Raw genomic sequence first — 56316 nt, 5'->3', positions numbered from 1 at the left:
GCTTCTTCTTCACCAGCTTCGCCGTCCGGCATGCCTTCGAACTGCATGCCGACTTCCAGTGGCTCCGGCAGGCGCTTGCGGTCTTCCACCTTGACCAGCGAAGCGTCGTAGTCGCCGAACGCGTCTTCCGGTTCGATCTGGATGATGGACGAGTAGCCGACTTCCTTGCCATCCAGTTCTTCTTCGATTTTTGGCAGGGTGTTCTCGTAGCCACCGTGCAGGTAAACCATCGGTTGACGGCCGTCTTCGATCAGATTGTCCTGGGCATCGGACAGTTTGTAATTCACAGTCACGACCGTGTTCTTGGCAATCTTCATGGTATGCATCCTTTCATAATTAACCCCGGATTATACCTTGGATCGCAGACTGGCCCCGCCGAGGACTGGTTATAATGGCGTATGAAAAAATTACCCCTCCTCGGCGACATCACGCCCGCGCAATTCCTGCGCGACTACTGGCATAAGAAGCCACTCCTGATCCGCAACGCCATTCCCGGCTTCAAGCCGCTGCTGAGCTTTGACGCGCTGGCCAAGCTGGCCTCGACCAATCACGCGGAATCGCGCCTGGTCACCGGCTTCGACGGCGAATGCTCGATGCAGCACGGCCCGCTGGAAAGCCTGCCATCGCGCGAGCGGAAGGAATGGACCATGCTGGTGCAGGGCGTCAACCTGTTCGACGCCAAGGCCGACGCGCTGCTGCGCCAGTTCCGCTTCATCCCCGACGCCCGCCTGGACGACCTGATGGTCAGTTTTGCCACCGATGGCGGCGGCGTCGGTCCGCACTTCGATTCTTACGACGTGTTCCTGCTGCAAGCGCAGGGCCAGCGCCGCTGGAAAATCAGCGCGCAGAAAGACCTGTCGCTGATCGACGGCCTGCCGCTGAAAATCCTGGCCAACTTCCAGCCGGAAGAAGAGTTCGTGCTCAATCCCGGCGACATGCTCTACCTGCCGCCGCACTACGCGCACGACGGCGTGGCCATCGGCGATTGCCAGACCTACTCGATCGGTTTCCGCTCCCCTTCGTACCAGGAACTGGGCGAGAACTTCCTGCAATTCATGGCCGATTCCATCGACTTGCCGGGCCGCTACGCCGATCCGGAGCTGGAGCCGACCAACAAGCCGGCCGAGATCCCGCGCCAGATGCTGGCCGCGCTGACCGAGGAGCTGAACAAGGTGCGCTTCACCGAGGAAGACATCACCATCTTCTTTGGCGAATACATGTCCACGCCCAAGCATAATGTGTTCTTCACCGGCCCGGCCAAGCCGCTCACGGTCGGCAAGTTCGGCGAGGCGGTCATGAAAAAAGGCCTGTCGCTGTCGGCCAAGACGCAAATGCTGTACCGTGGCAAGAACGTGTTCATCAACGGCGAATCGTTCGGCGTCGGCAAGGCCGACAAGGTCACGCTGGAGCTGCTGGCCAACAACCGCCGCCTGGAGGCCGACGAATTCGCCGCCGCCTCGGACGATGTGCTGGAAGCGCTGTACACCTGGTATCAGGACGGCTGGGTCGAGCTCGGCTGATTTTCATTGGGAGGCAATATGGACAGACTGGTCATTCCCTTCACCACGCGGGCGGAATTTCAGCAGCACCTGGCCAGTTGCCTCGCGCGCGCCGGGCAGACGCTGCAAATGTTCGATCCGGATTTCGCCATCTGGGAACTGGGCAGCGCTGCCACCGACGCCCAGTTGCGGCGCTTCCTGCACGCCGGCGGCCGCCTGCAAATGGTGGGCCACGACGGCCGCGCGGTCGAGCGCGACGCGCCGCGTTTCCTGCGTTTGCTAAAGGATTACGGCCACTTGATCGAAGTACGCCGCACCAGCCAGCAATTACGCCAGTTGACCGATTCCTTCTGTATCGCCGATCAGCGCGATATTGTGCGCCGTTTTCACTCCGATCATTTCCGCGGAGAAGCGGTTTTTGACGGACCAAATGACTTGCAAACCAGTTTGGAACGTTTCCTTACAATTTGGATAGAATCCGGACCCGGTTTATATGCAAACTCAACTGGATTATGAGCCGGTTTTGGGTAAAATGCGGAAGTTCGATGCGGTCACTGGTAGTTAGCGGTACATAGACGCAAGTCGAGTCGTAAACGAAATGTTGCGATATCGCAAAATAGTTATGCGTTAGGCTTGTGGAACTATTGCGATGCACTAAAAATCGCTATAATATTCGGCTAGGAAGTTTCCGTTGTCTAGTAGGCACCTTTTCAGGTACGAAAGCCTTCGAGGACGACCTAATGAGCGATAATTACCGGTAATTATTAATCGCAACACTGTGTTTAATTTTGAATTAACTAAGGAAAACCCATGAAAAAATCCCTGCTGATCGCCTCCCTGCTGGCTGTTGCTCTGGCTGCTTGCTCGAAAAAAGAAGAAGCTCCTGCCGCTCCAGCTCCAGTAGCTGCTCCAGAAGCTGCTGCTCCAGCTCCAGCTGCTGCTCCAGCCGCTCCAGCAGCTGACGCTGCTGCTCCAGCCGCTGCTGCTCCAGCCGCTTCGGACGCCGCTGCTGCTCCAGCACCAGCTGCTTCGGCTCCTGCTGCTTCGAAGTAATATCAGCTTGAGAAAAAAAACCGGCTTCGGCCGGTTTTTTTTCGCCTGGAGGTTTTCAACAGGCATAAAAAAACCGGCCGGAGCCGGTTTAATACTGTGCGCGTGCTGCCGGCGAAAGCCGGAATCCATGGAACGCCTGCGCTACGTTAATACATGCGCTCCATGGATCCCGGCCTTCGCCGGGACGACGGGTTATTTCAACTGCTCGTGCAGCAGAGTAATGATTTTCTCGCCCACCGGACCCGTTTCCGGCTGACCGGCATTGGTCAATACTTTCACAACACTGGTATTACCTTCGCTGGCCTTCACCGAAATACGGTAACGCTGCGCTTCCTTCTCTTCCTCCGACGAGGAGCCCCAGCTGAACAGCTTGCTGAAGAAGCCCTTGGTTTCGGTGGCGTCGTTGATATAACGCACGAAGTAAATGCCCTGGGTACGGTCGCGGTCTTCCACGGTGAAGCCGGCGCGGTCCAGCGCCAGGCCAACGCGGCGCCATGCGCGGTCGAAGCCCTCATCCACTTGCACCGCACGGTCGGCGCCGGCGCCCACCAGCGAAGCATGCTGAGGCTGCACAATCGCGCCTTCCACGGCGGTCTTGGCCGAGGCCAGCTGTTCGCCGCCGTTGCCCAGCTTGTTCATCAGGCGCGCCAGAAATTCCGCTTCCAGGCCCGGATCGTTAGGACGCGGCGCCCATTTGGTGGATTCCTTCTCGGCGCCCACGGCCACTTCCTGCACGCCGCGGTGGCTGATGTAAATCTCGCTGGAACCGTCGGCGCGGCGCTCGATACGGGTGCGGAACTTGTCGCGCTCGCCGCTCGAGTAGACCGAGTCAAATACCTTGCCGATGGTGTTGCGGATGAAATCCTGCGGAATCTTGGCGCGGTTTTCATTCCATTCGGTTTCCATGATGCCGGCCGCAGGCAATTCCTGCGCCAGGGTGAAGCCCGAATCTTCCCAGAACTGCTTCAGCTGCGGCCACAGCTGCTCCGGCGTCTGCTTGATCACCAGCCAGCGCTGGTTGCCGTCGCGCTCGACCTTGATATCGCTCAGCGTGGTTTGCGCCACGCTGCCGGCGGACGGCTGCCCCGGCACGATCACGGCGTTTGGCGTCAGCGCGCCCGACTGGGCGGCCTTGGCGGCGCTGTAGCCGGATGCGGTGGCCACGCCGTTGTTCGAATCCGGCAGCGAGTAGCGGTTATCTTTCTGCAATTGCGTCAGGTCGGGCGGCACGTCCAGCGTGCTGGCTTTCTTGGCCGACTTGTAATCGACCTTGTCGTTGCCCACCACCGAGCTGATCATGCCGCAGCCGCTCAGGCTGGTCACGGTGGCCACCACGGCGCCAACTACCAGCGCGCGCTGCGAGGAAATAAAAGCTGTCTTGCGAATAGTCATGTCGTTACTGTTTAAGAAGCTGAGGTGCAGCAATATATGATCCGACGCGAGTCGGGACGGGTGCTCGTTGCTACGGGTTTTACAGGACGCCGGCTTCTTGCAGCGCCGCGCGGACAGCTGCGTGGCAGTCCGCCGCCAGCGGCACCAGCGGCAGGCGGATGCCGCCTGGCATCTTGCCCATTTCCGCCAAGGCCCACTTGACTGGCACCGGATTCGGTTCGATGAACAGTTTCTGGTGCAGCGGGAAGACCTTGTTGTTGAGCGCGACAGCGGTGGCGATGTCGCCGGCGATCGCGGCGCGGCACATGTCGGCCATGGCGCGCGGGGCCACGTTGGCGGTGACCGAGATGTTGCCGGCGCCGCCGCCCAGCATCAGGGCCATGGCGGTCGGATCGTCGCCCGAGTAGACGGCGAACGATTTCGGCGCCAGGCGCAGCAGGTCGTAGCCGCGGCCGATGTTGCCGGTGGCGTCTTTCACGCCGACGATGTTCGGGATTTGCGCCAGGCGCAGAATGGTCTCGTTGCTCATGTCGGCCACGGTGCGGCCCGGCACGTTGTACAGGATCACCGGCAGGTCCACCGCCTCGGCGATGGCCTTGAAGTGCTGGTACATGCCTTCCTGGGTAGGACGGTTGTAGTACGGCACCACCTGCAGGGTGGCGTCCGCACCGGCTTCCTTGGCGTAGCGGGTCAGCTTGATCGCCTCGGCGGTCGAGTTGCCACCGGCGCCGGCGATGATGGGAATGCGGCCCTTGGCGTGGGCGACCGTCGCCTTGATCAGCGCGCAGTGCTCTTCCACGCTCACGGTGGCCGATTCACCGGTGGTGCCGGCGATGACGATGCTGTCCGTACCTTCGGCGATGTGCCAGTCGATCAGCTGATTCAAACCCTCGAAGTCCAGACTGCCGTCTGCGTGCATCGGGGTGACGATTGCTACGATGCTGCCCTTAATCATAGGAAACCACTGCGTAAAGTATTAAAACAACGATTGTAGTCGATAGCTTGCGCCCGTGGTGCATCCGGGGCAGATATCGACGCTCAAAATGGCGGTAATAGCGCCGCCTCTCGGGGAAAATCGGGCTTCACGGCGCATAGTCGTTGCACCATGGCAGCTTTTGGCTCGGTAATCACACCATCTTCGAAGGCGATCACGCGCAGGCCATGCTCGCGCGCCAGTTCCAGCAACTCGCCCGCTTGCAGCAGGAAGGCCGGGTTGGATGGCTTGCCGAACTGCGCGTTACCGTCTGCGAAGGTCTCGTAAATCAGCACGCCGTTGGGCGCCAGGCTGGCCAGCATGTCGGCAATTAGCGGCCGATGCAGGTAGTTTGTCACCACGATGCCGGCGAATCGCTGTGGGCCGAAGGGCCAGGCCGCGCCGTCCTCTTCCAGATCGATGGCGCTGGTGGTGATGCCGGGGCCGGCTGCGGCGGCCAGGGCGGTGGTGTCGCGGTCGACCGCCACCACTTCATGGCCCAACGCGGCCATGTGGCGTGAATGGCGGCCGCTGCCGCAGGCGAGGTCCAGCACCGCGCCGCCCGGGACCAGCGGGGCGTAGCGCCGCACCCAGGGAGAAATCTGATCGCTCATGCTCATGTGTAGGCCAGCCCCATGGCTTCGCGCACGTCGCGCATGGTTTCCAGCGCCAGCTTGCGGGCGGCGTCATTGCCATCGGCAACGATGGCGCGCACCAGCGACGGGTCGTCCAGGTAGGCCTGGGCGCGTTCGTGCATGGGCTCCTGTTCCTTGATGATGGCGTCGATCACTGGCTGTTTGCATTCGATGCAGCCGATGCCGGCGGATTTACATCCTTTTACCACCCATTCCTGGGTCGGCTGGTCGGAATACACCTGATGGAACTGCCAGACCGGGCAGCGGGCGGGGTCGCCGGCGTCGGTGCGGCGCACGCGCGCCGGATCGGTCGGCATGGTCTTGATCTTTTTGCTGACCGCGTCCTTGTCCTCGCGCAGGGCGATCGCGTTGCCATAGCTCTTGGACATCTTGCGGCCGTCCAGGCCCGGCAGGCGCGAGGCCTCAGTCAGGCGCGCGTGCGGTTCGACCAGGATCAGCTTGCGGCTGCCTTCGAGGTAGCCGAACAGGCGTTCGCGGTCGCCCATGGACAGGCTCTGCGCATCGTCCAGCATGGCCTTGGCCTGCTCCAGCGCTGCTTCCTTGCCGTCCTGCTGGTATTCGGTGCGCAGTTCGTTGTAGAGCTTGGCACGCTTGCTGCCCAGCTTTTTGACGGCATCCTGCGCCTTCTCCTCGAATCCTTTTTCTTTGCCGTACAAGTGGTTAAAACGGCGCGCAATTTCGCGCATCATTTCAATGTGCGGCACCTGATCCTCGCCCACCGGCACCTGGCTGGCGCGGTAGATCAGCACATCCGCGGCCTGGAGCAGCGGATAGCCGAGGAAGCCGTAGGTTGCGAGGTCTTTATTGGCCAGATTGTCGATCTGGTCCTTGTAGGTCGGCACGCGCTCCAGCCAGCCCAGCGGCGTGGCCATGGACAGCAGCAGGTGCAGTTCGGCGTGCTCGGGCACGCGCGACTGGATGAAGAGGGTCGATTGCGACGGGTCGATGCCGGCGGCCAGCCAGTCGATCACCATGTCCCAGGTGCTGCGCTCGATGACGGACGGGTCGTCGTAGTGCGTGGTCAGCGCGTGCCAGTCGGCCACGAAGAACAGGCACGGCAGCTCGGTCTGCATCTTGATCCAGTTTTTCAGCGCGCCGTGGTAATGGCCCAGATGCATGGAGCCGGTGGGACGCATGCCGGATACTACGCGGTCGGGATACATAGTCGGCTCAGCTAAAAAGGTACATCAGGGGAGTGACCAGCAGGTGCCAGACGCTTTGCACGATGTGCATGCCGCCGACCAGGAAGCCGGTCAGCAGGCCGAACTGCATCATCAGGATCAGCGCAATGAAAATATACACGCCATAGCGTTCGATACGGGCAAAGCGGCGCGCCATCGGCATCGGCAACAGGCCGGTGACGATGCGGCCGCCGTCCAGCGGCGGCACCGGAATCAGGTTGAACACGCACATGGCGGAGTTGACGCCGATGCCGGCCTTGGCCATCTGCACGAAGAAGTCATGCTGGTCCATGCCGAATACATAGCTGAGGATCACCCACAGCACCATCCAGCCCAGGCCCATGGCGAAGTTGGCGGCCGGGCCGGCGGCGGCCACGAAGGCCATCTGTTTTTTCGGATTGCGCAGGCGGCCGAAATCGACCGGCACCGGCTTGGCGTAGCCCAGCGCGGGCAAGCCCACCAGGCTCAGCACCAGCGGCAGCAGGATGGTGCCAAAGGGATCGATGTGTTTCAGCGGATTGGCGGTCAGGCGGCCGAGATCGGCGGCGGTGGGGTCGCCGAAATAGCGGGCGACGTATCCGTGTGCGGCTTCGTGCAGGGAAATTGCAAAAAGAACAGGGATCAGATAGACCGTGATGGTCTGGATAATACTGTCGGTTTCGTTCATGGAGGGGATTTTACCAGAGGTGCCGAGCCCGCCTTGCGGAGGGCTCAGAGTCCGAATGCGGCGGCGTCGCCACGGCCCTGGCGTACCAGTTCCGCGGTGTCGCCGGTCAGGTCGATCACGGTGGTCGGCTCCATGCTGCATGCGCCGCCGTCGATGATCAGCTCCAGCTGCTTGCCCAGGCGTGCGCAAATCTCATCGGCATCATTCAGGGGCTCGTCCTCGTCCGGCATGATCAGGGTAGTGCCCAGCAGCGGCTGGTCCAGCTCGGCCAGCAAGGCGTTGATGATGGCGTCTTCCGGCACCCGCAGGCCGATGGTCTTGCGTGAAGGATGGCTGAGCCGGCGCGGCACGCACTTGGTCGCTTCGAGAATAAAGGTGAACGGCCCCGGCGTGGCCGCCTTCAGCAGACGGAACTGGCGGTTGTCCACGCGGGCGTACACGCCCAGCTCGCTCAGATCGCGGCACAGCAGGGTCAGATGGTGTTTTTCGTCGATGCCGCGGATGCGGCGCAAGCGCTCGACCGCGCCCTTGTCGTCCAGATGGCACACCAGCGCGTAGCAGGAATCGGTCGGCACGGCGACGATGCCGCCGCCGTGGATGATCTGCGCCGCCTGCTTGATCAGGCGGGCCTGCGGATTGACCGGATGGATCTGGAAGAATTGGCTCATGCTTAAGATTGTACGCTACGCAAGGCCGCGATACGTTCTTCAAACGGGGGGTGGGTCGAGAACAGCGCGCCCCAGCCGCCACGGCCGGCGCTGATGCCGGACGCGGCAAACGACTGCGGCAACTGGCCCGGCTCCACGCCGTTCAGGCGCGCCAGCGCGTGCTGCATCGGCAGCGTGCTGCCCAGCAACTTGGCCGAACCGGCGTCGGCGCGGAATTCGCGCTGGCGCGAGAACCAGGCCACGATCAGCGAGGCCACCAGGCCGAACACGATCTCGCACACGAACACGGTGATCATGTAGCCGATGCCGGGCCCGCGGCGCTCTTCATTCTTGTTGAGCATGCTGTCGACGAAGAAGCCGACGATACGCGCCAGGAACACCACGAAGGTATTGGTCACGCCCTGAATCAGGGTCATGGTCACCATGTCGCCGTTGGCGATGTGGGCGACCTCGTGGCCCAGCACGGCCTCCACCTCGTCGCGGTTCATGCTTTGCAGCAGGCCGGTCGAGACGGCGACCAGCGCCGAGTTCTTGAAGGCGCCGGTGGCGAACGCGTTCGGTTCGCCCTCGTACACCGCCACTTCCGGCATGCCGATGCCGGCGCGCTCGGACAGCGCTTTCACGGTATTCACCAGCCACAGCTCGGTGGAATTGGATGGATTGTCGATCACGCGCGCGCCGGTCGACCACTTGGCCATGGGCTTGGAAATCAGCAGCGAGAAGATGGCGCCGGTAAAACCGACCACCAGCGAGAACGCCAGCAGGCTGCCCAGTTGCAGCGTGCTGCCCGAGCCCGGACGGCCTATGCCCAGCAGCGACAGGACGATGGACAGCACCAGCATCACAGCGAGGTTGGTGGCGATAAACAGGATAATGCGTTTCATGAGTAGGTCTCCGGGGACGGACAATTTGCCGAAATCATAAGGTAAGACCGCGCCAACGCAAAATCAAGATACAGCTACTTACATGCCATCGGTAATCGACAGGCGAAATTACCACCAATCGTGCCAGACCGGCGTGACATTGGCCGGCAGCGGCGGCAGCGCGGCGAAATCGATGCGCGATTCGCCCGGCGCGTGAAAATCGGTGCCGCGCGAGGCCAGGAAGCCGTAGTGATTGGCCAGTTGCGCGTACACCGGATACTGGTCCGGCGTGTGACTGCCGGTCACCACCTCGATGGCGGTGCCGCCCAGTTGCTTGAATTCGCTGAACAGCTCGCCCTGCGCCATCTGGGTGAAGCGGTAGCGGCCCGGATGGGCGATCACGGCGATCCCGCCGGCGTCGCGTATCCATTTCACCGACTGCGCCAGCGTGGCCCAGCAATGCGCCACGTAGCCAGGCTTGCCTTCGGACAGATACTTCTTGAACACCTCGGCCGTGCTGGCGCAAGCACCGATCTCGACCAGATAGCGCGCAAAGTGGGTGCGCGACATCAGGTCGGGATTGCCGACGTACTTGAGCGCGCCTTCGTAGGCGCCCTCGATGCCGATCAACTCCAGCTGTTTGGCAATCTCGCGGCCACGGTTGTCGCGGCCGGAACGGGTGGCGGCCAGGCCTTCCACCAAGGCCCGGTTGTTCTCGTCGATTTGCAGGCCGACGATGTGTACCGTCTCCTTGGCCCAGGTGATGGAAATCTCGACGCCGGTGACGAAGCGCATGCCCCGCGCCTCGGCGGCGGCGCGCGCGGCGGGGATGCCGCTCACCTCATCGTGGTCGGTGAGCGCCCAGACGTCGACGCCGGCCTTGCGGGCGGTTTCCGCCACAGCGGCGGGCGCCAGCACGCCGTCGGAGACGTTGGAATGACAATGCAGGTCTACTTTTAACATACTGGCATTGTATCGCGGATGCGCGCCCCCCGCGCCAGCAACTCGGCAAAGCGGACTGGATCGATATTGGAGCCGCATACCATCAGGCCCACGCGCTTGCCGGCCAGACGCTCGCGCAGCGGCCCCATCAGCCCCGCCGTGGCGACGGCGGCGGCCGGCTCGGCCACCAGCTTGGCGTCGCGGAACAGATGCAGCATGGCCAGGCAGATCTCGTCATCGGTCACGCGCACCACCTCGCTGACGAAGCGGCGGCAGACATTGAAACTGTAGTCCATGGCGTACGGCGCGCCGAGGCTGTCGGCCACGGTGTCGATGCGCTCCAGCCTGGCGGGCGCGCCCGCGCGCATGCTTTGATAGAGCGCATCGGCGCCAAACGGTTCGACACCGTAGACGGCGCAATGTGGATTGGTCTGGCGCACGGCGGCCGAGATGCCGGCCAGCAGGCCGCCGCCGCCCACCGGCACCACCACCGCGTCCAGCCCCGGCACCTGCCGCATCAGCTCCAGCCCCACGGTGGCCGTGCCTTGCGCGGTCAGCGGGCCGTCGTAGGGATGCAGCATGGTGCGGCCTTCCTCGCGCACCAACTGGTCGCCGTGGGCGAAGGCGGCGTGCATGTCAGCCTTGAGCACCACCTCCGCGCCCAGCTCGCGGCAGGCATCGATGCGCGCCGGGTTGGCGTGCATCGGCATCACCACCTTGGCGCCGCAACCAGCCAGCCGCGCCGTGTAAGCCACCGCGATCGCGTGATTGCCGGCGCTGACCGCCACCACGCCGCGTGCGCGCGCCGCCTCGTCCATCGCGGCGATGTTGTTGAGCGCGCCGCGCAGCTTGAAAGTGCCGGTCTTCTGGAACAGCTCCAGCTTGAGCCAGACCTCGGTGGCGGGAAATTGTTCTTCGATGATGCCGGTCTGCCAGCGCCACACAGGCGTATGCAGGACCTTGCCGCGCAGGCGCTCGGCGGTGGCGTGGATATCGGACAGCAATGGGTAAGGCGTCATGAGATGCTCCAAAAAAACGGATTATTCAAAGGGGACTGCGCGTGTCTCCGGGGCGCCAAGCACCGGCACGCAGCCGCAGCTCAGCGACCCTGAATAATTCGAATAATGTTGGAGCGTGCGCCACCCAGCGCAGCGGGGCTGCGTTGATTGTCGGTGGCGTGAAGGGATTTCATGCGTTCAATCATGCCGAAAAAACAAACGCATGGCAAGCGATTCTTACGCGAGGAGGAATTCCTCGATCATTCGCGCCAGGTCGGCGGGCTGGTCGTGGTGGAGCATGTGGCCGGCGTCGTAGACCATTTTCTTGGTGACGTCGCGCAGGTGGCCGAGGCGGCGTTCCAGTTCCACGCGGCCGGCCGGCTTGGCGCCCATCCAGTCCCACATATTGGTCTGGTCGGCCTCCACCCACAGCACCGGCGCGGTGATCGCGCTCCAGCAGGCCATCACGTCGTCGACATGGTATGGCAGCGGGCCGGCTTGCTTGTGGATCGGGTCGCCGAGGATTTCCCATTCGCCGGCGTCGTTTTGCGCCGACCAGTGCTGGGCCAGGAAGGCGGCCTTGTCGTCGCTCAGGCGTGGATTGGTCTTTTGCAGGCGTGCGGCGACGGCGGCCTGATTCGGATAAGCGCGCATCTCCTGCTTTTCCAGCACGCTGTCCATCCACTTGGCGTAACGGCCCGGCGCCTGCTCCGGCCTGGACGAGCGCAGGCCCGCACCTTCCAGGTTGATCAGTTTTTTGACGCGCTCCGGACGCGCGCCCGCGTACAGGCCGACGATGTTGCCGCCCATGCTGTGTCCCAGCAGGTTCACGGCCTGATCCGGCGAGTAGTGGCGCAGGATGGCGTCAAGGTCGGCCAGATAATCCGGGAACCAGTAGGTATCGAGGCCGTTGCGCTGCGACAGGCCGAAGCCGCGCCAGTCCGGTGCGATCACGTGCCAGTCGTGCTTCAGCTCATCCACCACGAACTGGAACGATGCGCCCACATCCATCCAGCCGTGCATCATGAACAGCTTGGGTGCGCCCTCCTTGCCCCAGTGGCGCACGTGGCTGCGCAGGCCGCGAATGGTCAGGAATTCGGAACGGGACGGTTTGTGGGTCATGATGCGATGCCTTGAAAATGGGAGAGCCAGCGCCATATCGTAACCTTGCTGGCAGTGAAGCAAAATAATAGCACGACCGTTCGATAGTCGGGCAAACTAAAAGCCGGCGTAAAATAGCGCCATCCCACCGCACACAACCAGGTTTCCAATGCCAATATATCAACTAGGCGATCACACGCCCGAGATCGCCGCATCGTCATTTGTTGCCGAGAATGCCACTGTGATTGGCAAGGTCAGCCTGCATGAGCAGGCGTCGGTGTGGTTCGGCGCCACGCTGCGCGGCGACAACGAGCGTATCACCATCGGTGAAAATAGCAATGTGCAGGAAGGCACGGTCATGCACACGGACATGGGCTACCCGCTCACCGTGGGCCGCAACGTGACCATCGGCCACCAGGCCATGCTGCATGGCTGCACCATCGGCGACGGCTCGCTGGTCGGCATTCAGGCCGTGATCCTGAATGGCGCCAAAATCGGCAACGGTTGCCTGGTTGGCGCCGGCGCGCTGGTCACCGAGGGCAAGGAATTCCCGGACCACTCGCTGATCATCGGCGCCCCGGCCAAGGTCGCGCGCCAGCTGACGGCGGAGGAAGTCGCCGCCCTGCAAGGCAGCGCCGACAGCTATGTCAAACGCGGCCAACTGTTCAAGACGCAACTCAAAAAGATCGGATAACACAATGAGCATCACCCAGGACACCCTGCAAAAATTCATCTTCGATAACGCCGCCGTGCGTGGCGAGCTGATCGACATTTCCGCCACCTGGCGCGAAGTGCAGGCGCGTCACGACTACCCGCCCGCCGTCAAGAAGCTGCTGGGCCAGATGACGGCTGCGGCCGCGCTGCTGTCGGCCAATCTGAAATTCAATGGCTCCATCATCATGCAAATCCATGGCGACGGTCCGGTGCGCCTGCTGGTGGTCGAGTGCGACGCCGAGCTGCGCCTGCGCGCCACCGCCAAGCTGAATCCGGACGCCGCAATCGCCGACGACGCCAACCTGACTTCGCTGCTGAACGCGCACGGCAAGGGCCGTTTCATCATCACCCTGGACCCGCTGGAAAAAGTGCCGGGCCAGCAGCCGTACCAGGGCGTGGTGCCGCTGGATGGCGACGACGTGGCGACCGTCATCGAAAACTACATGCTGCGCTCGGAACAGCTGGACACCAAGCTGTGGCTGGCTGCGGACGATCATGTCTCGCGCGGCCTGCTGCTGCAAAAGCTGCCTTACCACGGCGGCAAGGCCGAAGCCACGCCGCTGAATCAGGAAGAAGCGCTGGAGACGTGGAACCGCGCGGTCATCCTCGGTTCGACGCTGAAGCAAGAGGAACTGCTGAGCACCGGCATCGACGTGCTGATCCAGCGCCTGTTCTGGGAAGAGACCATCCGCGTGTTCGATCCGCTGCATCCGCAATTCCATTGCAGCTGCACGCGCGAGAAGGTGGGCAATATGTTGAAGATGCTGGGCCGCGCGGAAGTGGACAGCGTGATTGCCGAGCACGGCACCGTAGGCGTGAACTGCGACTTCTGCGGCCAGCACTACGAGTATGACAAGGTCGACTGCGCGCAGCTGTTCGCCAGCGACGCGCCCGTCGAGACCCTGCTGCCGGCCGGCGAAGCCAAGCACTAAAATTGGGTTCCGGCGGAGGCCGGAACCTAATTTACGGGGCTTCTTTCGCGTAGCGCTGCGCCAGCACGGCGCAGACCATCAGCTGCAACTGGTGGAACAGCATCAAGGGCAGCACCACCGCGCCCAGCGCGCTGCCTGCGAACAAGACTTTGGCCATCGGCACGCCGCTGGCCAGACTCTTCTTCGATCCGCAAAACACAATCGCAATCCGGTCCTCGCGATTGAAACCGAGACGGCGCGCGGCCTGCGCGCTGATGCCCATCACCAGTCCGAGCAGCAGCACGTTAATCAGCATCAGCCCGGCCAGCGTGGCCCACGACACCTGGTGCCACAAGCCCTGCCCCACCGCCTCGCTGAACGCGGTGTACACCACCAGCAGGATCGAGCCCTGATCGACCATGCGCGTCAGCGGCTTGTGCCGCTCCACCCACGCGCCGATCCAGCGCCGCGCCACCTGGCCGGCAATGAAAGGCAGCAACAGCTGCAAGGCGATCTGCATCGCCGATTCCAGCGGCGAACCGCCCGACATCTGCGCCGAGGTCAGCAAGCCCACCAGCACCGGCGTGATGAAGATGCCGAACAAGTTGGACGCCGAGGCCGAGCAAATCGCCGCCGGCACATTGCCGCGCGCCGCCGCCGTGAAGGCGATCGACGATTGCACGGTCGACGGCAGCATGCACAGGAATAGTATGCCCAGATACAAATCCGGCGTCACCAGCGGCGTCAGCACCGGCTTCAACACCAGCCCCAGCAGCGGGAACAGCGCGAACGTACACAGCAGCACCAGCAAATGCAGACGCCAATGCGTCACGCCGGCAATCACCGCCTCGCGCGACAGCTTGGCGCCGTGCAGGAAGAACAGCAGCGACACGCCCACATGGGTGATGTTATTGAAAATCACGGCGCCCTGGCCGTGGCATGGGAACACACTGGCCGCGATCACAGTCGCGATCATCGCCAGCGTAAAGTTATCTGGCAAAAAACGGGGACGCTTCATTATTGAGGACACTTCACTTCCAGCACATCGACGGCGCCAAGGTTTTTCACATTGGTGGCGCTGCGCACGAGATCGACGCGCTCCACGCAGTTCTTGCGGATCAGGCGTTCGTACGTGCGCGTGCAGGGAATCACCGCATCGGCGCCGCTGCCGGCGTTGCAGTAAAAGCCCTCGGCCTGCATGCGCACCAGCGCCTGCTCCATCGGCATGCCGGGTTGCACGGTCTGGTTGACGAAATTGCCCAGCCTGGACTGGTCGATCGAGCAGGCCGCCAACACCAGTGGCAAGGCCGCCAACAAAAATCTGCGCATCGTAGCGTTCTCCTTATTTCCAGACAGCAGTGTAACGCATCGCGCACGTCATGATCCGGTAACACTCGGCCCCTATGATGCGCAGCGTTAATCATTCCCCAACCTGAGCAAAATATGAACAAGAAATTCCTCGCAGCCCTGACCATCCCGATGCTGGCCATGGCCGCCAACGTGGCCGCCGCCGTCGCCGACATGGCTGCGAACGACGCGCCGGAAGTCGAAGCCGCCGCCGCTGCCCCGATCGCCACCGTCGAAGTCGCCACCCGCAAAACCCGCTCCTCGGTCGAACTGAGCAAGAGCGACATGCAGAAAATCCTGCCGGGCGTGAACCCGCTGAAAGCGCTGCAAACCCTGCCGGGCGTGAGCTTCCAGACCGCCGACCCATGGGGCAACAACGAACAAAACCTGTCGCTGTTCATCCACGGCTTCAGCGGCCAGCAGCTGGGCTACACCATGGACGGCGTGCCGCTGGGCGACCAGCAGTACGGCAACTACAACGGCCTGTCGCCACAGCGCGCCATCACCAGCGAAAACGTCGGCCGCGTGATCCTGTCGTCCGGCGCCGGCGACCTGGCCACCGCCTCCACCAGCAACCTGGGCGGCACCATCGAGACCTTCTCCAGCAATCCGCTGGCCAGCCGCAACGTCGCCGTGCAGCAGACCGTGGGCAGCTACAAGACCTCGCGTACCTATCTGCGCTATGACACCGGCAACTTCGGCGACGGCAACAGCGCCTATATCTCCGGCGTGCACCACGAACAGAAAGCCTGGGACTTCAACGGCCGCCAGGGCGGCGACCAGATCAACGCCAAGTTCATCAACAGCAGCAGCCTGGGCCGCCTGACCATCTACGCCGCGTACTCGGACAAGATCGAACCGAACGAAGACAGCACCGTGCACTCGGCCACCGAGAAGTACCAGCCGTACACCCGTCCGTTCATGTACCCGAACTTCCAGCAGGCGCTGTCCTACCTGTCGGCCACCGGCGCCACGCCTCCAGCGGAAGGCAACAACTACCGCAACTACTACAGCGACGCCCAGCGTACCGATTACCTGACCTACGCCAAGTTCGAAACCAATCTGACCGACACCACCTCGTGGACCAACCAGATCTACTATCACAATGACGACGGCGTCGGCGTGGTGGCCGGTCCGATCGGCGTGGCCGGCCTGCCGGCGCTGTTCGCGGTCTACTTCCCGGGCCAGAACCTGAAACAGGTGTTCGGCAACTCGGGCTACGCCACCCGCACCACCGAGTACGCCATCAACCGCAACGGCTGGATGTCGACCCTGAACACCGAGCTGGGCGACCACAAGCTGCAAGCCGGCTTCTGGCTGGAGCACAACCGCTCGTCGGCCTATCGCCGCTGGTACGCGCTGGATGTGAACAATCCAAGCTCGCCATACGACCGTCCAGGCAATCCGCTGATCACCCAGTACGGCAGCGAGATCAACAACAAAGTCGCCCAGCTGCATCTGCAAGACGAGTGGCGCGTGTCGCCGGACTTCGCGCTGCAGGCCGGCTTCAAATCCAGCCTGCAATTTGCCGAAGGCCAGTTCCCGGTGCAGCCGAAAGTGGGCGCCATCGCCAACTCGAACGCGTTGCCGGTCGGTGAGATCATCACCAAGAAATGGTTCCTGCCGCAGATCGGCGGCCGCTGGGACATCACCGCGCAAGACCAGGCCTTCTTCAACGTGCAGAAAAACATGCGCCAGTTCGTGACCTACGGTGGCGGCGGCGTGTCGCCATGGAGCTTGTCGAGCCAGGGCGCGTTCGACCTGTTCAAGGCCACCGCCAAGCCGGAAACCTCGATCACCTACGAAGCCGGCCTGCGCACCAGCCACCAGCTGAACTGGGGTGCGCTGAGCGCGTTTGACGGCCAGGTCAACGTCTACCACGTCGACTTCAAGGACCGTCTGCTGCAAATCAGCCCGACCTCGGTGATCACCTCCATCATCGGCGGCAACCTGGCGGTGCTGACCAACGTCGGCAGCGTGAAAACCAACGGCATCGACCTGTCTGGCACCCTGCACTTTGGCCGCAACTTCTCGCTGTACAACGCGCTGTCGTATAACCAGTCCAAGTACGACGACAACTACGTCAGCGGCAAGGACACCGTGTTCACCGCCGGCAAAAAAGTGCCGGGCAGCCCGGAATGGATGGATAAATTCGTCGCCACCCTGACCGTGGCCGACACCGAATTCCAGCTGAGCGGCGACTATGTCGGCAAGCGCTACGCCACCTACACCAACGACCTGTCCGTGAAGAGCTACTTCCTGACCAACCTGGGCGTCTCGGGCAAGCTGGCGTTCCTGAACGGCGGCTGGGTCAAGAACGCGCGCTACCGCCTGAACGTGACCAACCTGACCAACAAAGAGGGCGACCTCAACGTGGTGGTGGGCGCGGCCAGCGGCACGTACAATACCTTCCCTATCGCCCCACGCCAGGGCTTCCTGACCTTGATGGCAGACTTCTGATGAACACACTTTATTTGCCCAAGCGACTCTCGCGTCGCGGCTTCATCCAGACGGCGGCGGTGGCCGGCGGCTCGCTGCTGCTGTCCTCCTCCGCGCTGGCCAAAGGCGTGACCGCGCTGACGGCGGGCACGGCAGCGGCGAGCGGCAATGCCGACCTGTCCGGCCTGCCGGGCATCGCCCCGGTGGGTACGGGCGCTGGCCGTCCGCTGGTGTTCGGCCACCGTGGCGCCAGCGCGCTGCGTCCGGAGCACACGCTGGCGTCGTACGCCAAAGCGATCGCCGACGGCGCCGACTATGTCGAGCCGGATCTGGTCAGCACCAAGGATGGCGTGCTGGTGGCGCGCCACGAAGCGTTTTTGAGCGAAACCACGGACGTCGCCAGCCATCCGGAATTTGCCAGCCGCAAGACGCGCAAGACCATCGACGGCGAAACGCACGAAGGCTGGTTCGTGGACGACTTCACGCTGGCCGAATTGAAAACGCTGCGCGCGGTGGAACGCATCCCGCAATACCGTCCGGGCAGCGCCGAATACAACGGCATGTTCCAGGTGGTGACGTTTGAAGAAATCATCGACTTCGTGGCGGCGGAATCGGCGGCGCGCGGGCGTATCGTCGGCATCGTGCCGGAGCTCAAGCATTCGACCTACTTTGCCAGCGTGGGTTTGCCGCTGGAAGACCGCTTCCTGGCGATATTGAGCGCGCACGACTACACGCGCCGCAACCCGGTGGAAATCCAGTCGTTTGAAATCGCCAACCTGAAATACCTGCGGGGCAAACTGGGGCGACGCGCCAATCTGCGGCTGATGCAACTGGTGATCACTGAGAACGTACGTCCGATGGACGTGGTGGCGGCTGGCGGCACGCTGACGTTCGCGCAAATGCTGACGCCGGCGGGCCTGAAAGACATCGCGCAATATGCCGACGTGGTGGCGCCGCCGACGCGCGCGGTCATCCCGTTGAACAAAGACGGGTCGCTGGCCGGGCCATCGTCGCTGGTGGAAGACGCGCACAAAGCGGGTCTGCGCGTGGAGCCATGGACCTTCCGTCCAGAAAACAACTTCCTGGCGGCCGACTTCCGCAACAACGCGGGCAACACCGCCCGCAACGAAGCCGGCTCCATCGCCGAAATAAAGCGCTACATCGCCGCCGGCATCGACGGCTTCTTCACCGACGACCCAGCCCTCGGCCGCGCCGCCCTCGCCTAAAATTCGGGGTCAGTTCTTGCAATCCAACACGAGCTCAGCCAAATATGGCTGAGATCGTGTTGGATTGCAAGAACTGACCCCGGGTTGTTTATTGGCTGGCCTGGTTGTTGGCGCTGGCTTTTGGCAGCGCCACGGTCAGGTCGATCCAGGCTTGTGGCACGGGGTTTTCGCGGCTGCGCACGCCGAAGAAGCTCACTACTTCGCGGCCGTCTTTGTCGTAGAACTCGACGTTCACCACGCCCGCACGCTTGACGATGTAGCCGCTCACGAACGCGCTGTCTCGCAGGTGCAGGTTGAATTCGGGGTCCAGCACGTTGAAGTAGCCGCCCGCTTCCTGCACTTTGTTGATTTTGCCGCTGTAGATCTGAATCGCCGAGTCGTTGCCCAGGAAGGCCATGATGTCGATCTGCTGTTTGGCCGCCTGCTCCAGCAGTTGGCGCACAGCCTGCGGCGTAATGCGCTGCACTTTGTCCACCGGTCCCAGACGCAGCCCCTGTTCACGCGTCACGCCGAATTCGCTCAGCAGACGGTTGAACTGGTGGACGTCGTTGATTTCGTTCCACGCCAGCTGGAATTCTTTCACGTCCACCGCGCTGTCCGGCTTCTCGGCTTTTTTCACCGGCGCCGCCGCCACTTTCAGGTCGGCGCTTTGCACCGGGTTGCGGAAGTCGGCCACGATTTTGTCGAACACGGCTACGCCGGCGTCGCTCTTCACGTATACCTTGTGCACGGCATTGCCGCTGGCGTCGAAGAATTGCAGGCTGCGCGACACCGCGCCGTCCTTGCCCGGCTGTGCCACCGCAAACGCGTATTTCCAGTTTTTGAAGGTGAAACGCAGGTCGATCTCGCCCCCCAGATAGCCCCCGGCAATGTTGCGCATGCGCGCTTCACGCTCTTTTTCCTTGTCCGCATCGAGGCCGGTCACTTCTTCCTGCGGTTTCATGTGCGTCGCCACGCCGGTGCGCTCCAGGATGCCGTTCTCATTGCGCGTCAGCGCCATGACTTTGCCGAGGTCGAGCGCGCGGCGCATGATTTCGCGCGGCACGTTGTCGCCTTCCTGCAAGCGGGTGACGGTTTTGCCGATGCCGTTGGCGGCCAGCAGTTCCGCTTCCGACACGTTCAACCTGGCCGCAGCGTCACGCAGCGCCAGCTTGGGTTGCTCGGTGCGCAGCGCTTCGTAGCGTTCGGTCAGACTGGCTGCGCCCGCCGGCAATGACGAGATCAGCATGGCGCCAGTCAGGGCCAGGGCAAATCGGTGGTGGGGTTTCATAGGCTAGCTCCTTAGTAGATCACTTTGAGGTTGAAGGCGTAGTTGCGGCCCGGACGCGCCTGGCGTTCGATATCGGCAATGGTGGCTGCCGTGGTACCGGCCGCCAGACTGCGCGACGAGGCGTAGTCCCAGTATTTTTTGTCGCCCAGGTTGTTCACGCCACCGCTCAGGACGACGTGCTTGTTGATGTGCCAGTACGCGGTCAGGTCGAACACGCTGTAGCCCGGCACGTTGAACAAGGTGGTAGTGCCGCCGGTCAGCACGTCGCCGGCGGCGCGCTTGCCGCGTGCGGTGCTGGCGGTGATGGCGGCGCCGGCGATCGCGCTGTCGTAGGCGAAGCTGGCGCTCGCTTTGTAGGGCTGCACCGTGGCGAGGTCGGCCTTTGTTCCGGTCGAGGTGTTCTCCGCCGTGCCTTTCGATGCGCCCGCCGCCAGGTTGATGCTGTAGCCTTTCATGACCGGCAGCCACTGGCCCAGCGTGAAGCGGGTGTTGAATTCGGCGCCGTAGATCCTTGCCTTGCCGATGTTCTCCGGACGGTACAGGCCTTGCGTGATGGTCGGGTAGTTGACCGGATCGGCCGGCTGCATCACGTATTCGATGAAGTCGTCGTACTGGGTGTTGAACACCGAGGCGCTGAATTCGACGCCCGGCGTCGGCTCGCCTTTCAGGCCCAGTTCGAAGGCGTTGCTGGTTTCCTTTTTCAGGTTCGGATTGCCCAGCACGGCGTAACCGTTGCCGGTACCGGTGTAGCTGAATGAGTCGTAGGTGCCGGTGCGCTCGGCCGCCGATGGCAGGCGCGTGCCGCGCGAGTATTGTGCGTAGGCGTTGAGGTTCGGCACAAGCTCCACCGAGAGGTTGAGCGATGGCGTCAGGAAGGAGTCGGTTTCTTCCTTGATTTCCTTGGCGGCGTTGGGAATCGCCACGCCATATTTGGCCAGGTTTTGCGGCGTCAGCTTGCGTTGCTCGGCGCGCAGGCCCGGTGTCAGCGTGGCTTGATGGCCGGCCAGCGCGAAGCCGAATTCGCCGCGCAGGTAGGCGGCGAATTTGTCGGTGTCCATGTCGGCCATGCGGTATTTACTGGTGTACTGGTGCGCGCCGGTGGCCACCACCAGACGGTCTTCGGTCCATGGGCGGCGGCTTTCCAGCTGTTCGTACAGCACGCCGTAGCTCAGCAGGCTGCCGGCGCCGATCTGTCTGGTGGCATCGACGGAGATGCCTTTGCTGTCGTTGTCGTAGCCGGTGTTGATGTCGCGTACGTACTTCTGGCCGCCGCTGACGTAGTCGGCATGGGTCAGGTCCACCACTTCGGCTTTTTGCGTGTACAGCCTGGTGTCCAGCGTGTCGAACAGGGCCGTGCGCGCAGCCCACAGGTAGTCGATGCTGAAACGCGTGCGTTTGGTGTTGGAGTTTTGCGCCACGCCGGTCGGGTACAGGGTGCTGGTCTTGTTGGTGTAGCTGCGGTCGTGCCCGGCCTTGAAGCTGTCGACGGTGAAGTTCAGTTGCCGGCCTGGAGCGATGATCCAGTTCAGCTTGGCCAACACGGCGTCCGAGTTCCAGTCATCCGGGTTCAGCGGCGCGCTGCTTTTGCTGTCAGCCTGTTCGCCGTCGCGGTGCACGGCCACGATCAGGGCTTTCAGCGCCGGGTTGATTTCGGTGGCGGCCGTGATGGCGTGCATGCGCGCAGCGTGGTCCGAGGTGTAGCCGAATTTGTAGTCGGCGTAGACTTTGCGCGTGCCATTCAGATAGTCTTCCGGCGCCTTGGTCACGAACGAGACCGAGCCGCCCAGGCCGGGCGTGCCGGCCCCTGCCGGGCTGGCGCCGGAGCCGATGCGCACTTCGCGGAAGGTTTCGGGATCGAAGTAGTCGCGGCCGATGCCGAACGCGTTCATCGATGTGCCGTCCGGTTTCGGCGCGGCGTCCGGCAGCGAGATGCCGTCCAGCTCCAGGCTGACGCGGTTGCCTTCCACGCCACGGATGTTGACGCCGGTATTGCCCGGGCTGTCCCACACGCTGCCGCCACCGCTGGCCGCCGCCGGCACACTGATCAGCGGCGAGTAGCGCGAGATGTTGCTCAGGTCGACCGCGTTGTTCTGCTCCAGCTGGCGCGCGTTGATGACGGTGGTGCTGCCGTTGCGGGCGGAGCCGGCGTCGATGTCGCGCTTGGCCTGCACCAGGATTTCGGACAGCTCGCCGGCGACTTTGGTTTCCTGCGCAAAGGCCGGCAAGGCAACCGCGCCCAGCATCGCCAGCAGCGCGGATTGGACGTGAAGAGACAAAGGCGCGGCCGTATGCCGGGCGCCCGTAGGGGTAGCGACCATAGTTATCCAGGAGAGAGTGGTTAAACGGCTGGCTCTCGGATAAGCGGCGATCGCTGGCAAAAACGCATATTAACAATAATGATTCTCATTTACAAGTGGAAATAAGATCAAAATCGCTACATCATCCTTGCAGATAGTTGTTCTTTACGCGCACGTAGTGTTCGGCGGAGTATTTGAGGTAGGCGATTTCCTCCGGCGTCAGCGCCCTCACCTTCACCGCCGGACGGCCGACGTACAGGTTGCCGCTTTCCAGCACCTTGCCCGGCGAGACCAAGCTGCCGGCGCCGACCATCACTTGGTCCTGCACCACCACGTCGTCCATGATGATGGCGCCCATGCCGATCAGCACCTCGTTGCCGATGCGGCAGCCGTGCAGCATGGCCTGGTGACCGATGGTGACGTAGTCGCCGATGATCAGCGGCGAGCCGTCCGGCTTTTTGTCGTTCTTGTGCGAGACGTGGCCCATGGCGAAGTCCTGCACATTGGTGCAGTTGCCGATGACGATGCGGTTGACGTCGCCGCGCAGCACGGTGTTGCACCAGATCGAGCAATCCTTGCCGACGCTGACGTCGCCGATCACGCTGGCGGTGGGGTGCAGGTACAAGCCCTCGCCCAGCTGCGGCGAGGTGTTCAGGTAGGATGAAACAGGCATGGTGATTCCAGTTACGCGTGATAGGTGCCGTCGCCATGCGGCGCGGCCTTGAATTCGGGCAGCGCTTCGGCCTGGTGCGAGTATTCGGCCAGCGCCGGGTAGCGGGATGCCGGCGCCACTTCCGGCAGCATCTGCTGGATGAAGTGCCAGGTGATGGCCATCATCACGCCGGGCGGCGGGATGTCGGCGCTGGTTGCGGGCAGCGGCTGCCTGATCTGCTCGGCTTCCAGCACATCCAGCGCGGACAGCAGTTGCTGGGTGACGCGCTCCAGCCACGGCTGGTGCAGCTTCTCGGCCGGACGCACATTGTGTTCGTAGACGATCTGCACCGCCTTGTCGCAGGCGGCCAGCGCGAAGCCCAGCAAGGATTGCGATCGCATCAGCTCGGTCGGCATGGATGGTGTGCGGCGTGCGGTGGGGCGCGCGATCGATTCGGCGTATTGCAGGATCAGGGTGGAGTCCATCAGCACATTGCCATCCTCATCGACCAGCGTCGGCGCCTTGACCACCGGGTTGATCTGGCGGAACTGCTCGTAGGTGCGGAACACCGACAGCGACTGGTGCTCAAACTGTATCCCCAGCAGTTGCAAGGACACCGCCACGCGGCGGACGTAGGGTGAATCCAGCATGCCGATCAGTTTCATATCTGCTCCTTGTTAAGTGCCCAAAGGGCTGCACTTTGCGCGTGAATCGCGGTGGTGTCAAATAACGGCACGCTGGCATCTCGCGGCCCGACCAGCAGCGAGATTTCGGTGCAGCCGAGGATGATGGCTTGCGCGCCTTGCTGCACCAGGCCGGCGATGACGCGGCGGTATTCGTCGCGCGAGGCGTCCAGCACTTTGCCGAGGCACAGCTCGTCGTAGATGATGCGGTGGACGGTGTCGCGGTCGGCCGGCTCGGGCACCAGCACGTCGAGGCCGTGCAGTTCGCGCAGACGGTCCTTGTAAAACGCTTGCTCCATGGTGAAGCGTGTGCCCAGCAGGCCGATCTTGCTCAGCCCCGCCCGCTTGATGGCACGCGCGGTAGGATCGGCGATGTGGAACAGGGGGATGCCCGACGCGCCTTCAATGGCGGGCGCTACCTTGTGCATGGTGTTGGTGCACAACACGATGAAGTCGGCGCCGGCAGCCTGCAAGGCGCGCGCGGCATCGGCCATCATGGCGCCGGCCGCATCCCAGTCGCCGGCATGCTGCAAGCGCTCCACTTCGTGGAAGTCGACGCTGTACAGCACCAGCCTGGCCGAGTGCAGCCCGCCCAGTTGCTGCTTGATGGTTTCATTGATCTGGCGGTAGTAAGGCACGGTGGATTCCCAACTCATGCCTCCGATGAGTCCTATGGTTTTCATCGTGCGTAGCTGACTGTGAGGATTTCCCATTGATGCCCATCCGGCTCGTTCCAGTAGACGATGCTGCCGTCGTTCCATTTGCCGACGGCGTTGTCGACCGGCCCGAACACCGAGCTGCGGTAAGGGATGCCTTTGGCGGCAATACGGCCGAGGATGGCGTCGAACTCGGACTGGCTGACGCGGAAGCAGTAGTGCGTCAGCGGGATCGGCTCCGGCCAAGTGTCGAAGTCGATGGTCAGTCCGTTATTGACGAACACCGGCGCGAACGGCCCGGTGCCGGTGGGCGACCAGCGCACGTCCAGCAATTCCGCCAGCAGTTGGGCGGCGGCGATCTTGTCGCGCGCGGGGATGATCAGGTGATCCAGTTCGATGGCCATGGGCGCCTCCTTGAGTCTTCCATTCTAGCTGCTTTTTTACTAAGACTGCATCAACACCGTGGCGCCGCGCGCGATGGAGCGCACCACCTGCATCACGTCCCAGTTGGTCAGGCGCACGCAGCCGTGCGATTGGGTCTTGCCGATCTTGCCCGGCTCCGGCGTGCCGTGGATGCCGTAATGCTCGATGGTGAGGTCGATCCACGCCAGCCCCACCGGGTTGTTCGGGCCGGCGGCAATGCGGGCCTTGGTGTCGCCGGCCTTGGCGTCCCAGAACAGCTTGGGGTTGTAGCGGTACTCGGGATTGGTGGCGACGCCGCGTACCTGCCAGCGTCCCTCGGGCAGCGGATCGTGCTTGCTGCCGGTGCTGGCCGGGAATTGCGCGAACGGCATGCCGCCGGCGTCCAGCAGGGTCAGCGTGCCCTCTTTCGCATCGACCAGCACCGAGGCCGCCTTCGGCAGCGGCTTGATGATGGCGACGTTCGGCACCAGCAATTGTTCGCCGGCGCGCTTCATCTTCTTGCCCGGATTCAGGCGGCGCAGCAGCTCGGGGCTGCAATGGAAGCGCTCGCCCAGCGCCTCGGCCAGGCTGGCGTAGCCAAGCACAGCCAGTCTGGACTTGCCCGCCATGTCGGCCGGCACCGGGGCGTAGGGGCCGGCGATGTCCTGCGCGGTCAGTGTGTAGACCTCCAGCACCGGCGACTGATCGCGCTCCAGTTCCTTCCATGTCGCGGCGTCGAGCTTGCCGGTGACGGGCAGTTGATTCAATTTCTGGAAGCCGCGCAGGGCCTGGCGCATATTGCTGCCGAATGCCGCGTCCATCTCGCCGGGCGAGAAGTGCGCCCGGTCCAACAGCACCTGCGCGCGCAGCAGTCCGGTATCGGCGGCGGACAAGGCCGGCTCGGCGGCATGGGCACTGGCCATGGCCAGCGATAAAGCAAGGATGAAAGCTCTCAAACCAGACTCGGAGAAAAACAGGGAGCTTATTCTAGCCTACCGGCTAGCCGATTTGCTGGCCCACTTCCCAACTGTGTCCGGCCGGATCGATAAAATTCAGGGTGCGCACGCCCCATGGGCGATCGAGCGGACCTTGCAGGATGGTGACGCCGCGTTGCCGCAGCTGCGCGGCCACCGCGTCCACATCCGCCACCCAAATGCTGATCTGGAAGCGCGAGCCGGCATCGCGCGGCGCCACCACGCCGGGCGCGATGATCTCCGGCGCATTGGCCACCTTGAGCAGGTTGATCAGCACACTGTCGAATTTAAACACCGCACAATTGGCGTCCTCATACACCAGCGGTGCGTCAAACACTTCCGCATAAAATGCCTTGGCTGCGGGCAGGTCTTCAACAAACAAGCTGATGGCGCTGATGTGATCAAGTGGCATGGTTAATCCTTGCGGTAGCGTTGCATCACGTAGCCGAGGCGGTTGCGGTTCTTGTCGAGCCAGGTCCACAGGGCTTCGCTTTGCTGGGGGTGGGCGCGGTAAAAGTTGTCGTTGAAGGCCAGCCACAGGCGGACGTTGAGCAAGGGCTGTGGCAGCTGCATCACCTCGCCCTTGTACTTGTCCAGCGCCTGCTTGAGGTGGGCCGGCGCCACCGCCGCCACCACCACGCCGGCCACCCGCCCCAGCCTGAGCTTTTCGATGTTGCGATCGAGGTCGCGCGCGCCCTCGTCCAGCGTCAGGCCGGCTTCGCGCAGGCGCGCGGCATAGGCGTTGCCTTGGGCGATGCCCAGCGTCTTGCCCTTGAAGTACTGCACGGGATTGGTGCTGAGCGGCAGATTATCCCTGGTGCGCACCAGGACCCACACCTGGTTGTGCAGGGCGCGCTCCAGGTCGATATTGCCGGCTTTGTCCTTGGGCAGCGCGATCTCGGCCGGATAGAAGCTTTGCTCGCCCAGCGGCGCCAGATCGATGTCGCCATTGGCCAGTGCCACCTTGATGCGTGCCACCGGCAGCCGCACCCAGATCGGCGCGCAGCCGAAGCCGGCGCCCAGCACGGCGTCGCGGATCAGATCGACCGCCGCGCCGGGCGGATCGGGCACCTTGTCGCCCTCGCCCAGCCAGTACGGCGGGCGGTTCTGGTCCATATAGCCGACACGCACCGGAATGCAGCCGGCCGCCTGCGCAGGCAGGACGGCGGCAGCGGCAAGCAACATCGACAATATGCCAGCGCGCAGCTTCATGGCGGGACTCAGTGTTGAGGCGTTTCAGCCGGCTTGGGCGCCAGCGGTGCAAGGGCGGCAGCTTGTCCCTTGCCGACGATTTGGACGAAAATCTCGTTTTGCTTGATCATGCTGAGCTCGTAGCGCGCCCGCTCTTCGACCGCGCCGGTGCCGTCCTTGAGGTCGCGCACTTCGGAATCGAGCTTGGCGTTGCGAGCCAGCAGTTCCGCATTCTTCTTGTGCGCCACGTCCACCTGCGCCTCAAAATCCTTCACGCGCAGCCAGCCGCCCTTCCCCAGCCACAGCGGGTATTGGATAAGCAGCAGCAGGAAGGCCAGGCCCAGAGTAATCAAACGCATAGAAAAGTAGCGATGCCGGGGCATTCCCGGCGGTATATTGCACAATTGCCGCCAATTATATAACGACGACGCCCACGTAACGCGGCTGTGTGCGCTTGCTGGAATTTGGCCGCGGCTTGCATTGGATCAGCTTGGTACATATCGAAGTCCAGGCGCAGCGCGACACCCTACTGGCAAAACGCATGCAGGACTACCACGCCCGCATCAGCGAGGCATATGGTTTGCCGGTAGTCAGCCTGGCGCTGCTGGCTGACGAGCATCCTCGCTGGCGCCCGGACAACTTCCAGCAGCAATTCGAAGGCACAGCGACAACGTTCTCATTCAGCATCGCCAAGCTGCTCGACTACGTCACGGACACCGATGCGCTGGAGGCTTCGGACAATCCGGTCGCCTGGCATACGCTGGCCCATCGACGTTCGCAGCTGGCCCATCACGATCCGAAAGAACTTTACGCCGCCAAGCGGCACCTGACCGCGCTCCTGTTCCGGCATCGCTGGAGCAAAAAGCGCATACTTGTTTTATTCAACGCGATCAACTGGATGATGACTTTGCCGGAGCCATATGAACGACGCTATTGGCAAGCCGTCCGCCGGTTGGGAAGGGAGCACAAAATGAAATTACTCAATCCGTTGGAGCAAATGTTTTTCAATGACGGGGTCAAGAAGGGCCTGGAGAAGGGCTTGAAAAAGGGCCTGGAACAAGGTCTGGAAGAAGGGTTGGAGCAAGGGCGCAAGGAAGGTGCGGTTGCGCTGTTGGAGCGACTGCTTACAAAACGCTTCGGGCCGCTGCCGCAAGCTACCCGCAAGAAGCTGGCCAGGGCCAGCCTGGCGCAACTGGAGATCTGGAGCGATGCACTGGCGGAGGCGCAGTCGCTGAGGCAGGTCTTTCAATGAAAAAGGCCGGATCGCTCCGGCCTTTTTACTGCATTACTTCAGGTTGTAGAACGCGTCGCGGCCTGGATAGGATGCGATGTCGCCCAGATCTTCTTCGATGCGCAGCAGCTGGTTGTACTTGGCCATGCGGTCCGAACGCGACATCGAGCCGGTCTTGATTTGCAGGGCGTTGGTGCCCACCGCGATATCGGCGATGGTCGAATCTTCGGTTTCGCCCGAACGGTGCGAGATCACGGCGGTGTAGCCGGCGCGCTTGGCCATTTCGATGGCGGCGAAGGTTTCGGTCAGGGTGCCGATCTGGTTGATCTTGATCAGGATCGAGTTGGCGATGCCTTTCTGGATGCCTTCTTTCAGGATCTTGGTGTTGGTGACGTACAGGTCGTCGCCCACCAGCTGGACTTTCTGGCCCAGTGCCTTGGTCAGGATGGCCCAGCCTTCCCAGTCGCCTTCGTGCATCGCGTCTTCGATCGAGATGATCGGATACTTGTCAGCCCAGGTCGCCAGCAGGTTGGTGAACTCGGTCGAGGTCAGCGACAGGCCTTCGCCTTCCAGCTCGTACTTGCCGTCCTTGTAGAACTCGGAAGCGGCGCAATCCAGGCCGATGGCGATCTGGGTGCCTGGCTCGTAGCCGGCCTGCTCGATCGCTTCGATGATCAGCTTGATCGCTTCCTCGTGGTTGGCCAGCGAAGGAGCGAAACCGCCTTCATCGCCCACGGCGGTGTTCAGGCCGCGCTTGTGCAGGATCTTTTTCAGGGTGTGGAACACTTCCGCGCCGTAACGCACGGCTTCCTTGAACGACGGGGCGCCGACCGGAATGATCATGAATTCCTGGATGTCCAGGTTGTTGTCGGCGTGCGCGCCGCCGTTGATCACGTTCATCATCGGCACTGGCAGCTGCATGGCGCCCGAACCGCCGAAGTAGCGGTACAGCGGCAGGCCGGCTTCTTCGGCGGCGGCTTTGGCCACGGCCATCGACACCGCCAGCATGGCGTTGGCGCCCAGGCGCGATTTGTTTTCGGTGCCGTCCAGGTCGATCAGAGTGCGGTCCAGGAAAGCTTGCTCATTGGCGTCCAGGCCCATGATGGCTTCCGAGATTTCGGTGTTGATGTTTTCGCAGGCTTTCAGCACGCCCTTGCCGAAGTAGCGCTTGGGATCGCCGTCGCGCAGTTCAATCGCTTCGCGCGAACCGGTCGAGGCGCCCGACGGTACGGCGGCGCGGCCCATCACGCCCGATTCCAGCAGCACGTCGCATTCGACGGTAGGATTGCCGCGCGAGTCGATTACTTCACGGCCGATAATATCAACGATAGCACTCATGTCATTCTCCAAAGTTAGGCGATACGGAGTCGCGCCGCGTCTTTACGCGCGTTGCGAACAAGGGTCACGGGAATTGTACCCGGCGCAGGCAAGATTGCTAAATTTTCCACACCGGGTAGGTTGCTTTAGTTGAAGCTGTTCTCCAGGAAGCCAGCTTTTTTGGTGATGCGGTCCAGCTCGATCAGAACGGACAGCAAGTCCTTCATGCGGCCCAGCGGCACGGCGTTCGGGCCGTCCGACAGTGCCTCTGCGGGATTGGGATGGGTTTCCATGAACAGGCCGTCGACGCCGACCGCCACCGCCGCACGCGACAGCACCGGCACCATCTCGCGCATGCCGCCCGAGGAGGTGCCATTGCCGCCCGGCAGTTGCACCGAGTGGGTCGCATCGAACACCACCGGGGCGCCGGTTTCGCGCATGATGGCCAGCGAGCGCATGTCGGACACCAGGTTGTTGTAGCCGAACGAGGCGCCGCGTTCGCAGGCCATGAAGTTGTCTTCGTTCAGGCCGGCTTCCCTGGCGGCGGCACGGGCCTTGTCGATCACATTCTTCATGTCGTGCGGGGCCAGGAACTGGCCCTTCTTGATGTTGACCGGCAGGCCGGACTGCGCGCAGGCGACGATGAAGTCGGTCTGGCGGCACAGGAAGGCCGGGGTTTGCAGCACATCGACCACTTTCGAAGCGACTTCGATGTCTTCGATGGTGTGCACGTCGGTCAGCACCGGCACTTGCAGCTCGCGCTTGACGGCGGCCAGGATCTCCAGGCCCTGCTCGCGGCCGGGACCGCGGTAGGATTTGCCCGACGAACGGTTGGCCTTGTCGAACGAGGCCTTGAAGATGAACGGGATGCCCAGCTCGGTGGTCATCTCTTTCAGCGCGCCGGCGGTGTCGAACGCCATCTGGCGCGATTCGACGACACAGTTACCGGAGATCAGGAAGAATGGCTTATCCAGGCCTACGTCGAATCCGCACAGTTTCATGCCGCCTCTCCTTGCAGTTCAGTGGCGCCGCTTGCGGCCTTGTGGGCCAGCGCCGCCTTGATGTAAGACGTGAACAGCGGGTGGCCGTCACGCGGGGTGGATTTGAATTCAGGGTGATACTGCACGCCCATGTACCAAGGGTGCGCGTTGTCGCCGCTGCGTGGCAGCTCCATGATTTCGCACAGGTCTTCGGTCGGGGTGCGCGCCGCCACCACCAGGCCGGCCGCTTCCACGCGCGGCAGGTAGTGGTTGTTGGCTTCGTAACGGTGACGGTGACGCTCGGTCACCACCGCGCCGTAGATTTCCGATGCCAGCGTGCCCGGCTTGATGGCGCAGGTTTGCGCGCCCAGGCGCATGGTGCCGCCCAGATCGGAGTTCTCGTCGCGTTTCTCGACCTTGCCGTCCTGGCCTTGCCATTCGTCGATCAGGGCCACCACCGGCTGCGGGGTGCCGAGGTCGAACTCGGTCGAGTTGGCTTCGCTCAGGCCGGCCTTGTGGCGCGCGTATTCGATCAGCGCCACTTGCATGCCGAGGCAGATGCCGAGGTAGGGAATCTTGTTTTCGCGGGCGAAGCGGGCCGCCATGATCTTGCCTTCCACGCCGCGCTTGCCGAAGCCGCCCGGCACCAGGATGGCGTCGTACTTGGACAGCGAGGCGCAGCCGGTGGTTTCGATTTCTTCCGAATCGATGTACTCGATGTTGACCTTGGATTCGGTATGGATGCCGGCGTGGCGCAGCGCTTCGGTCAGCGACTTGTACGACTCGGTCAGCTCCACGTACTTGCCGACCATGCCGATCGACACTTCCTGCTTCGGATGTTCGAGCGTGTGGATCAGCTTGGTCCAGACCGACAGGTCGGCCGGCGCCGGATTGATGTCCAGCGCTTCGCAGATGATGGCGTCCAGGCCCTGGTCGTGCAGCATTTGCGGCACTTTGTAGATGGTGTCGACGTCCCACACGGAAATCACGGCCTGCTCTTCGATGTTGGAGAACAGCGAGATCTTGGCGCGCTCGTCGTCCGGGATGCGGCGGTCGGCGCGGCACAGCAGCGCGTTCGGCGAGATGCCGATTTCGCGCAGTTTCTGTACCGAGTGCTGGGTCGGCTTGGTCTTCAGTTCGCCGGCGGAGGCGATGTACGGCACCAGGGTCAGGTGCACGAAGGCCGAGTTCTTGCGGCCGGCGCGCAGGCTCAGCTGACGTGCCGCTTCCAGGAAGGGCAGCGATTCGATGTCGCCCACGGTGCCGCCGATTTCGCACAGGGCCACGTCGTAGCCTTCGGCGCCGCGCCGGATGTAGTCCTGGATTTCGTTGGTGATGTGCGGGATCACCTGCACGGTCTTGCCCAGGTATTCGCCGCGACGCTCCTTGCGGATCACCGATTCGTAGATCTGACCGGTGGTGAAGTTGTTCACCTTCTTCATGCGGGTGGTGATGAAGCGCTCGTAGTGACCGAGGTCCAGGTCGGTTTCAGCGCCGTCGTCCGTGACGAACACTTCGCCGTGTTGCATTGGGGACATGGTGCCTGGATCGACGTTGATGTACGGGTCCAGCTTGAGCATGGTGACTTTGAGGCCGCGCGATTCGAGGATCGCAGCGAGGGAAGCAGCGGCGATCCCTTTACCAAGGGAAGACACGACGCCGCCAGTGACGAAGACAAATTTGGTCATTGCGGAAGGTGCCGAACGGCACATGCGGGAAATTGAAATTATATCCTAAAACGGCCAATTCATCACCTCCCGCGTGCATCACCGTACAGACCGGGCTTGCCGGAAATACCAGAATGACAACTCATTAATGACAGGAGATGCATCATGAGCTACGAAGATCGTGATCAATATGGCATGTACGTGGACAACGGCCACAAGGGCCCCGGACCCGAGCTGATGGGGGCCGACACCCTGATCGGCGACCACGTGCACAACCTGAAAAACGAGCACTTGGGCGAGATCAAGGAAATCATGCTCGACATGCGCACCGGCAAGATCGCCTACGCGGTGATGGCCTATGGCGGCGTGCTGACCATCGGCGAGAAACTGTTCGCCGTGCCGTGGGAAGCGCTGACGCTGGACACCGTCAACAAGCGCTTCACCCTGAACATCGACAAGGAGCGCATCGAGGCGGCGCCCGGCTTCGACAAGGATGACTGGCCGGACATGGCCAACCAGACCTGGGCCAGCCAGGTGCACAGCTACTACGGCACCGACGCCGGCGCCAGCCAGCGCGCCAATCGCTAACGGCTGAGCGCTAGCAAAAATCGCGGCTGACGGTCGGCAGCCGGCCCAGCAGGTGGCTCATGTCGACCAGCCGCTTGGCGACCAGGTGGCGCACCATGCCCTCCTGCTGCCACACGCCATACACCCCCAGCAGCGGCGCGCTCAGCACTTCGCGCCGCTGCTGTTCCAGCAGGGCCGGCCAGATGATGACGTTGACGCTGCCGGTTTCATCCTCCAGTGTCATGAAGATCACGCCCTTGGCGGTGCCCGGGCGCTGGCGCACCGTGACCATGCCGCAGGCGCGCGCCACCATGTTGCTGGTGTAGGTGTTGAGCACCTCGGCCGGCATGAAGCGGTGCTTGAGCAAGGTCGGCCGCAGCAGCGCGACCGGGTGGCGGCGCAGTGTCAGGCCGTGCGAGCGGTAGTCGCCGAGGATGTCCTCGCCTTCGCTGGGGGCTGGCAGCCGCGGCGTTTCCTCGTCCGGCGCGGTCGGGCGCAGCAGATCCTTGTCGGGCACCGCGCCGACCGCCTGCCACAGGGCTTGGCGGCGATGGCCGGACAGGTTGCGCAGCGCATCGCCGCCGGCCAGCACGTGCAGCGCGTGACGGTCTAGATCGGCGCGCCGCGCGAGGTCGGCCACGCTGGCGAACGGGTGCTCCGCACGCGCGCGCTCGATCCGCGCCGCCGCTTCGGCGCTCATCCCTTTCAGCATATTCAGGCCGAGCCGCACCGCAGGCTGGCCACGCTTGCCGGCCGGCTCCTCCAGCGAGGTTTCCCAGCCGCTGACGGTGACGTCAATTTCGCGCACCACCACGCCGTGGCGTTTGGCGTCCTGCACCAGTTGCGACGGGCTGTAGAAACCCATCGGCTGGCTGTTGAGCAGCGCGCACAGGAACACGGCCGGCTCATGGCATTTGATCCAGGAGCTGGAATACGTCAACAAGGCAAAGCTGGCCGAGTGCGACTCCGGGAATCCATATTCGCCAAAGCCTTTGATCTGCTCGCAGATGGCCTGGGCAAATGCCAGGTCGTATCCGCGTTCGGTCATGCCGTCAATGATGCGGTCCTGGTATTTGTCGACGCCGCCCTTGCGCTTCCAGGCCGCCATCGCGCGCCGCAAGTCATCCGCCTCGCCCTCGGTGAAGCCGGCCGCGATCATGGCGATCTGCATCACCTGCTCCTGAAAGATGGGCACGCCCAATGTGCGCCCCAACGCCTCTTCCAGCCCCGGCGGACAGTCGATTTCCTGCAAGCCCATGCGCCGTTGCAGATAGGGATGCACCATGCCGCCCTGTATCGGCCCCGGCCGCACAATCGCCACCTCGATCACCAGATCGTAAAACTCCCTGGGCCGCAAGCGCGGCAGCATGCTCATTTGCGCGCGCGACTCGATCTGGAACACGCCGATGGTATCGGCTTCGCACATCATCGCGTAGGTGGCGGGATCTTCCGGCGGGATCTGGTACAGGCTCATTTTCCGTCCGCTGCGCCGCTCCAGCAAATCGAGCGCGCGCCGCAAGGCCGACAACATGCCCAGCGCCAGCACGTCCACCTTCATCAGGCCCAGCTCTTCCAGATCATCCTTATCCCACTGGATGACGTAGCGGCCATCCATGGTGGCCGCCTCGATCGGCACCAGCCGCGTCAGCTTTTCATGCGAGATCACGAAACCGCCGGGATGCTGCGACAAATGGCGCGGGAAGCCCAGCAAGGCGTAAGCGAGCGCCGCCCACTGTTGCGCCAGCTGCGACGCCGGATCGAGCCCGCACTCGGCCAGCCGCCCGATCAGGTCATGCTTGCTGTCGAACCAACGCTGGGAGGCGCAGACCTTTTCAACGATGGCCAGGTCCACGCCCAGGGCCTTGCCGCTGTCGCGCAGCGCGCTTTTAGGCCGGTAGCTGATGACGACAGCCGCCAGCGCCGCGCGGTCGTGGCCGTATTTTTCGTAGATGTACTGGATCACTTCCTCACGCCGCTGGTGCTCAAAGTCGACGTCGATGTCGGGCGGCTCATTGCGTTCCTTCGAAATGAAGCGCCCCATCAGCAGCGTGCCGCGCGCAGGGTCGACCGCCGTCACGCCCAGGACATAACACACCGCCGAGTTGGCAGCCGATCCCCGTCCCTGGCAAAGGATGCCTTGCGATCTTGCAAACCGGACGATGTCATACACGGTGAGGAAGTAGGCCTCGTACTTGAGATCGGCAATCAGCGCCAACTCGGTTTCGATCTGCACGCGTACTTTTTCCGGCTCGCCGCCAGGCCAGCGCTCCAGCAGCCCCTGCTCCACTTCCTGCCGCAGATAGCTGGCGGGCGTATGGCCGGGCGGGATCAGCTCGTGCGGATATTCGTAGCGCAGTTGCTGCAAATTGAATGTGCACAGTTGCGCGATGCGCACGGTTTCATCCAGCGCCGCGCGCGGATACAGGTTGGCCAGCTGCATGCGCGGGCGCAGATGCTGCTCGGCGTTCTGCGCCAGCGCGTAGCCGCACTCGCCCACCGGCTTGCCGATGCGGATGGCGGTCATGGTGTCCTGCAAGGGCTTGCGCGAACGCACGTGCATGCACACATGGCCGACCGCCACCACCGCCATCCGGTGCTGCGCCGCCACCTCGGCAATGCTGAGCCGGTGGGCCTCGTCGAAGGAGCGCAGCAGCAGGTTCAGGCCCATCCACGCGCGGCCGGGGAAGGTCGCCTCCATCCACGCCGCCTGCGCGTGCAACTGGTCCACGTCTTCCGGCCGGTGGGCCGGATAGTCGGGCAGCAGGATCAGCAGGCAGTCCGGCAAGCCTTGCAGGTGCGCGAATTTGGGCGGCGGCGCGGCCAGATCGGCCGGCGTCAGCAGGTAGCTGCCCTTGGCCACGCGGTTGCGGGCGATGGTGATCAATTCGCACAGATTGCCGTAGCCATCCTTGTTCCGCGCCAACGCAACGAAGGACGGGCCGGGCGAGCCATCCGGATTGGTCAGCCGGAAATAGCTGCCTATGATCAGCGGAAATTGCGCCGTTTTAGCCTCGGCGTGAGCACGCACTACGCCGGCCAGCGAGCATTCATCGGTGATCGCCAGCGCCGCGTAATCCAGCTGCGCGGCGCGCGCCACCAGCTCCTCGGCCCGCGAGGCGCCGTGGAGGAAGGAGAAATTCGATAAACAGAACAGCTCGGCATAGGCCGGCAGTCCGGTGGGGGGCAAGGTGCTCATGATGAATACTGTGTTTTTATACAGTATTCTATCAAGTTATTTGCGTTGTGCGGCGATGATGTCGTTGATGGCTTGAACCACGACCTCGGGCGAGGCGGTTTGCATCTGGTGGTCGGAGTCGACCACCACTGTTTTGGCTTGCGGGTACATGGCGCGGACGAAGGTGATGGTTTGCGGGTCGCTGCTGACGACGCCGAAATCGACCGGCACCGCCGTCGCGCCCTTGGGCTGGTTGACCAGGCGGATCATGGGTTTGTTGTCGATATCGCCCTGCGCCAGCACTTGTTCGCCGGTTTCGTGGATGCTGCCGATTTCCTTGCGCACGGTGCCGGAGAAGAACAGCCATGCGCCGGCCCGCGTCAGCAGCGGAAAGTCTTCCTGTTTTTTGATGACGCGCGGGTACAGCGCATCCACCAGCACGATGCCCGCCACCTCGTCCGGATGCCGCTTGGCGAACAGCTGCACGTACAGCCCGCCCAGCGAGTGGCCGACCAGGATGTACGGCGGCTGCATGCCTTCATGCCTGAGGTTGCGGCGCAGTTCTTCGACGATGGTCAGGCCATCGCGCGGCGCGGCCGTGTCCTCGCTCTTGCCGTAGCCGGGACGGTTGTAGGCAAACACGGAGGCTTGCGGCGCGACGCCCTCGATCACCTTGTCCCACTTGTCGACCGTGGCGCGCGAACCGTTCTCGAACACCACCGTGACCGGGGCGGATGGATTTTTCAGCGCCACACACTCCACCTTGCGGCCGTCGATCAGTGTGGTGACGGCCAGCGCCGCCATGGCGGGTGCGGCTGCCATCAGGCCCAGAACGAAAATGGCGTTACGCATTATGATGTTTCCCTTTTATGTTTGATGTGCCGGCATTCTTGCATTTGCTGCAACGCGCGGCCGCAGGAATGCGATGAAGTGCGGATTCGGGGGATCAGAATGCAAGAAACCTGCGTGCAGGAACTGTTGTGCTTTGGCATAGCGGCGGGCGGCGGCAATGCCGCCCTCGTGGTCCGGCACGCCCACAGCAGCGCTGAACAGCGCCAGCAATTTGCCAGGGCGCGCCGCAAGCCGGCCTGCGTGTTCATCGACCGCAGCGGGGATGGCGACATCGTGCTGGACTATTTCTACCCGCACATGCGCAGCCCGCTGTGCCTGCATGCCACGCTGGCAGCGGCGCGCGTGCTGCTGTCGCCGGCGCAGCCACGGCTGGAAGTGCGTACCGCACTGCGCGGACAGAGGCTGACCTTGTTGATGCAAGAAGGTGAGGTCTACATCCGGCTATCGCCGCAAGCGGCGCCGGCGGTGGCGATCACGCCGGAACTGCCGGGCCGCCTGCTGGCCGCGCCCGGCATCGCGCTGGTCTCGCCGCCGGTGATCGCCTCGGTCGGCAGCCCCAAGCTGCTGTTGGAGGTGGCCGACAGCGCCGCCTTGCACGCCCTCAGGCCGGATCTGCATGCCATCAGCGACTGGGGCCAGCAGCACGGCGTCAGCGGCTGCTATGTCTGGTGCCGCCGCCCGGATGGCGCGCTGGAGGGGCGCAATCTCAACCACCTGCATCCGGCCGCCGAGGACGGCGCCACCGGCGTGGCGGCCGGCGCGCTCACCGTTCACTTGCAAACCGGCATCACGCTGTACCAAGGGGCCAACCTTGGCATGCCGTGCCGCTTGCGCACCGAATTGCACGATGAACAGGTTTTAATCGGTGGCCGGACCGAGCTGCGTAGCAGTACGTAAGGGAAACCCGGAGATGGCGCGTGCATACAACAGAAAATAATGTTTGCACGCATTCTTGCTACAAAAACACCTGTCTATATGACCAATTTGCATAGAATCAAATTTTTCATGGGAGACGACACGTGTTCACCAATACCACCTTACGTAAAGCCGTCTTGCTCAGCCTGTATGGCGCCAGCACCCTGGCCCTGACCACTGAGACCTACGCACAGGATAATTCGATGCAATCGGTCAGCATCGTCGGCTCGCGCCGCGCCACCAGTTCGGCCACTGATACCACGGTGCCGGTCGACGTGATCCCGCTGGCCAAAACCGCCGAGAGCGGCGGCCAGTTCGACCTGGCCCAGACCCTGACTTACATCTCGCCGTCGTTCAACTCGACCCGCCAGACCGGCTCCGACGGCGCCGACCTGGTCGACTCCGCCGCCCTGCGCGGCCTGGGCTCGGACCAGACCCTGGTGCTGGTGAACGGCAAGCGCCGCCACACCACCGCGCTGGTCAACCTGTTCGGCGCGCGCAACCGCGGCAACACCGGCACCGACATGAACGCCATCCCGATGCTGGCCATCAAGGATGTGCAAGTGCTGCGCGACGGCGCCGCCGCCCAGTACGGCTCGGACGCGATTGCCGGCGTGATGGACATCGGCCTGAAAAAATCCAAGGGCTGCGAGGCGGTGGCCGGCTTCAGCGAATACAGCAAGCGCGACGGCAAGAACTATCTGGCCTCGGCCTACTGCGGCTTTGAGATCGGCAATAACGGCGTGCTCGGCATCACCGGCGAATATCTGGACCGCGGCCGCTCCAACCGCGCCGACGCCGACAACCCGCGCACCATCGGCGACAGCAAGACCAAGAACCAGACCATTTACCTGAACGGTGAATTGCCGACCACCGGCACCGGCCGCCTGTACTTCACGGCCGGCGCGCAAAGCCGCGACGCCTCGTCGGGCGCGTGGGCGCGCGGCGGCATCGGCAGCGACGACATCCCGTCGCGCAACTCGGCCGCCATGTACCCGAACGGCTTCGTGCCGTTCATCAACGCGCAGATCGACGACCAGTACGCCATCCTCGGCCACCGCAACCAGCTGGGCGAGTGGAATATGGACCTGTCGCAGACCTACGGCAAGAACAAGATGATCTACGACATCAGCAACACGCTGAACGCGTCGATCGCCAACAAGGATCTGCTGGCCGGCGGCAAGGGCGTGAGCCCGACCAGCTTCAACGCCGGCGGCTTCCAGTTTGAACAGCTGACCACCAACCTCGACTTCAACCGCTACTTTGAAGGCCTGGTCGGCCGTGGCCTGAACGTCGCCTTCGGCGGCGAATACCGCCACGAGAATTACAAGATCTACGCCGGCGAACCGGGCTCCTACATCGACGCCGACGGCGTCGGCGTCGGCGGCAACGCCGGCAGCCAGGGCTTCCCCGGCTTCCAGCCGGCCGACCAGGTGGACGCCAACCGCCACAGCGTGGCGGCCTACCTCGACCTGGAGGCGGACCTGACCGACACCGTCAAGGCGCAGGGCGCGGTGCGCTACGAGAAGTACAGCGACTTCGGCTCGACCACCACCGGCAAGCTGGCCGGCAGCTGGCGCGTGGCGCCGGCGGTGCTGCTGCGCGGCTCGGCCTCGACCGGCTTCCGCGCGCCGTCGCTGCAACAGATGTACTTCTCGTCGACCTTCACCGACTTCATCGGCGGCGTGCCGACCGACGTGGTGCTGGCGCCGAACAACAGCGCGGTCACCAACCTGGCCGGCATTCCCAAGCTGAAGGAAGAAAAGTCGACCAGTTTCACGCTGGGCTCGACCTGGACGCCGACCCAGGCCGTGTCGGTCACCGCCGACCTGTACCAGATCAAGATCAAGGACCGCATCGTGCTGTCGGGCCGCTTCGACGACACCAATTATCCTGACCTGGCCGCCAAACTGGCGACGCTGGGCGTGGGACAGGCGCAGTTCTTCGTCAACTCGGTCGACACCAAGACCAAGGGCCTGGACCTGACCGCCTCGCACAAGGCCAGCTTCGGCGCCGACAAGCTGACCACCTTCCTGGCCATGAACGTCAGCAAGACCGAGGTGACCGGCATCCACGCGCCGGCCTCGCTGCGCGGCTATGAGGATGTGCTGCTGTCGGAGAAGGAGCGCCTGTACATCGAGCAAGGCGCGCCGCGCTCGAAGGCGACGCTGGGCTTCAACTACGTGCACAACGCCTGGGAAAGCGATCTGAAGATCATTCACTTCGGTCCGCAGACGCTGGGCACCTACAGCGGCACCGCCGCCGGCGTGCCTAACCAGCACTACGAGTCCAAGACCTCGGCCGACCTGGCCTTCACCTACACCATCAACAAGAACATGAAGTTCTCGTTTGGCGGCAACAACATCTTCAACGTGCATCCAAGCACGCAGAATCCGGATGAAACCGACAACGGCTTCAAGTACGAGTCGGTGCAGTTCGGCCTGAACGGCGCGTCTTACTTCGGCCGCCTGTACGTGAAGTTCTGATGATGTAGCTCAAGGTGACGTCCGGTTCCACTGGACGTCACCGCCCTCGCTGGCTAACATGGCAAGATGGAAGCCAGAATCGTCAAACTTGAAGACTCCTCTACGGCAATCCGTGAACGGTTGGCCAATATCGAGGCACGCCTGGAACAAACCGCGACCAAGGCCGATCTCGCCGCCTTGGAGGCTCGGATGGAGAAGGGCTTCGCCGATGTCATCAAGTGGATCATAGGCGTCGCCATCGTGCTCACCGCTACCTCCGTGACGGTGATCACTTTCGTACTCAACAACGCCGCCCCCAAGGCCCCGCCTCCCGTCCCACAGCCCATCGTGATCTACGCCCAACCGGCGCCGCCCAAGTAACGTTTGCTTACATCTCGCTAACTCAACCCAACGCATTGCCGTTTTACACTTCCCTTGTCTTATTTTCGGCAATGGAGTGGTCTATGCGCCGCGCATTCACCCTGATGTTGTTCCTGTCCCTGCTGCAAGGCGCGCTGGCCTGGGCCGCGCTGGGCAGCGCTCCGTCCAATTTCGGCACCGCCACCACGCAAAGCCGGCAAGCCAGCCGCCTGGCCGCCACAGCCACGGCCGCCAGCAGCGAGGCGGTCTACACCGTCACCCAGTCCACCCTCGACAGCGGCACCGTGGTGCGCGAATACAGCGATGCCGGCGGCACCGTGTTCGCCGTCAGCTGGAGCGGCCCGACCCTGCCCGACCTGCGCACCCTGCTGGGCGACAAGTTCGCCGTCATGACCAGCAGCGCCGCCAAGCGCCCCAAGGCCGGCCACTCGCAGCTGGCGGTCGAGCAGTCCGACGTGGTGATCGTCTCCAACGGCCATATGCGCGCCTTCACTGGCCAGGCGTGGATACCCGGCGCGCTGCCGGCCGGCTTCGACACTACCAGCATCGAATAAGGATCCTGCATGAAATACACCCATCTGGCAGGCGCCCTGCTATGCCTGGTGCTGGCCGCCTGCGGCGGCGGCAGCGGTTCGTCCAGCGCCACCAGCAACACAGCCACCACCGAGGCCATGAGCATGCCGGCGCCGGTGATCAGCATCAGCGCCTCGCCCACCGCCACCACCAGCGGGCAAGTCGTCACCCTCAGCTGGAGCGTCAGCAACCCGCCCGCCAGCGGCTGTACCGCCTCCGGCGCCTGGAGCGGCGCGGTGGCCAGCAGCGGCACGCAAACCGTCACCGCCGGCGACGCCGGCACCAGCAGCTACACCCTCACCTGCGGCAGCGTCAGCAACACGGCCATGGTCACGGTCAGCACGCCGCCGCCCTCGCCCACCGTCAGCCTGACGCTGGCGCCGGCCAATATCACCAGCGCCCAGAGCACCACGCTGAGCTGGTCCTCGGCCAACGCCACCAGCTGCACCGCCAGCGGCGCGTGGAGCGGCAGCAAGGCCACCACCGGCTCGGTGACCATCACCCCCAGCGCGGCCGGCAACTTCACCTACAGCATGAGTTGCAGCGGCGACGGCGGCACGGCCAGCGGCAGCGCCGTCCTCAGTGTCACGGCCGCGCTCAGCAACAGCACCGCCATCCTGGTCGACAGCGGCCCGAGCGGCGTCAACGGCGTGATCAATGTGCCGTATGTGAGCGTGACGGTGTGCCGCCCCGGCACCAGCATCTGCCAGACCATCGACCATGTGCTGCTGGATACCGGCTCCTACGGCCTGCGCCTGCTGGCCAGCCAGCTCAACAGCACGCTGGCGCTGCCGGCCGTCAGCACCGCCGCCGGCGAGGATGCCGGCGTATGCGGCAAGTTCATCAGCGGCTACACCTGGGGCGCGGTGCGCCAGGCCGACGTCAGGATCGCCGACGAGGCGGCCTCCGGCATCTCGATCCAGGTGATCGGCGACAGCGGCGCCAGCTACAGCAGCACGCCATCCACGTGCAGCAGCGCGGGGGCCGATATCGGCACACTGCCGGCCCTCGGCGCCAAGGGCATTCTCGGGGTCGGCATGTTCAAACAGGATTGCGGCACGGCCTGCGTCAATGCCGCCGTCAGCGGCGTCTACTACGCCTGCGCCAGCGGCAGTTGCGCGCCCAGCGCCATGCCGCTGGCCAGGCAGATCAGCAATCCGGTGGCCTCGTTCGCCGTCAACAACAATGGCCTGCTGATCAGCATGCCGGCGGTGGGCACGGCCGGGCTGACCTCGGTCAGCGGCACGCTCATTTTCGGCGTCAATACGCAAAGCAATAACATCGTCGCCAGCGAGACCATCTACCAGGCCAACCGCAACGGCGACTTCACCACCACCTACAAGGGCAAGGCCTACAGCGCCAGCTTCATCGACAGCGGCTCCAACGGCTACTTCTTCACCGACAGCACTATCCGCCAGTGCTCGGGCGGCGATTTCTACTGCCCGGCCTCGGCCCTGTCGCTGAGCGCCACCAACAGCGCGGCCGACGGCAGCGCCAGCGGCACGGTCAGCTTCAATGTGGTCAACATGGTCGGTCTGGCGTCGACCATCACGGCGGCGCAGGTGGGCGGCACGGTGGGCAGCAGCACTTCCGCCGGCACCTATTTCGACTGGGGCATGCCGTTCTTCTACGGCCGCCGCGTGTTCGTGGTGATGGAGGGGGCCAGCGCGGCGGGCAAGACCGGCCCGTATTGGGCATATTGATTGCGCGATGTCATGGTGCTGTCACGATAAGTAGCTAAAGTCGCAACCTTGAATTTTTCCCTTATTCGAGGTTGCGATGAAATTAAATCTGGTGATGCTGGCCGCCATGAGCGCTGCCGGCCTGGTCGCATGCGGCGGCGATAACGGCACCGTCGCCCCGGCGATCCCGGAAGGCACGACCGTCACCCTGGCCCTGTTGGAAACCACCGACATCCACGCCAACGTGATGAGCTACAACTACTACTCGCTGGCCGAGGACACCAGCCTCGGCCTGGAGCGCACTTCCGCGCTGGTCAAGGCCGCGCGCGCCGAGAATCCGAACAATGTGCTGCTGGACGACGGCGACACCATCCAGGGCACGCTGCTGGGCGACCTGCAAGCCGTCACCAAGCCGATTCCGTGCGGCGAGACGCTGGCCGTGCACAAGGTGATGAACGCCATGAAGTTCGACGGCGGCGGCTTCGGCAACCACGAATTCAACTACGGCCTGCCTTACCTGAGCCAGATCACCAATACCGACTTCGGCATTCCGGGCGTGAGCAAGCCGAGCGGCACCTGCGGCGCCCCGGCCTTCCCGCTGGTGCTGACCAACGTCACCGGCGTGGCCAGCGGCAAGCCCATCGTGCAGCCTTACACCCTGCTGCCGCGCACCTTCAGCGCCACCCAGCCGGACGGCAACAAGCTGGATGTGAAAATCAATATCGGCATCATGAGCTTTGTGCCGCCGCAGATCCTCGAATGGGACCAGAAGAACCTGGCCGGCAAGGTGGCCGTGAGCGGTGTGCAGGAGGCGGCCAGGCAGTATGTGCCGGAGCTGCGCGGCAAGGGCGCCGACCTGGTGGTGGCGTTGTCGCACGGCGGCCTCGACCCGAGCACTTACAGCCCGAAGATGGAAAACGGTTCCTACCACCTGACCACCACCGGCATCGACGCGCTGCTGATCGGCCACTCGCACTTGATCTTCCCGAAAGGCAAGGAGACCGGCGCGGCCGCGCTGGACCCATCGTTTGCCGCCTTCCCGGCCAGCGCCAAGATCGACGCCATCAATGGCTTCGTCAACGGCGTGCCGACCGTGATGGCACAGAGCTGGGGCCGCCGCCTTGGCATCATCAAGCTGACGCTGGCCTACACCGGCGGCAAGTGGGTGGTGCAGCCGGCCAGGACCACGGTGGAATCGCGCGGCTTCAAGTACACCGACGGCGTCACCAACATCGCCGCCGACAGCAGCGTGGCGCCGCTGGTCGCCAACGAGCACGCCGCCACCATCGCCTACGCCAAACAGCCGCTGGGCGTGACCACCGATTTCGAGATGTCGTCCTACTTCTCGTTGGCTGGCGACGTCACCGCGATCCAGCTGGTGAACCAGGCGCAGCTGGCCTACGTGAAGAATTTCATCGCCACCAGCAGCGACGCCACCCTGGCCAGCTACAAGAGCATTCCGGTGATTTCGTGCAGCGCGCCGTTCAAGGCCGGCCGCAACGGTCCGTCCGACTTCACCGATGTGGCGCCGGGCGCGTCGGCGGCGGCGCCGGTGGGCCTGCAAGTGCGCAATCCGGGCGACCTTTATCTGTACTCCAACAACAACCTGCAAGCGGTGAAGATCAAGGGTTCCGACCTGAAGAACTGGCTGGAGGCGTCGGCCAGGCAGTTCGGCCAGATCGATCCGGCCAAGACCAGCGAGCAGGATCTGGTGCCATCCTACGGCACCATCTACAACTACGATGTGTTCTACGCCGAAGACAACGCGCTGACCTATCAGATCGACGTCACCAGGCCGGCCGGCAGCCGCATCGTCAACCTGACGTACAAGGGCAAGGCAGTGGCCGACGGCGATGACTTCATCGTCGCCACCAACGATTACCGCGCGGGCGGCGGCGGCGCGGTGCCGGGCATCGACGGCAGCAAGACCATCATCAAGTCGCCGGACGCCAACCAGACCGTGGTCAGCAACTATCTGACGGCGCAGGGCGCGGCCACCGGCAAGGTGACGCTGGCCGGCAACGGCAGCGCGCGCAGCTGGAGCTTCGTCAAGGTGGCGACCGCCGGTCCGGTGATCCTGCGCTCGGCGCCGGGCCATCTGGCGCTGGCGAAGCGCAATGGCATTACCGCGGTCACGGCCGAGGGCGCGCTGGACGCCAGCGGCTTTGCCAAGTACACCATCGACCTGAGCAAATAAAATGCGCGTCCTGTTCGCACTGCTGCTGTGGGCGGGCCTGTCCGGCTGCCAGATCCAGCATGACAAGCCGACCTCGGCGCAAATCGAAGTGGTCGGCATGAAGGCCAGGCAGGAAGCCGATCCGCATGCCGAGCGCAAGCTGATCAGCTGGGCCGGGCAGGACCTGCCGGTGGCGCAGCGCGAGCTGGGCATTTTGTATCAGGCGCGGCCGAAGCAGCGCGCCGACGCGCTCAGGCTGTTCGAGCAGGCGGCGCGCGGCGGCGATACCGAGGCCGCGTTCCAGCTGGGCGAGATGCTGCGGGTCGGCGTGCCGGGCGTCCCCGCCGCGCCGGGCGCGGCGGCGCCGTGGTACGCCATGGCCGCCCGGCAGCAGCACGCCAGGGCGGCGCTGGCACTGGGCCTGCTCTACAAGAACGGCGACGGCGTGCCGCGCGACGAGGCGGCGGCGGCGCGCTGGCTGGTGCAGGCGAGCGAATTGGGCAATGCGCATGCGATGTTCCTGCTCTCCAACATCTACAATCAGGGCCTGGGCGTGGTGCAGGACCGCGTGCGCGGCCGCCACTGGCTGGAGGAGGCGGCCGAACACGAGTACCCGCCCGCCATCCAGGAACTGGCCCTGACCATGCAGGTGGGCGACGCACTCACTCAAAAGGATGAGCTTAAGGCTACCCACCTGATGATGGAAGCCAGCGAACATAGAAGGAATAATTGGAACCGATTCTGACACCGGAGATTCCAATGAAAAATTTGCTGACCGCCGTGCTGCTGAGCGCAGCCGGCCTGGCGCACGCCGCGCCGCCTGCCTCGCCGCCTTCCTCGCCGATCTACGGCGTCACCCTGCCCGAGGGCTACCGCAAGTGGCAATTCATCGCGCCGGCGCACGAGACGCCGCCGCTGGACGAGTTGCGGGTGGTGGTCGGCAATCCGGTGGCGATGGCGGCCATCGAGAAAAACCAGTTGCCCTTCCCCGACGGCACGGTGCTGGTCAAGCTGGCGTGGAAACGGGTGCAGTCGACCGAGTCGCCGGCCGCCTACGTGCCGGGCGCTGCCAGCACGGTACAGGTGATGGTGAAAGATTCCAAAAAGTACGCCAGCACCGGCGGCTGGGGCTTCGGCCGCTTCATCAACGGCCAGCCGGCCGACCTGGCCCAGCACCAGACGTGCTGGGCCTGCCATCAGGCACTGGTCAAGAACCACGACTTCGTGTTCACCCGCCTGGCGCCGTAGACGGAAGGTGGTCCGGCGCACAGACCGGCTATGGCGGGGACTCCTAGACTAGTTTGGCAGTCCCCATTAGCCAAGCAAGGAGCCGACATGAGAACCACTTCCCAATCTTCGGGCAAGATGCCGAAGCCTATTCCCACCGAAACCGCGCCACAAGACGCCATCGCGCTGCTGACCCAGGATCATGAAAACGTCAAGGCGCTGTTCGAACAGTATGAAGAACTGGGCGACCGCGCCCACGTCAGCAAGCACAAGCTGGCCCTGCAGATCTGCCAGGAGCTGACCAAGCACACCATGATCGAGGAGGAAATCTTCTATCCGGCCGTGCGCCAGGCCATCAAGGATGACGACATCATGGACGAGTCGCTGGTGGAACACGCCTCGGCCAAGGATTTGATCGCCCAGATCCAGAGCATGGAGCCGGGCGACGATCTGTTCGACGCCAAGGTCAAGGTGCTGTCGGAAATGATCGACCACCACGTCGAGGAAGAGGAAGGCGAGATGTTCCCCAAAGTCCGCAAGACCAAGCTGGACCTGGAGGAGCTGGGCGAGGCCATGGCCGCCCGCAAGGAAGCGATCGAGCTGCCGCCGGTTTAAAGCTGGGCCATCTCGCGCTGCATATTGTCGATGGCACGCTGGTTGTACTGTTCGGCGAAGTAGGCGTCGCGGAACAGTTGCCCGCCCTGCGCCTTGCGGCACAAGTGCAGCAGCGCGCCGCGCCGCTGCTCGCGGTACTTGACGTCCGGCAGGTGGATGTATTCCTGCCGGATGGCGCGCGCGTAGTTCTGGTAGACCTCGTCGTCCTGGCCGAGGATGGCCAGGTCCACGCACAGCAGGATATCCTTCAGGCGGTGCGTGATGGCGGCTTCCTGGAAGTGGTCGGTGGCGCGTATCAGTTCGGCGGCGTCGGCCATTTCCTGCCCCAGGTGGCTGCCCAGCCACAGCTGGGCGCTGGCCTCCTCGTTGCTCAGGGTGCCGGGCTCGCCGCTGTGGCCGTACTCGGCGTCATGGAACCAGAAAGCCTGCTTGACGATGTCGACGTCGGCCGGATCGGGCCGGGTGTTGGCGGCCCACACGCGGATTTCGCACAGGCCGTGCACCAGGTGGTCGAGGTTATGATAGTGGCGCGCCGGCCCGCCGTAGGCGGTGGCGCCGGTCAGTTGCACGAACCACTGGTCGGCGTGGGCGATGGCGGTGGCGTCGCGGTGCTCGTAGTCCCACAGGGTTTCCCACTCGCGCCGCAGCCAGCCCAGCACCCAGGCGTGGTAGGCCGGGCCGGGCACGAATTGCTTCATGATCCAGTTCCAGCCGATCGGTCCCTCCAGCGCCTTGACGAAGGAGGAACTGACCGAGCCGAGGTCGCGCGGCGGCATCACGAACACGGTCTTGGCGCCTTGCAGCACGTCGACGTTGGTTTGCTGGATCAGGTTCTCGTAGTCGAAATCGGCGGTGGTGCGGATGCCGCGGATCAGGCATTCGACGCCCTGCTTCTTGGCCGCGCGCGCGGTGTAGTCGCCGCGCACGATGACCACCGAGACGTTGTCCCAGCCCTGCTCGGCGCAGCTGAGCGCGATGATGCTCTTGCGCTCCTCGGCCGTGAAGCGCGGCTTCTTGGCCGGATTCTCGGACAGGAACACCACCACCTCGTCCGCCAGCGAACGGGCTTCGTTGATCACCCACATGTGACCGTTGGTGATCGGGTCCAGGGTTCCCGAAAAGCCGATTTTCTTCATGCACCACTCCAACGCCGTGTCAAAACGGCATTTTAAGCTGGAGTGGGCTTGCCAGTCTCGGGAAAATCGAGGTTGACTTGCAGTCCGCCCAGGCGTTCGGAGCGGTCGAGCGACAGCGCGCCGCCGTGGCGCTCGGCGATCGACTGCACGATGGCCATGCCCAGACCGCTGCCGCCGGCGGGGCTGCCGGGCACGCGGTAGAAGCGGCTGAACACCCGCTCGCGCTCTTCCGGCGGGATGCCGGGGCCGGAATCCTCGACGCGCAGCAGGATGCGCGGCTTGCCGTGTTTTGTGGCGGCGGCGCTACGCCGGAGCGTCACATCGACCGTGCCGCCGGCCGGGGTGTACTTGATGGCGTTGTCGACCAGATTGCGCAGCAGGATGAGCAGGGCGTCGTGCTGGCCGGCCACCACCAGGTCGTGGTCCGCGTGGTGCAGGCCGAGGTCGATCTGGCGCGCCTGCGCCAGGCCGTTCATGTCGCCCAGCACGCGCCGGACCAGTTCGTCCAGGCTGACCGGCTCCAGCTTGATCTCCTGGCCGCCGCCCTCCTGGCGCGCCAGCACCAGCAACTGTTCCACCAGCCGGGTGGCGCGCTCGATGCCGGCCGTCACGCGCGAGACCGCCACCTTGCGGGCCGCCTCGTCCGGCGCGCGCTCCAGGCTGAGCACCTGCAATTTGAGCGCGGCCAGCGGCGTGCGCAGCTCGTGCGCGGCGTCGGCCACGAAGTGCTGCTGGGCCTCGAAGGCGGTGCGCACGCGCACGAACAGCAGGTTGAGCTCCTGCACCAGCGGCAGCACCTCGTCCGGCAGGTCGTTTTCCGACACCGGCGACAAATCGTCGGCCTGGCGCGCGGCCACCTGGCGCTTGACGCGCGACACCGGCGCCAGCGAGCCGGACACCACCCACCACACCACCAGCATCAGCACCGGCGCCATCACGGCGATCGGGCCGACGGTGCGCAGCGCCAGGGTGCCGGCCATGCGCTGGCGCACCGCCATGTCCTGCGCCACCTGCACGGTCTGGTTGGAGGTCTGGACCGAGAAGATGCGGTAGGTGGTCTTGTTGACCTTGACGTTGGAAAAGCCCAGCACGGCCCGCTGCGGCAGGGCCGCGCGCGACAGCGAACGGAACACCTGGGCGCCGTCCGGGGTCCAGACCTGCACCACCAGGTCGTCGTTTTCCGGATCGGCGGCGGTGTCGGCCGCCTTGTTGGTGAGGGTGGCGCTGGAGCGCAGCGACATCGCCATTTGCTGCATGTGGTAGTCGAAGATCTGGTCGGCGTCGCTCAGGGCGCTGCGGTAGGCGATCATGGCTTGCGCGATGGCGGCCATGGTGATGGCGGCCAGCAGGAACCACAGCAGACGGCCGCGCAGCGAGTGCGTCACCACCGGCACGCGGGGCAACGACGGCAGCGACGGCATCTTCACTTTCATAGCTTGGGCACCATGTAGCCCAAACCGCGCACGTTCTGGATCAGCTCGGCGCCGAGCTTTTTGCGCAGGCCGTGGATGTAGACTTCCACCGCGTTGCTGTTGACCTCGTCCTTCCAGCTGTACAGTTTCTCCTCCAGCTGATGCCGCGACAGCACGATGCCGGGACGGGCGATCAGCGCCTCCAGCACCGCCCACTCGCGCGCCGACAGGCTGACCGGCTTGCCGTCGGCGAGCACTTCGCGGGTCTGCGGGTTGACGGTGACGTTGCCGTGCTCGAACACCGGCTCGGCGCGGCCGGCCGAGCGGCGCAGCAGGGCGCGGATGCGGGCCAGCAGTTCGTCGAGGTCGTAGGGCTTGAGCACGTAGTCGTCGGCGCCGGCGTCGAGGCCGGCGATGCGCTGTTCCTTGGCGTCGCGCGCGGTGGCGATCAGGACCGGCGTGAGTTCCTTGCGCAGGCGCATGGCGCGCAGCACGTCCAGGCCGTCCTTGCGCGGCAGGCCCAGATCCAGCAGCACCAGGTCGTAGGTTTGCGTTTGCAGCGCGGTATCGGCCATGTCGCCGTCCTTGACCCAGTCAACGGCGTAGTGCTCGGCCCGCAGGAGGTCCAGCACTACTTCGCCGATCATGGTGTCGTCTTCCACCAGAAGAAGTCGCATCTTGTTATTTTCCTAAACTTAGCCCAGGCGGACCGGTATGAAGATTTTATCGTCGCCGCGCTGGATCAGCAATGCCACCGACTTGCCGGCCTTGCCCACCACCTCGCGCACCTGCTCGACGCTGTTGACCGGACGGCCGTTGACCGACAGCAGCACGTCGCCCGGCTGCACGCCGGCGTTGGCGGCGGCGCCGCCGGCGTCCTGGATCAGCAGGCCGCTGGCGATGCCGGACTCGCGGCGTTCCACCGGGTCCAGCTGGCGCAGCGACAGGCCGAGGCGCAGCCTGGCGCTGGCCTGGTCGGCCGGGGCGTCGTCGTCCTGCGCGGCCACCTTGTCGCGGGCGTTGCCCAGGGTGGCGGTGAGCTGCACCGGCTTGCCCTGGCGCCAGACGTCCAGCGTGATCTTGTCGCCCGGGGTCGACAGGCCGACCATGGACGGCAGGTCGGCCGAGCTGACGATCTTCTGGCCGTTGAGGGCGCGGATCACGTCGCCGGCCTTGAGGCCGGCCTTGTCGGCCGGGCCGCCGCGCTCGACGTTGGCGATCAGCGCGCCCTCCGGCGTTTCCAGGTTGAAGGAGTCGGCAAAGCCCTGGTTGACTTCCTGCACCGTCACGCCCAGCTTGGCGTGCACCACCTTGCCGGTGGCGACGATCTGGTTCTTGATCTTGTTGGCGACGTCGATCGGGATGGCGAACGACAGGCCCTGGTAGCCGCCGGTCTGGCTGTAGATCTGCGAGTTGATGCCGACCACCTCGCCGCGGGTGTTGAACAGCGGGCCGCCGGAGTTGCCGGGGTTGACGGCGACGTCGGTCTGGATGAAGGGCACGTTGCCGTCCGGCAGCGAGCGGCCCTTGGCGCTGACCACGCCGGCGGTGACGGTGTTGTCGAGGCCGTACGGCGAGCCGATCGCCAGCACCCATTCGCCGACCTTGAGGTCGTTGTTTTTGGCCAGCGGCACCACCGGCAGGTTCCTGGCGTCGATCTTCAGCACGGCGACGTCGCTTTGCGGGTCGGAGCCCAGCACCTTGGCGCGGAATTCGCGGCGGTCGGTCAGCTTGACCACCACCTCGCTGGCGTCGCGCACCACGTGGGCGTTGGTGAGGATGATGCCGTCCGGGCTGATGATGAAGCCGGAGCCGAGGCCATGGGTCGGCTGGGCGCGCTGGCCGCCGCGCTGCTGGCCCTGGAAGCGGCGGAAGAATTCGTAGAAGGGATCGTCGGCAAACGGGTCGTTGCGGCCTTGCGCGCCGGGGCCGTCGTAGGCGGTCTTGGTGCTGCCGGTGACGTTGATGTTGACCACGGCCGGGCCGTTGTGGGCCGCGATCACGCTGAAGTCGGGCAGTGAAATGGCCGGCGCGGCGACCGGCGCCGGAGCAGCGGCAGCGGCCGGGGCGACCGCGGCGGCCACCGGCGCGGTGGCGGCGGCGACGGCGGCGTTCTGTTTGACAGCGACTGCACCGCCGACGCCGACCACGCCCAGTACGGCGACGGCGACGGCGGCACGCTTGAGAGTAGAGTTGGACATAACGGTTCTCCTATGCAAATGAGGACTTTAGATGTATCCAATATGACGCTAAAAACTTAGGCCCTACTTAACCAAAAAACCTGCTTACAAACGGGCTGGCCAACGGGCTGACCAACGCAAAACTGGCCGGATAAACCGGCCAGTTTTGCTTACCGCGTTACAGCGGGATCAGGCGGCGCGCTGCTCCAGCGCGGTCACGTTGTCGCCGCCGTCGATGACGATTTTGCGCGGTTTGAGGGCTTCCGGAATCTCGCGCACCAGTTCGATGGAGAGCATGCCGTTGTCGAAGCTGGCGCCGGTCACCTTGACGTGGTTGGCCAGCTGGAAGCGCTGCTCGAAATCGCGGGCGGCGATGCCACGGTGCAGGTAGGTGCGCTCGGTGGCGTCCTTCTGCTTGCGGCCCACCACGGTCAGCGCGTCGCGCTCGAAGGTGATGTCGATTTCTTCGCGGCTGAAGCCGGCCAGCGCCATGACGATGCGATACTGGTCGTCCGAGACCAGCTCGATGTTGTAGGGGGGATAGCTGGGGGTGTCATTGCGCTGGGCGTCATTCAGCAGTTGTGCCAGACGATCAAAGCCGATGGCGGAACGATACAGCGGGGTCAGATCAAAAGTACGCATGATGGATATCCTTTTCAAGTTAAGCGATATAAAGAAGTTCGCGGCCCCCACAATCAGGCAACCGCTGAGTCCCATATAAGTCGCGCCGCAACGCTTTCAAGGGATTTTTTTCAAAAAATTTTTTATTGCCCGCGTGCTACACTCTTCCTCTTGTCAACCGTTTTATCACATGATTATGTCCCTCACCCGCGCCGTACTGGCCGGCCTGCTGGCTACCGCCTTCAGCGCCCGGGCCGCCGCCATTTCCGAACAGCCCTATCCGGGCACCATCGTGCTGAAAGTGGACGCCACCAACACCGCCCAGCAAATCTTCCGCGTGACCGAGCGCATTCCGGCCCGGCCCGGCAAGCTGACCTTGCTGTATCCGCAGTGGGTGGTGGCCAATCACGGCCCGAGCGGGGCGCTGAACCAGTTTGCCGGCCTGAAGGTGTTCGCCAACGGCCAGCCGCTGGACTGGCGGCGCGATCCGCTCGATGTGTGGGCGTTCCAGATCGCGGTGCCGGACGGCGCGGCGGCGGTGGAGGTGGAGTTCCAGTATGTGTCGCCGGTGGAGGCGAATCAGGGCCGCACCACCTTCACCAACGATATCCTCGGGGTGCAATGGCAGTCGCTGGCGCTGTATCCGGCCGGCTACCGCAGCCGCAATATCACGGTGCAGCCGAATCTGACGGTGCCGCCGGGCTGGCAGTTCGGCAGCGCGCTGGAGGTGGCGCAACGCCAGGGCGACCAGATCGCCTTCAAGCCGCTGGACCTGGAGACCCTGCTCGATTCGCCGCTGTTCGCCGGCCGCTATTTCCGCCGCATCGATCTCGATCCGGGGGCCAAACTGCCGGTGTACCTGAACCTGGTGGCCGACAGCGCCGACCAGCTGGACGCCACGCCGGAACAGATCGCGCCGCACCGCGCGCTGATCCAGCAGGCCTACAAGCTGTTCAAGTCGCAGCATTACCGGCACTACGATTTCCTGCTGGCGATCAGCGATGAATTCGGCGGCATCGGCCGCGAGCATCATCAGTCCAGCGAGAATGGCGTCAAGCTCGGCTACTTCAGCGAGTGGAACAAGTACGAGGCGCGGCGCGAGTTGCTGGCGCATGAGTTCACCCATTCGTGGAATGGCAAGTTCCGCCGCCCGGACGGCCAGGATGTGCCCAACTTCAACACCCCGCTCGACAATTCGCTGCTGTGGGTGTACGAGGGCCAGACCCAGTACTGGGGGGCGGTGCTGGCCGCGCGCGCCGGTCTGATCCAGCGCGAACACACGCTGGACCTGCTGGCCGCCTCGGCCGCCCGGCTGGACCACGTCAAGGGACGCGCGTGGCGCGCGGTGCAGGACACCACGTACGATCCGATCGTCAACGCGCGCCGGCCGCAGGTGTGGAACAACTGGCAGCGCGGCGAGGATTACTATCAGGAAGGCCAGCTGATCTGGCTGGACGCCGACACCAGGCTGCGCGAGCTGTCCGGCGACCAGCGCTCGCTGGACGATTTCGCCCGCCTGTTCTTCGGCACCGACGACGGCATGTATGTGGCCAAGCACTACAGCTTCGATGAGGTGGTGCGCACGCTCAACGCGGTCCAGCCCTACGACTGGGCCGGCTTCCTGCGCAGCCGGGTGGACAGCCACGGCCCCGGCGCGCCGCTGGACGGTCTGGCGCGCGCCGGCTGGAAGCTGGTGTATACCGAGCAGCAGACCGCGTTCCTGAAGGCGCAGGAGGACCTGAGCAAGTCGGCCAACTTCCAGTACTCGCTGGGCTTCTCGGTCGGCGCGGAGGGCAAGCTGGAATCGTTCATCTGGGAAGGCGTGGGCTTCCAGGCCGGCCTGTCGGGCAACACCACGCTGCTGGCGGTGAACGGCCGCGCCTACAAGCCGGAGCTGCTGCGGGCGGCGGTGACGGCGGCCAAGGACGGCAAGGAGCCGATCAAGCTGCTGGTCAGGAAGGGCAATCTGTATCGGGAGGTGGCGCTGGATTACCATGACGGCCTGAAATATCCACGGCTGGAACGCATCGCCGGCACGCCGGATCGGCTGGCGGCGATTTTGCAGCCATTAAAGTGAGGGCGGCGGTGTGGTTTGGTGTATGCTGCGCACATGCATAATGACACCGATATCCAACTGAGCGGCCCGTTCAAGGCCACCGACGGCGCCGGCCGCGCCCATGACGCCAAGGCGATCCGCATCTTTGACGAGGGCTATGGCGCGATCGACGTGTATGTCGATTTCAAGGCGCCGATCAGCGGCCTGCACAAGGATGCGGCGCTGATCAGTTCGGTGCTGGCGCAGCTGCGCAGCGTCGGCTACCAGGGTCCGGCGCTGAGCGCCGGCGATCCGGTGTTGCAGGAAGCCCGGCTGCTGGTGCTGGCGGCGCCGGACGAGTTCAACACCTACGCCGCCAGCAAGGGCTGGAAAGACCTGTCGGAAGACTTTTAAGCCAGGTAGCGCGCGGCCCACGCCGCGATCAGGTTGGCGACGTAGACGGCGTCTTCGCGGCCGGTCAGCAGATGGTCGGCGTGGTCCAGCGAGACAAAGCTTTTCGGGTGTTTGGCCGCCGTGAAAATCTCCATCGCGTTGTTGAGGCTGACCGTGTCGTCGCCCGGCGCGTGCATCACCAGCAGGGCGCGGCGCAGGCCGGCGATGTGGGGCTTCAGATCGTGGCCGCCGGCGTCGTCGACGAATTGCTGCCGGATGCGGAACGGCCGTCCCGCCAGTTGCACCTGTGCCTCGCCCGCGCGCGCGATTTCGCCCAGGTGGTGGCGGAACATGCCGGTGACGTAGGACGGGCTGCTGGGCGCGGCGATCGTGGCCACCGCCCGCACTTCCGGCATGTGCCCGGCCACCGCCAGCGCCGCCGCGCCGCCCAGGCTGTGGCCGATCAGCAGGCGCGGCGCCTGACCGTTGGCGCGCATGAAGTCGGCGGCGGCCATCAGGTCGGCCAGGTTGGACGAGAAGTTGGTCTCGGCAAACTCGCCTTCGCTGGCGCCGAGGCCGGTGAAATCGAAGCGCAGCACGGCAATGCCATGGGCGGTCAGGGCTTCGGCCACGCGACGGGCCGCCAGCACGTCCTTGCCACAGGTGAAGCAGTGGGCGAACAGGGCGTAGGCCCTGACCGCGCCGTCCGGGCCGTCGAGGCGGGCGGCCAGCTTGTGGCCGTGGGCGCCGATAAATTCATGTCGTTGTGATTTCATAGGGATAGTCAATGCGTTACCAACACTACAAGGGCGGGATTTACGAACTGGTGTGCGAAGCCACGCTGGAATCCGACCTCTCGGCCATGATTGTATACCGGGCCGCCAATGGCTCGATCTGGTGCCGGCCGCGCGCGGTGTTTTTCGAGATGATCGAGGTCGACGGCCGGCAGGTGCAGCGCTTCACGCCGCTCGACTAGCCGAACAGGCCTTGCAGATACCAGCGCGGCGCCTGGCCGGCGGCGCCGCGCTCCTTGAACAGCCAGTAGTGGGCGTGGTCCTCGCCTTGCGCCATGAAGTAGTCGCGGCTTTGCAGCTGGCCCCACCAGCCGGCCTCGATGCGCTCGCCGGTGGAGCGGATGCGCAGCGGCGAGCCGTAGTACGGGCGGTGGTCGCGCATCAGCAGCGGGATGGGCTGGGCCAGCAGCCAGGTGGGGCGCGGCAGGCTGCCCATGTCGGGCGGCAGCCGGGCGCGCGCGTCGGCCGGGCGCACTTTGTGCTGGATGCCGAGCCAGGTGTTGGCCTGTTCGGGCCGGTAGTCGGCGCTGGGCACGGCTTGCAGCACGTTCTCCGGGCCCAGGCGCGCGGCCAGCAGTTCCAGCAGGCGTTGCCAGTCCTCGTGGCTGCCGCCCGGCTCGGGGAACAGGGACTCGCTGAGCGGCGCCATCGGCCGCACTTGCGGCGCCTCCAGGCGCAGGCCGATCACCGGGGCGTCCAGTTGCAGCTTGGCCAGGCGCTCCTTGAGCAGACGCACCAGGTGCGCGTCTTGCCAGGTGGGCTCGGCCAGCACCACCTCGATCACGGTGGGCGGGCCGGCGCTGCGGCCGCGCTCGTGCTCCAGCAGCAGCTGGATGCGCTCGACCGCCAGCTGGCGCGCGCTCAGCCAGCCGGTCAGTTGCAGCAGCAGCCGGTGGGCGCCGAACAGCAGCGCTTCGGCGTGTTCCACGCGGTCGAACAATTCCAGCCTGGCGTGGAAGCTGGCGGGCGCTTGCAGCCATTGGTGCAGTTCGGGACGGACGCCGTGGGCGTCGTCCAGCAGGTCCAGCAGGGCGCGGCCGCAGCGGCGTTGCAGGCCGGGGCGCGGCAGGCGGTACAGCTGGCCCAGGGTGAGGCAGCCGATGCCGTCCAGCCAGCCCCGGTGGGCGCGCGCGGGCGGCAGCGCGTCCACCGGCAGGCGGTCGAGGC

Annotated in this window: 56 protein-coding genes (1 of these 56 only partly in view); 21 read left to right on the top strand and 35 right to left on the bottom strand. The window is 64.2% G+C overall.

Going from position 1 to position 56316, the window contains the following annotated elements; genetic code table 11:
* Positions 1-317: the 5' portion of an FKBP-type peptidyl-prolyl cis-trans isomerase gene (locus GM676_RS17720; RefSeq protein ID WP_155465078.1), read on the bottom strand. 229 nt of this gene lie to the left of the window's left edge; the window shows 317 of its 546 coding nt (coding positions 1-317); its start codon is at positions 315-317; its stop codon lies off the left edge, out of view.
* An 81-nt stretch (positions 318-398) separates the two neighbouring features.
* On the opposite strand from GM676_RS17720, the gene GM676_RS17715 reads away from it, so the two are divergent.
* From GM676_RS17715 to GM676_RS32300, 3 genes are all read left to right on the top strand, one after another.
* Complete coding sequence (locus GM676_RS17715) at positions 399-1520, top strand: cupin domain-containing protein (RefSeq protein ID WP_155465077.1); 1122 nt, start codon at positions 399-401, stop codon at positions 1518-1520.
* Between the two features lie 18 nt (positions 1521-1538).
* The gene (locus tag GM676_RS17710; RefSeq protein WP_155465076.1) at positions 1539-2015 is read left to right on the top strand and encodes a DUF7931 domain-containing protein; all 477 of its coding nucleotides are present in this window, start codon (positions 1539-1541) and stop codon (positions 2013-2015) included.
* A 294-nt stretch (positions 2016-2309) separates the two neighbouring features.
* The gene (locus tag GM676_RS32300) at positions 2310-2552 is read left to right on the top strand and encodes a hypothetical protein (protein ID WP_155465075.1); all 243 of its coding nucleotides are present in this window, start codon (positions 2310-2312) and stop codon (positions 2550-2552) included.
* Between the two features lie 192 nt (positions 2553-2744).
* Here the strand turns inward: GM676_RS32300 and bamC are convergent, their stop codons facing one another.
* The 10 genes from bamC to GM676_RS17655 all read right to left on the bottom strand — a co-directional run bounded on the left by bamC (position 2745) and on the right by GM676_RS17655 (position 12014).
* Complete coding sequence (gene bamC, locus GM676_RS17700; protein ID WP_155465074.1) at positions 2745-3944, bottom strand: NlpB/DapX family lipoprotein; 1200 nt, start codon at positions 3942-3944, stop codon at positions 2745-2747.
* A 79-nt stretch (positions 3945-4023) separates the two neighbouring features.
* Positions 4024-4899: a 4-hydroxy-tetrahydrodipicolinate synthase gene (gene dapA, locus GM676_RS17695; protein ID WP_155465073.1), complete on the bottom strand. Its 876-nt coding sequence runs from the start codon at positions 4897-4899 to the stop codon at positions 4024-4026.
* Positions 4900-4982: 83 nt separating this feature from the next.
* Positions 4983-5531, bottom strand: coding sequence for a class I SAM-dependent methyltransferase (locus GM676_RS17690; protein WP_155465164.1), 549 nt, complete (start codon positions 5529-5531; stop codon positions 4983-4985).
* Positions 5532-5533: 2 nt separating this feature from the next.
* Positions 5534-6736: a tryptophan--tRNA ligase gene (locus tag GM676_RS17685; RefSeq protein WP_155465072.1), complete on the bottom strand. Its 1203-nt coding sequence runs from the start codon at positions 6734-6736 to the stop codon at positions 5534-5536.
* A gap of 7 nt (positions 6737-6743) precedes the next feature.
* Positions 6744-7421 (bottom strand): site-2 protease family protein, encoded by a 678-nt coding sequence (locus tag GM676_RS17680; protein ID WP_155465071.1) that lies wholly within the window; start codon positions 7419-7421, stop codon positions 6744-6746.
* Positions 7422-7465: 44 nt separating this feature from the next.
* The gene (locus GM676_RS17675) at positions 7466-8089 is read right to left on the bottom strand and encodes an L-threonylcarbamoyladenylate synthase (protein ID WP_155465070.1); all 624 of its coding nucleotides are present in this window, start codon (positions 8087-8089) and stop codon (positions 7466-7468) included.
* Between the two features lie 2 nt (positions 8090-8091).
* Complete coding sequence (gene htpX, locus GM676_RS17670; protein WP_155465069.1) at positions 8092-8973, bottom strand: protease HtpX; 882 nt, start codon at positions 8971-8973, stop codon at positions 8092-8094.
* 108 nt (positions 8974-9081) lie between these two features.
* Positions 9082-9915, bottom strand: coding sequence for a 3',5'-nucleoside bisphosphate phosphatase (locus tag GM676_RS17665; RefSeq protein WP_155465068.1), 834 nt, complete (start codon positions 9913-9915; stop codon positions 9082-9084).
* Positions 9909-10913 (bottom strand): threonine ammonia-lyase, encoded by a 1005-nt coding sequence (locus tag GM676_RS17660; RefSeq protein WP_155465067.1) that lies wholly within the window; start codon positions 10911-10913, stop codon positions 9909-9911. Before GM676_RS17660 ends, GM676_RS17665 begins: the two co-directional genes overlap by 7 nt.
* 216 nt (positions 10914-11129) lie before the next feature.
* Positions 11130-12014 (bottom strand): alpha/beta fold hydrolase, encoded by an 885-nt coding sequence (locus tag GM676_RS17655; RefSeq protein WP_155465066.1) that lies wholly within the window; start codon positions 12012-12014, stop codon positions 11130-11132.
* 148 nt (positions 12015-12162) lie between these two features.
* Here GM676_RS17655 and GM676_RS17650 point away from each other — a divergent pair, with 148 nt between their 5' ends.
* Both GM676_RS17650 and hslO read left to right on the top strand, forming a co-directional pair.
* Positions 12163-12687: a gamma carbonic anhydrase family protein gene (locus tag GM676_RS17650; protein ID WP_155465065.1), complete on the top strand. Its 525-nt coding sequence runs from the start codon at positions 12163-12165 to the stop codon at positions 12685-12687.
* Between the two features lie 4 nt (positions 12688-12691).
* Positions 12692-13639, top strand: coding sequence for an Hsp33 family molecular chaperone HslO (gene hslO / locus GM676_RS17645; protein ID WP_155465064.1), 948 nt, complete (start codon positions 12692-12694; stop codon positions 13637-13639).
* A gap of 31 nt (positions 13640-13670) precedes the next feature.
* Here the strand turns inward: hslO and GM676_RS17640 are convergent, their stop codons facing one another.
* Entirely contained in the window at positions 13671-14636 is a 966-nt protein-coding gene (locus GM676_RS17640) for a bile acid:sodium symporter family protein (protein ID WP_155465063.1), read from the bottom strand.
* Positions 14636-14947 carry a hypothetical protein gene (locus tag GM676_RS17635; RefSeq protein WP_155465062.1) on the bottom strand — a complete coding sequence of 104 codons (312 nt, stop codon included), beginning with the start codon at positions 14945-14947 and terminating at the stop codon, positions 14636-14638. Before GM676_RS17635 ends, GM676_RS17640 begins: the two co-directional genes overlap by 1 nt.
* Before the next feature lie 114 nt (positions 14948-15061).
* On the opposite strand from GM676_RS17635, the gene GM676_RS17630 reads away from it, so the two are divergent.
* Entirely contained in the window at positions 15062-17425 is a 2364-nt protein-coding gene (locus GM676_RS17630; protein WP_155465061.1) for a TonB-dependent receptor, read from the top strand.
* Entirely contained in the window at positions 17425-18630 is a 1206-nt protein-coding gene (locus GM676_RS17625; RefSeq protein WP_155465060.1) for a glycerophosphodiester phosphodiesterase, read from the top strand. Before GM676_RS17630 ends, GM676_RS17625 begins: the two co-directional genes overlap by 1 nt.
* 88 nt (positions 18631-18718) lie before the next feature.
* Here GM676_RS17625 and GM676_RS17620 read toward each other — a convergent pair whose 3' ends face one another.
* The 10 genes from GM676_RS17620 to ftsB all read right to left on the bottom strand — a co-directional run bounded on the left by GM676_RS17620 (position 18719) and on the right by ftsB (position 27114).
* The gene (locus GM676_RS17620) at positions 18719-19900 is read right to left on the bottom strand and encodes a hemin-degrading factor (protein ID WP_155465059.1); all 1182 of its coding nucleotides are present in this window, start codon (positions 19898-19900) and stop codon (positions 18719-18721) included.
* Positions 19901-19911: 11 nt separating this feature from the next.
* Complete coding sequence (locus GM676_RS17615; RefSeq protein WP_229262746.1) at positions 19912-22176, bottom strand: TonB-dependent receptor domain-containing protein; 2265 nt, start codon at positions 22174-22176, stop codon at positions 19912-19914.
* A 163-nt stretch (positions 22177-22339) separates the two neighbouring features.
* Positions 22340-22870 carry a gamma carbonic anhydrase family protein gene (locus GM676_RS17610; RefSeq protein WP_155465057.1) on the bottom strand — a complete coding sequence of 177 codons (531 nt, stop codon included), beginning with the start codon at positions 22868-22870 and terminating at the stop codon, positions 22340-22342.
* Between the two features lie 11 nt (positions 22871-22881).
* Entirely contained in the window at positions 22882-23514 is a 633-nt protein-coding gene (locus tag GM676_RS17605) for a glutathione S-transferase (RefSeq protein ID WP_155465056.1), read from the bottom strand.
* On the bottom strand, positions 23511-24215 hold the full coding sequence (locus tag GM676_RS17600; RefSeq protein ID WP_155465055.1) for an aspartate/glutamate racemase family protein: 705 nt from the start codon (positions 24213-24215) through the stop codon (positions 23511-23513). The genes GM676_RS17605 and GM676_RS17600 overlap by 4 nt, the downstream gene beginning before the upstream one ends.
* On the bottom strand, positions 24212-24592 hold the full coding sequence (locus GM676_RS17595) for a VOC family protein (RefSeq protein ID WP_155465054.1): 381 nt from the start codon (positions 24590-24592) through the stop codon (positions 24212-24214). The genes GM676_RS17600 and GM676_RS17595 overlap by 4 nt, the downstream gene beginning before the upstream one ends.
* Positions 24593-24631: 39 nt before the next feature.
* The gene (locus GM676_RS17590) at positions 24632-25546 is read right to left on the bottom strand and encodes a L,D-transpeptidase family protein (protein WP_371866274.1); all 915 of its coding nucleotides are present in this window, start codon (positions 25544-25546) and stop codon (positions 24632-24634) included.
* A gap of 43 nt (positions 25547-25589) precedes the next feature.
* The gene (locus GM676_RS17585; RefSeq protein WP_155465053.1) at positions 25590-25976 is read right to left on the bottom strand and encodes a VOC family protein; all 387 of its coding nucleotides are present in this window, start codon (positions 25974-25976) and stop codon (positions 25590-25592) included.
* Positions 25977-25978: 2 nt separating this feature from the next.
* Positions 25979-26776: a transporter substrate-binding domain-containing protein gene (locus GM676_RS17580; protein WP_229262745.1), complete on the bottom strand. Its 798-nt coding sequence runs from the start codon at positions 26774-26776 to the stop codon at positions 25979-25981.
* Between the two features lie 8 nt (positions 26777-26784).
* Entirely contained in the window at positions 26785-27114 is a 330-nt protein-coding gene (gene ftsB / locus GM676_RS17575; protein ID WP_155465052.1) for a cell division protein FtsB, read from the bottom strand.
* A gap of 89 nt (positions 27115-27203) precedes the next feature.
* Here ftsB and GM676_RS17570 point away from each other — a divergent pair, with 89 nt between their 5' ends.
* Positions 27204-28007, top strand: a complete 804-nt coding sequence (locus GM676_RS17570) for a DUF4351 domain-containing protein (RefSeq protein WP_155465051.1) — start codon at positions 27204-27206, stop codon at positions 28005-28007.
* Between the two features lie 33 nt (positions 28008-28040).
* On the opposite strand, the gene eno is transcribed toward GM676_RS17570, so the two are convergent.
* The 3 genes from eno to pyrG form a co-directional block, all read right to left on the bottom strand.
* On the bottom strand, positions 28041-29324 hold the full coding sequence (gene eno / locus GM676_RS17565; RefSeq protein ID WP_155465050.1) for a phosphopyruvate hydratase: 1284 nt from the start codon (positions 29322-29324) through the stop codon (positions 28041-28043).
* A gap of 125 nt (positions 29325-29449) precedes the next feature.
* Positions 29450-30304: a 3-deoxy-8-phosphooctulonate synthase gene (gene kdsA, locus GM676_RS17560; protein ID WP_155465049.1), complete on the bottom strand. Its 855-nt coding sequence runs from the start codon at positions 30302-30304 to the stop codon at positions 29450-29452.
* Entirely contained in the window at positions 30301-31971 is a 1671-nt protein-coding gene (gene pyrG / locus GM676_RS17555) for a CTP synthase (protein WP_155465048.1), read from the bottom strand. The genes kdsA and pyrG overlap by 4 nt, the downstream gene beginning before the upstream one ends.
* Before the next feature lie 144 nt (positions 31972-32115).
* On the opposite strand from pyrG, the gene GM676_RS17550 reads away from it, so the two are divergent.
* Complete coding sequence (locus GM676_RS17550; RefSeq protein WP_155465047.1) at positions 32116-32538, top strand: PRC-barrel domain-containing protein; 423 nt, start codon at positions 32116-32118, stop codon at positions 32536-32538.
* 10 nt (positions 32539-32548) lie between these two features.
* On the opposite strand, the gene GM676_RS17545 is transcribed toward GM676_RS17550, so the two are convergent.
* Positions 32549-35713, bottom strand: coding sequence for an error-prone DNA polymerase (locus tag GM676_RS17545; RefSeq protein ID WP_155465046.1), 3165 nt, complete (start codon positions 35711-35713; stop codon positions 32549-32551).
* Between the two features lie 36 nt (positions 35714-35749).
* Entirely contained in the window at positions 35750-36544 is a 795-nt protein-coding gene (locus GM676_RS17540; RefSeq protein ID WP_155465045.1) for an alpha/beta fold hydrolase, read from the bottom strand.
* Positions 36545-36643: 99 nt separating this feature from the next.
* On the opposite strand from GM676_RS17540, the gene GM676_RS17535 reads away from it, so the two are divergent.
* The 9 genes from GM676_RS17535 (at position 36644) to GM676_RS17495 (ending at position 46578) form a co-directional block, all read left to right on the top strand.
* Positions 36644-37441 carry a PhzF family phenazine biosynthesis protein gene (locus tag GM676_RS17535; protein ID WP_155465044.1) on the top strand — a complete coding sequence of 266 codons (798 nt, stop codon included), beginning with the start codon at positions 36644-36646 and terminating at the stop codon, positions 37439-37441.
* Positions 37442-37563: 122 nt separating this feature from the next.
* A complete protein-coding gene (locus GM676_RS17530; protein ID WP_371866273.1) occupies positions 37564-39945 on the top strand; it encodes a TonB-dependent receptor plug domain-containing protein in 2382 nt (793 codons plus the stop codon).
* A gap of 66 nt (positions 39946-40011) precedes the next feature.
* Complete coding sequence (locus tag GM676_RS17525) at positions 40012-40305, top strand: CCDC90 family protein (RefSeq protein ID WP_155465043.1); 294 nt, start codon at positions 40012-40014, stop codon at positions 40303-40305.
* 83 nt (positions 40306-40388) lie between these two features.
* Positions 40389-40859, top strand: a complete 471-nt coding sequence (locus tag GM676_RS17520) for a DUF2844 domain-containing protein (protein WP_155465042.1) — start codon at positions 40389-40391, stop codon at positions 40857-40859.
* Between the two features lie 9 nt (positions 40860-40868).
* Complete coding sequence (locus GM676_RS17515; protein ID WP_155465041.1) at positions 40869-42581, top strand: DUF3443 family protein; 1713 nt, start codon at positions 40869-40871, stop codon at positions 42579-42581.
* Between the two features lie 76 nt (positions 42582-42657).
* Positions 42658-44757, top strand: coding sequence for a bifunctional 2',3'-cyclic-nucleotide 2'-phosphodiesterase/3'-nucleotidase (locus tag GM676_RS17510; RefSeq protein ID WP_155465040.1), 2100 nt, complete (start codon positions 42658-42660; stop codon positions 44755-44757).
* Position 44758: 1 nt separating this feature from the next.
* Positions 44759-45481, top strand: a complete 723-nt coding sequence (locus tag GM676_RS17505; protein WP_155465039.1) for a tetratricopeptide repeat protein — start codon at positions 44759-44761, stop codon at positions 45479-45481.
* 14 nt (positions 45482-45495) lie between these two features.
* The gene (locus tag GM676_RS17500) at positions 45496-45984 is read left to right on the top strand and encodes a cytochrome P460 family protein (protein WP_155465038.1); all 489 of its coding nucleotides are present in this window, start codon (positions 45496-45498) and stop codon (positions 45982-45984) included.
* 87 nt (positions 45985-46071) lie between these two features.
* Positions 46072-46578, top strand: a complete 507-nt coding sequence (locus tag GM676_RS17495) for a hemerythrin domain-containing protein (RefSeq protein ID WP_155465037.1) — start codon at positions 46072-46074, stop codon at positions 46576-46578.
* On the opposite strand, the gene coaD is transcribed toward GM676_RS17495, so the two are convergent.
* The 5 genes from coaD to GM676_RS17470 all read right to left on the bottom strand — a co-directional run bounded on the left by coaD (position 46575) and on the right by GM676_RS17470 (position 51948).
* The gene (gene coaD / locus GM676_RS17490; RefSeq protein WP_155465036.1) at positions 46575-47714 is read right to left on the bottom strand and encodes a pantetheine-phosphate adenylyltransferase; all 1140 of its coding nucleotides are present in this window, start codon (positions 47712-47714) and stop codon (positions 46575-46577) included. The two genes, GM676_RS17495 and coaD, sit on opposite strands and share 4 nt — an antisense overlap.
* Before the next feature lie 32 nt (positions 47715-47746).
* Entirely contained in the window at positions 47747-49147 is a 1401-nt protein-coding gene (locus GM676_RS17485; protein ID WP_155465035.1) for an ATP-binding protein, read from the bottom strand.
* Positions 49144-49803 (bottom strand): response regulator, encoded by a 660-nt coding sequence (locus GM676_RS17480; protein WP_155465034.1) that lies wholly within the window; start codon positions 49801-49803, stop codon positions 49144-49146. Before GM676_RS17480 ends, GM676_RS17485 begins: the two co-directional genes overlap by 4 nt.
* Before the next feature lie 18 nt (positions 49804-49821).
* Complete coding sequence (locus GM676_RS17475) at positions 49822-51327, bottom strand: DegQ family serine endoprotease (protein ID WP_155465033.1); 1506 nt, start codon at positions 51325-51327, stop codon at positions 49822-49824.
* A 168-nt stretch (positions 51328-51495) separates the two neighbouring features.
* Positions 51496-51948, bottom strand: a complete 453-nt coding sequence (locus GM676_RS17470; RefSeq protein ID WP_155465032.1) for an Hsp20 family protein — start codon at positions 51946-51948, stop codon at positions 51496-51498.
* 175 nt (positions 51949-52123) lie between these two features.
* On the opposite strand from GM676_RS17470, the gene GM676_RS17465 reads away from it, so the two are divergent.
* Positions 52124-54004 carry a M61 family metallopeptidase gene (locus GM676_RS17465; RefSeq protein WP_155465031.1) on the top strand — a complete coding sequence of 627 codons (1881 nt, stop codon included), beginning with the start codon at positions 52124-52126 and terminating at the stop codon, positions 54002-54004.
* Between the two features lie 33 nt (positions 54005-54037).
* On the top strand, positions 54038-54376 hold the full coding sequence (locus GM676_RS17460; RefSeq protein ID WP_155465030.1) for a hypothetical protein: 339 nt from the start codon (positions 54038-54040) through the stop codon (positions 54374-54376).
* Here the strand turns inward: GM676_RS17460 and GM676_RS17455 are convergent.
* Positions 54373-55131 carry an alpha/beta hydrolase family protein gene (locus GM676_RS17455; RefSeq protein ID WP_155465029.1) on the bottom strand — a complete coding sequence of 253 codons (759 nt, stop codon included), beginning with the start codon at positions 55129-55131 and terminating at the stop codon, positions 54373-54375. The two genes, GM676_RS17460 and GM676_RS17455, sit on opposite strands and share 4 nt — an antisense overlap.
* Before the next feature lie 11 nt (positions 55132-55142).
* Between GM676_RS17455 and GM676_RS17450 the strand changes: the two genes are divergently transcribed.
* Entirely contained in the window at positions 55143-55331 is a 189-nt protein-coding gene (locus GM676_RS17450) for a DUF1653 domain-containing protein (RefSeq protein ID WP_155465028.1), read from the top strand.
* Here GM676_RS17450 and GM676_RS31580 read toward each other — a convergent pair.
* The coding region (locus GM676_RS31580; protein WP_170304315.1) for a Y-family DNA polymerase at positions 55328-56316 on the bottom strand (989 nt) is incomplete at its 5' end. The two genes, GM676_RS17450 and GM676_RS31580, sit on opposite strands and share 4 nt — an antisense overlap.

This window comes from Duganella radicis (assembly GCF_009720825.1).
Lineage (GTDB): Bacteria > Pseudomonadota > Gammaproteobacteria > Burkholderiales > Burkholderiaceae_D > Rugamonas > Rugamonas radicis.
Note: the sequence above shows the minus strand (reverse complement) of the source record. Positions and strands in the feature narration are given on the sequence as shown.

Bases quoted from the DNA above. Each gene is read 5' to 3' on its own strand.
- GM676_RS17715 (WP_155465077.1), top strand. From the start codon at position 399: ATGAAAAAATTACCCCTCCTCGGCGACATCACGCCCGCGCAATTCCTG.
- GM676_RS17710 (WP_155465076.1), top strand. From the start codon at position 1,539: ATGGACAGACTGGTCATTCCCTTCACCACGCGGGCGGAATTTCAGCAG.
- GM676_RS32300 (WP_155465075.1), top strand. From the start codon at position 2,310: ATGAAAAAATCCCTGCTGATCGCCTCCCTGCTGGCTGTTGCTCTGGCT.
- bamC (WP_155465074.1), bottom strand. From the start codon at position 3,944: ATGACTATTCGCAAGACAGCTTTTATTTCCTCGCAGCGCGCGCTGGTA.
- dapA (WP_155465073.1), bottom strand. From the start codon at position 4,899: ATGATTAAGGGCAGCATCGTAGCAATCGTCACCCCGATGCACGCAGAC.
- GM676_RS17690 (WP_155465164.1), bottom strand. From the start codon at position 5,531: ATGAGCGATCAGATTTCTCCCTGGGTGCGGCGCTACGCCCCGCTGGTC.
- GM676_RS17685 (WP_155465072.1), bottom strand. From the start codon at position 6,736: ATGTATCCCGACCGCGTAGTATCCGGCATGCGTCCCACCGGCTCCATG.
- GM676_RS17680 (WP_155465071.1), bottom strand. From the start codon at position 7,421: ATGAACGAAACCGACAGTATTATCCAGACCATCACGGTCTATCTGATC.
- GM676_RS17675 (WP_155465070.1), bottom strand. From the start codon at position 8,089: ATGAGCCAATTCTTCCAGATCCATCCGGTCAATCCGCAGGCCCGCCTG.
- htpX (WP_155465069.1), bottom strand. From the start codon at position 8,973: ATGAAACGCATTATCCTGTTTATCGCCACCAACCTCGCTGTGATGCTG.
- GM676_RS17665 (WP_155465068.1), bottom strand. From the start codon at position 9,915: ATGTTAAAAGTAGACCTGCATTGTCATTCCAACGTCTCCGACGGCGTG.
- GM676_RS17660 (WP_155465067.1), bottom strand. From the start codon at position 10,913: ATGACGCCTTACCCATTGCTGTCCGATATCCACGCCACCGCCGAGCGC.
- GM676_RS17655 (WP_155465066.1), bottom strand. From the start codon at position 12,014: ATGACCCACAAACCGTCCCGTTCCGAATTCCTGACCATTCGCGGCCTG.
- GM676_RS17650 (WP_155465065.1), top strand. From the start codon at position 12,163: ATGCCAATATATCAACTAGGCGATCACACGCCCGAGATCGCCGCATCG.
- hslO (WP_155465064.1), top strand. From the start codon at position 12,692: ATGAGCATCACCCAGGACACCCTGCAAAAATTCATCTTCGATAACGCC.
- GM676_RS17640 (WP_155465063.1), bottom strand. From the start codon at position 14,636: ATGAAGCGTCCCCGTTTTTTGCCAGATAACTTTACGCTGGCGATGATC.
- GM676_RS17635 (WP_155465062.1), bottom strand. From the start codon at position 14,947: ATGCGCAGATTTTTGTTGGCGGCCTTGCCACTGGTGTTGGCGGCCTGC.
- GM676_RS17630 (WP_155465061.1), top strand. From the start codon at position 15,062: ATGAACAAGAAATTCCTCGCAGCCCTGACCATCCCGATGCTGGCCATG.
- GM676_RS17625 (WP_155465060.1), top strand. From the start codon at position 17,425: ATGAACACACTTTATTTGCCCAAGCGACTCTCGCGTCGCGGCTTCATC.
- GM676_RS17620 (WP_155465059.1), bottom strand. From the start codon at position 19,900: ATGAAACCCCACCACCGATTTGCCCTGGCCCTGACTGGCGCCATGCTG.
- GM676_RS17610 (WP_155465057.1), bottom strand. From the start codon at position 22,870: ATGCCTGTTTCATCCTACCTGAACACCTCGCCGCAGCTGGGCGAGGGC.
- GM676_RS17605 (WP_155465056.1), bottom strand. From the start codon at position 23,514: ATGAAACTGATCGGCATGCTGGATTCACCCTACGTCCGCCGCGTGGCG.
- GM676_RS17600 (WP_155465055.1), bottom strand. From the start codon at position 24,215: ATGAAAACCATAGGACTCATCGGAGGCATGAGTTGGGAATCCACCGTG.
- GM676_RS17595 (WP_155465054.1), bottom strand. From the start codon at position 24,592: ATGGCCATCGAACTGGATCACCTGATCATCCCCGCGCGCGACAAGATC.
- GM676_RS17585 (WP_155465053.1), bottom strand. From the start codon at position 25,976: ATGCCACTTGATCACATCAGCGCCATCAGCTTGTTTGTTGAAGACCTG.
- GM676_RS17580 (WP_229262745.1), bottom strand. From the start codon at position 26,776: ATGAAGCTGCGCGCTGGCATATTGTCGATGTTGCTTGCCGCTGCCGCC.
- ftsB (WP_155465052.1), bottom strand. From the start codon at position 27,114: ATGCGTTTGATTACTCTGGGCCTGGCCTTCCTGCTGCTGCTTATCCAA.
- eno (WP_155465050.1), bottom strand. From the start codon at position 29,324: ATGAGTGCTATCGTTGATATTATCGGCCGTGAAGTAATCGACTCGCGC.
- kdsA (WP_155465049.1), bottom strand. From the start codon at position 30,304: ATGAAACTGTGCGGATTCGACGTAGGCCTGGATAAGCCATTCTTCCTG.
- pyrG (WP_155465048.1), bottom strand. From the start codon at position 31,971: ATGACCAAATTTGTCTTCGTCACTGGCGGCGTCGTGTCTTCCCTTGGT.
- GM676_RS17550 (WP_155465047.1), top strand. From the start codon at position 32,116: ATGAGCTACGAAGATCGTGATCAATATGGCATGTACGTGGACAACGGC.
- GM676_RS17545 (WP_155465046.1), bottom strand. From the start codon at position 35,713: ATGAGCACCTTGCCCCCCACCGGACTGCCGGCCTATGCCGAGCTGTTC.
- GM676_RS17540 (WP_155465045.1), bottom strand. From the start codon at position 36,544: ATGCGTAACGCCATTTTCGTTCTGGGCCTGATGGCAGCCGCACCCGCC.
- GM676_RS17535 (WP_155465044.1), top strand. From the start codon at position 36,644: ATGCAAGAAACCTGCGTGCAGGAACTGTTGTGCTTTGGCATAGCGGCG.
- GM676_RS17525 (WP_155465043.1), top strand. From the start codon at position 40,012: ATGGAAGCCAGAATCGTCAAACTTGAAGACTCCTCTACGGCAATCCGT.
- GM676_RS17520 (WP_155465042.1), top strand. From the start codon at position 40,389: ATGCGCCGCGCATTCACCCTGATGTTGTTCCTGTCCCTGCTGCAAGGC.
- GM676_RS17515 (WP_155465041.1), top strand. From the start codon at position 40,869: ATGAAATACACCCATCTGGCAGGCGCCCTGCTATGCCTGGTGCTGGCC.
- GM676_RS17510 (WP_155465040.1), top strand. From the start codon at position 42,658: ATGAAATTAAATCTGGTGATGCTGGCCGCCATGAGCGCTGCCGGCCTG.
- GM676_RS17505 (WP_155465039.1), top strand. From the start codon at position 44,759: ATGCGCGTCCTGTTCGCACTGCTGCTGTGGGCGGGCCTGTCCGGCTGC.
- GM676_RS17500 (WP_155465038.1), top strand. From the start codon at position 45,496: ATGAAAAATTTGCTGACCGCCGTGCTGCTGAGCGCAGCCGGCCTGGCG.
- GM676_RS17495 (WP_155465037.1), top strand. From the start codon at position 46,072: ATGAGAACCACTTCCCAATCTTCGGGCAAGATGCCGAAGCCTATTCCC.
- coaD (WP_155465036.1), bottom strand. From the start codon at position 47,714: ATGAAGAAAATCGGCTTTTCGGGAACCCTGGACCCGATCACCAACGGT.
- GM676_RS17485 (WP_155465035.1), bottom strand. From the start codon at position 49,147: ATGAAAGTGAAGATGCCGTCGCTGCCGTCGTTGCCCCGCGTGCCGGTG.
- GM676_RS17480 (WP_155465034.1), bottom strand. From the start codon at position 49,803: ATGCGACTTCTTCTGGTGGAAGACGACACCATGATCGGCGAAGTAGTG.
- GM676_RS17475 (WP_155465033.1), bottom strand. From the start codon at position 51,327: ATGTCCAACTCTACTCTCAAGCGTGCCGCCGTCGCCGTCGCCGTACTG.
- GM676_RS17470 (WP_155465032.1), bottom strand. From the start codon at position 51,948: ATGCGTACTTTTGATCTGACCCCGCTGTATCGTTCCGCCATCGGCTTT.
- GM676_RS17465 (WP_155465031.1), top strand. From the start codon at position 52,124: ATGTCCCTCACCCGCGCCGTACTGGCCGGCCTGCTGGCTACCGCCTTC.
- GM676_RS17460 (WP_155465030.1), top strand. From the start codon at position 54,038: ATGCATAATGACACCGATATCCAACTGAGCGGCCCGTTCAAGGCCACC.
- GM676_RS17455 (WP_155465029.1), bottom strand. From the start codon at position 55,131: ATGAAATCACAACGACATGAATTTATCGGCGCCCACGGCCACAAGCTG.
- GM676_RS17450 (WP_155465028.1), top strand. From the start codon at position 55,143: ATGCGTTACCAACACTACAAGGGCGGGATTTACGAACTGGTGTGCGAA.